This window comes from Kineococcus xinjiangensis (assembly GCF_002934625.1).
Classification (GTDB): Bacteria; Actinomycetota; Actinomycetes; order Actinomycetales; family Kineococcaceae; genus Kineococcus_A; species Kineococcus_A xinjiangensis.
Genome location: NZ_PTJD01000018.1, coordinates 1 through 55,757, shown reverse-complemented (window position 1 = coordinate 55,757; position 55,757 = coordinate 1). Strand labels below are relative to the sequence as shown.

61 protein-coding genes, 3 tRNA genes, 1 other RNA gene and 1 riboswitch (1 of these 66 running past the window's edge) are annotated in these 55,757 nt (G+C 74.7%); of the genes, 51 read left to right on the top strand and 14 right to left on the bottom strand.

The window, feature by feature from the left end; genetic code table 11:
- The 24 genes from CLV92_RS22090 to CLV92_RS19140 all read left to right on the top strand — a co-directional run.
- On the top strand, positions 1–1,286 hold the 3' portion of the coding sequence (locus CLV92_RS22090; RefSeq protein WP_104435478.1) for an AAA family ATPase. It extends 16 nt beyond the left edge of the window; 1,286 of the gene's 1,302 nt are visible here — the last part of the coding sequence; its start codon lies off the left edge, out of view; the stop codon is at positions 1,284–1,286.
- The gene (locus CLV92_RS19245) at positions 1,283–2,362 is read left to right on the top strand and encodes a tetratricopeptide repeat protein (protein ID WP_104435476.1); all 1,080 of its coding nucleotides are present in this window, start codon (positions 1,283–1,285) and stop codon (positions 2,360–2,362) included. The genes CLV92_RS22090 and CLV92_RS19245 overlap by 4 nt, the downstream gene beginning before the upstream one ends.
- Before the next feature lie 120 nt (positions 2,363–2,482).
- Entirely contained in the window at positions 2,483–3,718 is a 1,236-nt protein-coding gene (locus tag CLV92_RS19240; RefSeq protein ID WP_104435475.1) for a TadA family conjugal transfer-associated ATPase, read from the top strand.
- Positions 3,715–4,581 (top strand): type II secretion system F family protein, encoded by an 867-nt coding sequence (locus CLV92_RS19235; protein ID WP_104435473.1) that lies wholly within the window; start codon positions 3,715–3,717, stop codon positions 4,579–4,581. Before CLV92_RS19240 ends, CLV92_RS19235 begins: the two co-directional genes overlap by 4 nt.
- Complete coding sequence (locus CLV92_RS19230) at positions 4,578–5,510, top strand: type II secretion system F family protein (protein ID WP_104435471.1); 933 nt, start codon at positions 4,578–4,580, stop codon at positions 5,508–5,510. Before CLV92_RS19235 ends, CLV92_RS19230 begins: the two co-directional genes overlap by 4 nt.
- A 209-nt stretch (positions 5,511–5,719) precedes the next feature.
- Positions 5,720–5,917 (top strand): hypothetical protein, encoded by a 198-nt coding sequence (locus CLV92_RS19225; RefSeq protein ID WP_425433593.1) that lies wholly within the window; start codon positions 5,720–5,722, stop codon positions 5,915–5,917.
- On the top strand, positions 5,914–6,354 hold the full coding sequence (locus tag CLV92_RS19220) for a TadE/TadG family type IV pilus assembly protein (protein WP_104435469.1): 441 nt from the start codon (positions 5,914–5,916) through the stop codon (positions 6,352–6,354). The genes CLV92_RS19225 and CLV92_RS19220 overlap by 4 nt, the downstream gene beginning before the upstream one ends.
- A gap of 54 nt (positions 6,355–6,408) precedes the next feature.
- Positions 6,409–6,819, top strand: a complete 411-nt coding sequence (locus CLV92_RS21140) for a pilus assembly protein (RefSeq protein ID WP_245886985.1) — start codon at positions 6,409–6,411, stop codon at positions 6,817–6,819.
- Complete coding sequence (locus CLV92_RS19215; RefSeq protein WP_146099664.1) at positions 6,816–7,292, top strand: hypothetical protein; 477 nt, start codon at positions 6,816–6,818, stop codon at positions 7,290–7,292. The genes CLV92_RS21140 and CLV92_RS19215 overlap by 4 nt, the downstream gene beginning before the upstream one ends.
- Before the next feature lie 264 nt (positions 7,293–7,556).
- A complete protein-coding gene (locus tag CLV92_RS19210) occupies positions 7,557–8,186 on the top strand; it encodes an alpha/beta hydrolase (RefSeq protein WP_211291285.1) in 630 nt (209 codons plus the stop codon).
- A gap of 72 nt (positions 8,187–8,258) precedes the next feature.
- Positions 8,259–8,942 (top strand): hypothetical protein, encoded by a 684-nt coding sequence (locus CLV92_RS19205; RefSeq protein ID WP_104435464.1) that lies wholly within the window; start codon positions 8,259–8,261, stop codon positions 8,940–8,942.
- Positions 8,939–9,292: a transcriptional regulator gene (locus CLV92_RS19200; RefSeq protein WP_104435462.1), complete on the top strand. Its 354-nt coding sequence runs from the start codon at positions 8,939–8,941 to the stop codon at positions 9,290–9,292. The genes CLV92_RS19205 and CLV92_RS19200 overlap by 4 nt, the downstream gene beginning before the upstream one ends.
- 84 nt (positions 9,293–9,376) lie before the next feature.
- On the top strand, positions 9,377–10,339 hold the full coding sequence (locus CLV92_RS19195; RefSeq protein ID WP_104435460.1) for an ABC transporter ATP-binding protein: 963 nt from the start codon (positions 9,377–9,379) through the stop codon (positions 10,337–10,339).
- A complete protein-coding gene (locus CLV92_RS19190) occupies positions 10,336–11,148 on the top strand; it encodes an ABC transporter permease (protein ID WP_104435458.1) in 813 nt (270 codons plus the stop codon). Before CLV92_RS19195 ends, CLV92_RS19190 begins: the two co-directional genes overlap by 4 nt.
- Positions 11,149–11,185: 37 nt before the next feature.
- Positions 11,186–12,298: a peptide chain release factor 2 gene (gene prfB, locus CLV92_RS19185; RefSeq protein WP_104435457.1), complete on the top strand. Its 1,113-nt coding sequence runs from the start codon at positions 11,186–11,188 to the stop codon at positions 12,296–12,298.
- Positions 12,299–12,443: 145 nt separating this feature from the next.
- The gene (gene ftsE, locus CLV92_RS19180) at positions 12,444–13,133 is read left to right on the top strand and encodes a cell division ATP-binding protein FtsE (protein WP_104435455.1); all 690 of its coding nucleotides are present in this window, start codon (positions 12,444–12,446) and stop codon (positions 13,131–13,133) included.
- Between the two features lie 41 nt (positions 13,134–13,174).
- Complete coding sequence (ftsX, locus tag CLV92_RS19175) at positions 13,175–14,089, top strand: permease-like cell division protein FtsX (RefSeq protein ID WP_104435453.1); 915 nt, start codon at positions 13,175–13,177, stop codon at positions 14,087–14,089.
- Between the two features lie 118 nt (positions 14,090–14,207).
- A complete protein-coding gene (gene smpB, locus CLV92_RS19170; RefSeq protein ID WP_104435451.1) occupies positions 14,208–14,681 on the top strand; it encodes an SsrA-binding protein SmpB in 474 nt (157 codons plus the stop codon).
- Between the two features lie 155 nt (positions 14,682–14,836).
- Positions 14,837–15,201: a transfer-messenger RNA gene (gene ssrA, locus CLV92_RS19165) on the top strand.
- A 137-nt stretch (positions 15,202–15,338) separates the two neighbouring features.
- The gene (locus CLV92_RS19160) at positions 15,339–15,911 is read left to right on the top strand and encodes a YqgE/AlgH family protein (protein ID WP_104435449.1); all 573 of its coding nucleotides are present in this window, start codon (positions 15,339–15,341) and stop codon (positions 15,909–15,911) included.
- A 54-nt stretch (positions 15,912–15,965) separates the two neighbouring features.
- On the top strand, positions 15,966–16,268 hold the full coding sequence (locus CLV92_RS19155; RefSeq protein ID WP_104435448.1) for a DUF3039 domain-containing protein: 303 nt from the start codon (positions 15,966–15,968) through the stop codon (positions 16,266–16,268).
- 152 nt (positions 16,269–16,420) lie between these two features.
- Positions 16,421–18,202, top strand: coding sequence for a DEAD/DEAH box helicase (locus CLV92_RS19150; protein WP_104435446.1), 1,782 nt, complete (start codon positions 16,421–16,423; stop codon positions 18,200–18,202).
- Between the two features lie 8 nt (positions 18,203–18,210).
- Positions 18,211–18,672, top strand: coding sequence for an SRPBCC family protein (locus CLV92_RS19145; RefSeq protein WP_104435444.1), 462 nt, complete (start codon positions 18,211–18,213; stop codon positions 18,670–18,672).
- Between the two features lie 31 nt (positions 18,673–18,703).
- Positions 18,704–19,504 (top strand): RDD family protein, encoded by an 801-nt coding sequence (locus tag CLV92_RS19140; protein ID WP_104435442.1) that lies wholly within the window; start codon positions 18,704–18,706, stop codon positions 19,502–19,504.
- A 19-nt stretch (positions 19,505–19,523) separates the two neighbouring features.
- Here CLV92_RS19140 and CLV92_RS19135 read toward each other — a convergent pair whose 3' ends face one another.
- Both CLV92_RS19135 and CLV92_RS19130 read right to left on the bottom strand, forming a co-directional pair.
- A complete protein-coding gene (locus CLV92_RS19135) occupies positions 19,524–20,114 on the bottom strand; it encodes an isochorismatase family protein (RefSeq protein WP_104435440.1) in 591 nt (196 codons plus the stop codon).
- Complete coding sequence (locus CLV92_RS19130) at positions 20,111–21,385, bottom strand: nicotinate phosphoribosyltransferase (protein WP_211291289.1); 1,275 nt, start codon at positions 21,383–21,385, stop codon at positions 20,111–20,113. The genes CLV92_RS19135 and CLV92_RS19130 overlap by 4 nt, the downstream gene beginning before the upstream one ends.
- Positions 21,386–21,584: 199 nt before the next feature.
- Between CLV92_RS19130 and clpS the strand changes: the two genes are divergently transcribed.
- The 8 genes from clpS to CLV92_RS19090 all read left to right on the top strand — a co-directional run bounded on the left by clpS (position 21,585) and on the right by CLV92_RS19090 (position 28,807).
- A complete protein-coding gene (clpS, locus tag CLV92_RS19125; protein WP_104435504.1) occupies positions 21,585–21,884 on the top strand; it encodes an ATP-dependent Clp protease adapter ClpS in 300 nt (99 codons plus the stop codon).
- 2 nt (positions 21,885–21,886) lie between these two features.
- Positions 21,887–22,465: a DUF2017 domain-containing protein gene (locus CLV92_RS19120; protein ID WP_104435436.1), complete on the top strand. Its 579-nt coding sequence runs from the start codon at positions 21,887–21,889 to the stop codon at positions 22,463–22,465.
- Between the two features lie 82 nt (positions 22,466–22,547).
- On the top strand, positions 22,548–23,351 hold the full coding sequence (gene murI, locus CLV92_RS19115) for a glutamate racemase (RefSeq protein WP_104435434.1): 804 nt from the start codon (positions 22,548–22,550) through the stop codon (positions 23,349–23,351).
- A 76-nt stretch (positions 23,352–23,427) separates the two neighbouring features.
- Positions 23,428–24,186, top strand: a complete 759-nt coding sequence (gene rph / locus CLV92_RS19110) for a ribonuclease PH (protein ID WP_104435432.1) — start codon at positions 23,428–23,430, stop codon at positions 24,184–24,186.
- Positions 24,183–24,818 carry a non-canonical purine NTP pyrophosphatase gene (locus tag CLV92_RS19105; RefSeq protein ID WP_104435430.1) on the top strand — a complete coding sequence of 212 codons (636 nt, stop codon included), beginning with the start codon at positions 24,183–24,185 and terminating at the stop codon, positions 24,816–24,818. The genes rph and CLV92_RS19105 overlap by 4 nt, the downstream gene beginning before the upstream one ends.
- 60 nt (positions 24,819–24,878) lie before the next feature.
- A complete protein-coding gene (gene manA, locus CLV92_RS19100) occupies positions 24,879–26,105 on the top strand; it encodes a mannose-6-phosphate isomerase, class I (protein ID WP_158257339.1) in 1,227 nt (408 codons plus the stop codon).
- 157 nt (positions 26,106–26,262) lie between these two features.
- Positions 26,263–27,813 carry a molybdopterin-dependent oxidoreductase gene (locus CLV92_RS19095; protein WP_211291284.1) on the top strand — a complete coding sequence of 517 codons (1,551 nt, stop codon included), beginning with the start codon at positions 26,263–26,265 and terminating at the stop codon, positions 27,811–27,813.
- 301 nt (positions 27,814–28,114) lie between these two features.
- Entirely contained in the window at positions 28,115–28,807 is a 693-nt protein-coding gene (locus CLV92_RS19090; protein WP_104435426.1) for a fasciclin domain-containing protein, read from the top strand.
- Positions 28,808–28,874: 67 nt separating this feature from the next.
- Here the strand turns inward: CLV92_RS19090 and CLV92_RS19085 are convergent.
- A tRNA-Leu gene (locus tag CLV92_RS19085) sits at positions 28,875–28,956 on the bottom strand.
- A 55-nt stretch (positions 28,957–29,011) separates the two neighbouring features.
- Positions 29,012–29,482 (bottom strand): thioredoxin-dependent thiol peroxidase, encoded by a 471-nt coding sequence (gene bcp, locus CLV92_RS19080; protein WP_104435424.1) that lies wholly within the window; start codon positions 29,480–29,482, stop codon positions 29,012–29,014.
- Between the two features lie 158 nt (positions 29,483–29,640).
- Here bcp and CLV92_RS19075 point away from each other — a divergent pair, with 158 nt between their 5' ends.
- The 4 genes from CLV92_RS19075 to CLV92_RS19060 all read left to right on the top strand — a co-directional run bounded on the left by CLV92_RS19075 (position 29,641) and on the right by CLV92_RS19060 (position 33,258).
- Positions 29,641–29,949, top strand: coding sequence for a DUF3618 domain-containing protein (locus tag CLV92_RS19075; RefSeq protein ID WP_211291283.1), 309 nt, complete (start codon positions 29,641–29,643; stop codon positions 29,947–29,949).
- A 106-nt stretch (positions 29,950–30,055) separates the two neighbouring features.
- The gene (locus tag CLV92_RS19070) at positions 30,056–30,349 is read left to right on the top strand and encodes a GroES family chaperonin (RefSeq protein ID WP_104435422.1); all 294 of its coding nucleotides are present in this window, start codon (positions 30,056–30,058) and stop codon (positions 30,347–30,349) included.
- Between the two features lie 56 nt (positions 30,350–30,405).
- Positions 30,406–31,725 carry a cytochrome P450 gene (locus tag CLV92_RS19065; RefSeq protein WP_146099663.1) on the top strand — a complete coding sequence of 440 codons (1,320 nt, stop codon included), beginning with the start codon at positions 30,406–30,408 and terminating at the stop codon, positions 31,723–31,725.
- A 75-nt stretch (positions 31,726–31,800) separates the two neighbouring features.
- Positions 31,801–33,258 (top strand): benzaldehyde dehydrogenase, encoded by a 1,458-nt coding sequence (locus tag CLV92_RS19060; protein WP_104435499.1) that lies wholly within the window; start codon positions 31,801–31,803, stop codon positions 33,256–33,258.
- A 43-nt stretch (positions 33,259–33,301) separates the two neighbouring features.
- Here CLV92_RS19060 and CLV92_RS19055 read toward each other — a convergent pair whose 3' ends face one another.
- Both CLV92_RS19055 and CLV92_RS21670 read right to left on the bottom strand, forming a co-directional pair.
- Positions 33,302–34,057, bottom strand: a complete 756-nt coding sequence (locus tag CLV92_RS19055) for a M15 family metallopeptidase (protein ID WP_245886980.1) — start codon at positions 34,055–34,057, stop codon at positions 33,302–33,304.
- A 4-nt stretch (positions 34,058–34,061) separates the two neighbouring features.
- A riboswitch (cyclic di-AMP (ydaO/yuaA leader) is annotated at positions 34,062–34,225 on the bottom strand.
- An 844-nt stretch (positions 34,226–35,069) separates the two neighbouring features.
- A complete protein-coding gene (locus tag CLV92_RS21670; RefSeq protein ID WP_158257338.1) occupies positions 35,070–35,231 on the bottom strand; it encodes a hypothetical protein in 162 nt (53 codons plus the stop codon).
- A gap of 875 nt (positions 35,232–36,106) precedes the next feature.
- Here CLV92_RS21670 and CLV92_RS19030 point away from each other — a divergent pair.
- A complete protein-coding gene (locus CLV92_RS19030) occupies positions 36,107–36,559 on the top strand; it encodes a hypothetical protein (protein ID WP_104435412.1) in 453 nt (150 codons plus the stop codon).
- A 64-nt stretch (positions 36,560–36,623) separates the two neighbouring features.
- Here the strand turns inward: CLV92_RS19030 and CLV92_RS19025 are convergent.
- Positions 36,624–36,696 (bottom strand) — tRNA-Lys (locus CLV92_RS19025).
- 60 nt (positions 36,697–36,756) lie between these two features.
- The gene (locus CLV92_RS19020) at positions 36,757–36,960 is read right to left on the bottom strand and encodes a hypothetical protein (RefSeq protein WP_104435410.1); all 204 of its coding nucleotides are present in this window, start codon (positions 36,958–36,960) and stop codon (positions 36,757–36,759) included.
- Between the two features lie 265 nt (positions 36,961–37,225).
- Between CLV92_RS19020 and CLV92_RS19015 the strand changes: the two genes are divergently transcribed.
- Positions 37,226–37,891 carry a hypothetical protein gene (locus tag CLV92_RS19015; protein WP_146099662.1) on the top strand — a complete coding sequence of 222 codons (666 nt, stop codon included), beginning with the start codon at positions 37,226–37,228 and terminating at the stop codon, positions 37,889–37,891.
- 50 nt (positions 37,892–37,941) lie between these two features.
- Here the strand turns inward: CLV92_RS19015 and CLV92_RS19010 are convergent.
- Positions 37,942–38,017 (bottom strand) — tRNA-His (locus CLV92_RS19010).
- A gap of 145 nt (positions 38,018–38,162) precedes the next feature.
- Positions 38,163–38,780 (bottom strand): oligoribonuclease, encoded by a 618-nt coding sequence (gene orn / locus CLV92_RS19005; RefSeq protein ID WP_104435495.1) that lies wholly within the window; start codon positions 38,778–38,780, stop codon positions 38,163–38,165.
- 175 nt (positions 38,781–38,955) lie between these two features.
- Between orn and CLV92_RS19000 the strand changes: the two genes are divergently transcribed.
- The 6 genes from CLV92_RS19000 (at position 38,956) to CLV92_RS18975 (ending at position 47,334) form a co-directional block, all read left to right on the top strand.
- Positions 38,956–40,110 (top strand): PrsW family intramembrane metalloprotease, encoded by a 1,155-nt coding sequence (locus tag CLV92_RS19000; RefSeq protein ID WP_104435407.1) that lies wholly within the window; start codon positions 38,956–38,958, stop codon positions 40,108–40,110.
- Positions 40,111–40,641: 531 nt separating this feature from the next.
- The gene (locus CLV92_RS18995; protein WP_170112787.1) at positions 40,642–41,940 is read left to right on the top strand and encodes a glycosyltransferase; all 1,299 of its coding nucleotides are present in this window, start codon (positions 40,642–40,644) and stop codon (positions 41,938–41,940) included.
- A gap of 7 nt (positions 41,941–41,947) precedes the next feature.
- The gene (locus CLV92_RS18990) at positions 41,948–43,813 is read left to right on the top strand and encodes a right-handed parallel beta-helix repeat-containing protein (RefSeq protein ID WP_146099661.1); all 1,866 of its coding nucleotides are present in this window, start codon (positions 41,948–41,950) and stop codon (positions 43,811–43,813) included.
- Positions 43,810–45,135 carry a right-handed parallel beta-helix repeat-containing protein gene (locus CLV92_RS18985; RefSeq protein ID WP_146099660.1) on the top strand — a complete coding sequence of 442 codons (1,326 nt, stop codon included), beginning with the start codon at positions 43,810–43,812 and terminating at the stop codon, positions 45,133–45,135. Before CLV92_RS18990 ends, CLV92_RS18985 begins: the two co-directional genes overlap by 4 nt.
- A gap of 70 nt (positions 45,136–45,205) precedes the next feature.
- Positions 45,206–46,558 carry a UDP-glucose dehydrogenase family protein gene (locus CLV92_RS18980; RefSeq protein WP_104435400.1) on the top strand — a complete coding sequence of 451 codons (1,353 nt, stop codon included), beginning with the start codon at positions 45,206–45,208 and terminating at the stop codon, positions 46,556–46,558.
- 14 nt (positions 46,559–46,572) lie between these two features.
- Positions 46,573–47,334 carry an HNH endonuclease signature motif containing protein gene (locus CLV92_RS18975; protein ID WP_146099659.1) on the top strand — a complete coding sequence of 254 codons (762 nt, stop codon included), beginning with the start codon at positions 46,573–46,575 and terminating at the stop codon, positions 47,332–47,334.
- Positions 47,335–47,354: 20 nt separating this feature from the next.
- On the opposite strand, the gene CLV92_RS18970 is transcribed toward CLV92_RS18975, so the two are convergent.
- Positions 47,355–48,674, bottom strand: coding sequence for a right-handed parallel beta-helix repeat-containing protein (locus CLV92_RS18970; RefSeq protein ID WP_104435396.1), 1,320 nt, complete (start codon positions 48,672–48,674; stop codon positions 47,355–47,357).
- Between CLV92_RS18970 and CLV92_RS18965 the strand changes: the two genes are divergently transcribed.
- Positions 48,673–49,917: an OmpA family protein gene (locus tag CLV92_RS18965; protein ID WP_146099657.1), complete on the top strand. Its 1,245-nt coding sequence runs from the start codon at positions 48,673–48,675 to the stop codon at positions 49,915–49,917. The two genes, CLV92_RS18970 and CLV92_RS18965, sit on opposite strands and share 2 nt — an antisense overlap.
- Before the next feature lie 40 nt (positions 49,918–49,957).
- Here the strand turns inward: CLV92_RS18965 and CLV92_RS18960 are convergent, their stop codons facing one another.
- Positions 49,958–50,197 carry a hypothetical protein gene (locus tag CLV92_RS18960; protein ID WP_104435394.1) on the bottom strand — a complete coding sequence of 80 codons (240 nt, stop codon included), beginning with the start codon at positions 50,195–50,197 and terminating at the stop codon, positions 49,958–49,960.
- Positions 50,198–50,329: 132 nt separating this feature from the next.
- Between CLV92_RS18960 and CLV92_RS18955 the strand changes: the two genes are divergently transcribed.
- From CLV92_RS18955 to CLV92_RS18925, 6 genes are all read left to right on the top strand, one after another.
- Entirely contained in the window at positions 50,330–51,445 is a 1,116-nt protein-coding gene (locus CLV92_RS18955) for an acyltransferase family protein (RefSeq protein WP_104435392.1), read from the top strand.
- A gap of 295 nt (positions 51,446–51,740) precedes the next feature.
- On the top strand, positions 51,741–52,304 hold the full coding sequence (locus CLV92_RS23145; RefSeq protein WP_170112790.1) for an EAL domain-containing protein: 564 nt from the start codon (positions 51,741–51,743) through the stop codon (positions 52,302–52,304).
- 321 nt (positions 52,305–52,625) lie between these two features.
- Positions 52,626–52,907: a hypothetical protein gene (locus tag CLV92_RS18940; RefSeq protein ID WP_146099655.1), complete on the top strand. Its 282-nt coding sequence runs from the start codon at positions 52,626–52,628 to the stop codon at positions 52,905–52,907.
- A gap of 153 nt (positions 52,908–53,060) precedes the next feature.
- Entirely contained in the window at positions 53,061–53,357 is a 297-nt protein-coding gene (locus CLV92_RS18935) for a hypothetical protein (protein ID WP_104435386.1), read from the top strand.
- Between the two features lie 123 nt (positions 53,358–53,480).
- Positions 53,481–54,053, top strand: coding sequence for a hypothetical protein (locus CLV92_RS18930; protein ID WP_146099654.1), 573 nt, complete (start codon positions 53,481–53,483; stop codon positions 54,051–54,053).
- A complete protein-coding gene (locus CLV92_RS18925; protein ID WP_104435382.1) occupies positions 54,046–54,456 on the top strand; it encodes a hypothetical protein in 411 nt (136 codons plus the stop codon). The genes CLV92_RS18930 and CLV92_RS18925 overlap by 8 nt, the downstream gene beginning before the upstream one ends.
- A 46-nt stretch (positions 54,457–54,502) precedes the next feature.
- Here the strand turns inward: CLV92_RS18925 and CLV92_RS18920 are convergent, their stop codons facing one another.
- Positions 54,503–55,291: a hypothetical protein gene (locus tag CLV92_RS18920; protein WP_158257337.1), complete on the bottom strand. Its 789-nt coding sequence runs from the start codon at positions 55,289–55,291 to the stop codon at positions 54,503–54,505.
- Between the two features lie 129 nt (positions 55,292–55,420).
- On the bottom strand, positions 55,421–55,660 hold the full coding sequence (locus CLV92_RS18915) for a hypothetical protein (RefSeq protein ID WP_104435379.1): 240 nt from the start codon (positions 55,658–55,660) through the stop codon (positions 55,421–55,423).
- Positions 55,661–55,757: the final 97 nt, after the last annotated feature.

Below are 55,757 nucleotides of genomic sequence, written 5' to 3'. Positions count from 1 at the left end.
TCCTGCGCAGCCTGCAGGCAGCCGTCGACGCCGCTCCCCGGGACCTGCCCCTGCGCCTGCACCTGGCCGAGCTGCTGGTCGCGGGCGGGGACGCGGACCAGGCCCTGGTGCACGCGGTGGCGGCGCTGCAGGCGGATCCGTCCTCGGCGCCGGCGCGGGCTCTCATGGCCCGGGTCCTCGCCGCCCAGACGCCGGCGACCGCCGTGGACCCGCCGGCGGGGGGCGCGCGTCAGGACCCGCCGGCGGGGGGCGCGCGTCAGGACCCGCCGGCGGGGGGCGCGCGTCAGGACCCGCCGGCGGGGGCGGGGGAGCGCTTCGACTGGCGACGGGCGGAGGAGGACCTCGGCGCCGTCGTGCCCCCCGTCTTCGTCGAGTCCTCCGACGACGAGGACGACGACGATGCGGACGAGGGTGAGGCGGAACGCCCGACGGTCACGCTCGACGACGTGGGCGGGATGCGGCACGTCAAGGAGCGGCTCCAGCTGTCGTTCCTCGGCCCCATGAGCGACCCGCGCCTGCGGGCGCTCTACGGCAAGAGCCTGAGCGGCGGGCTGCTGCTGTACGGCCCGCCCGGCTGCGGCAAGACGTTCATCGCCCGCGCGCTCGCCGGGCAGATGGGCGCCGGTTTCCTCTCCGTGGCGCTCTCCGACGTGCTGGACATGTGGCTGGGCAACAGCGAGCGCAACCTGCACCGCGTCTTCCAGCAGGCGCGGCGCAAGGCGCCCTGCGTGCTCTTCCTCGACGAGGTCGACGCGATCGGCATGAAGCGGAGCCTCACCCGCAACAGCGGGATGCGCACGACCGTGCAGCAGCTGCTGACGGAGCTGGACGGCATGGGCGGCGACAACGAGGGCGTCTTCGTGCTGGCCGCGACCAACGCCCCCTGGGACGTCGACCCCGCGCTGCGCCGGCCCGGCCGCCTCGGTCGCACCGTCCTGGTCCTGCCGCCCGACGCCCCGGCCCGCGAGGCGATCCTCCGCCACCACCTGCAGGGACGCCCGGTCGCGGGGGTCGACCTGGCGAAGCTCGTCAAGCGCACCGAGGACTTCTCCGGGGCCGACCTCGCGTCCGTGTGCGAGTCGGCGGCGGAGCGGGCGCTGGCGGACTCGATGCGCACCGGCACCGTGCGCACGATCGGCATGACGGACCTCCTGGCCGCCGTGGCGGAGACGCGCCCGTCGACGGCCGCGTGGTTGGAGCAGGCGCGCAACGTGGCGCTGTACGCGAACGAGAGCGGTGAGTACGACGAGCTGCGCGACTACCTGAGGAAGCGGCGGCTGCTGTGAGCGCGGCGGCTCCCGCCGAGGACTCCCTGGACCCCGCCGGGGTGGAGCTGCGCCGAGCCGCGCTGCTGGCGGAGACGGGGCGCTGGGAGGACGCCGCCCGGGCGGCAGGGGAGGTGCTGGCCGCGGACCCGGGGAACGCAGCCGCGCACTTCCTCCTCGGGCTGGCGAGGATCTCGCTCGGCGACTTCCGGAGAGGCCTGGACGCCGTCAACCGCGGGCTGGCGGTGGAGCCGACGGCGGAGGCCGGGCACCGCCTGGCGAGCGCCGCGCTGCTGGGGCTGGGGCAGCTGGAGGAGGCGGTGCGGGCGGCCCGCGGTGCGCTCCGGTGCGCTCCGGAGAAGGCGGAGACCCACGCGACGCTGGCCGGGGTGCTGTGCCGCGTCGGGCGCGCGCGGGAGGCGCTCGACGCCGCCCGTCGGGCGGTGGAGCTGGATCCGCTGTCGCCGGAGTGCCACTACGCCGTCGCGCAGGCAGCCGACGCGCTGGGCGAGCGGACGATGGAGCGGCAGGCGCTGGTGCGGGTGCTGGAGCTGGATCCCCAGAACGCCACCGCCCACAACGACCTCGGGGTGGAGCTGCTGCAGCACAGGGAGATCGGTGCGGCCGCTCGCTCGTTCGGTGCCGCTCTCGCCGTCGATCCCCAGTCGCCGGTGACGCGGACGAACCTGGACGTCCTCGCCCTCGTGCTGGCCCGGCGGCTGTACCTCTTCGCGCTCCTGCTCCTCGTCGCGGTCGCCGTCGCCCTCGGGCTGGAGATCGATGCGGAGGGGACGCGCGGGTGGCTGCCGGTGCGCCGGCTCGTCGGACTCGTCGGACTCGCCCTCGTGGGGCGGTGGGTCCACCGCACCTGGCGCCAGGTGCCCCCGGCGCTGCGCGGACCCGTCCGGCGGCGGGCGCTGCGCCGGCCGCTGCTCCTGCTGGCGTGGCTGCTCACCGTCGCGATGGCGGGGACGGCGGTGGCGCTGGCCCTCCTGCCCCGCGACCTCGCGCCGTTCGCCGTGCTGGCCCTGCTGCCGATCGGCATCCTCAACGTCGTCTACCTCGTGGCCGCCTCCCGGCGGGCGCGCAGGACCTGACGACCGGCGGCGCAGGGCCTCCGGGCCGTGTTGTCCACATCACCCGAACGCCGCCGCGGTGCGCCTCCCTACCGTGCCCGTGCACCGGCGAGCGCCGGTGGATGCCACCGGAGGTGCGGCGTGGAGGCACTGCGGATCGTCGAGGACGAGGTCCGCGGCGCGCTGCGCCGTGGCGCAGGGACGGGGACCCCCGTCGCCGACCTGGTGCGCGCGGCCGTCGTCGACTACGACGTGCGCTCCCTCGACGGGTCGCTGCCGCGCCTGGACGACCCGGACGCGGCGGTCAGGGCGCTGGTCGGTTCCCTCTCGGGGTGGGGTCCGCTCCAGCAGTACTTCGACGACCCGCTCGTCGAGGAGATCTGGATCAACGAACCCGGGAAGGTGTTCGTCGCCCGGGGCGGGGTCGCGGAACTCACCACGACGATCCTGCGCTCCGAGCAGGTCTGCGACCTCGTCGAGCGCATGCTCGCCGCGTCCGGGCGGCGCGTCGACGTGAGTTCACCGTTCGTCGACGCCGCACTGCCCGACGGTTCCCGGCTGCACGTGGCGATCCCCGACATCACCCGCGCCCACTGGGCGGTGAACATCCGCCGGTTCGTCGCCCGCGCCCGGCGCCTCGACGACCTCGTCGCGCTGGGGTCGCTGACCGCTCCCGTCGCGCGGTTCCTGGAGGCCGCCGTGGCCGCGGGGCTGAACATCCTCGTCTCCGGCGGGACGCAGGCGGGGAAGACGACCCTCCTGAACTGCCTCGCCGCCGCGATCCCCGCGCAGCAGCGCGTCATCACCTGCGAGGAGGTGTTCGAGCTGCAGGTGCCGCTGCGCGACGTGGTGGGCCTGCAGTGCCGGCAGGCGAACCTGGAGGGTGCGGGTGAGGTTCCGCTGCGGCGCCTGGTGAAGGAGGCGCTGCGGATGCGCCCGGACCGGCTCCTCGTCGGCGAGGTGCGGCAGGCGGAGAGCCTGGACCTGCTGATCGCGCTGAACTCGGGTCTGCCGGGGATGTGCACGGTGCACGCCAACGGCGCGCGGGAAGCGGTGACGAAGATGTGCACCCTGCCGCTGCTGGCCGGGGAGAACGTCTCCAGCAGGTTCGTGGTGCCCACGGTCGCCGCGTCCATCGACCTCGTCGTGCACGCCGAGCTGGACCGGGACGGGCGGCGGCGGGTGCGGGAGGTCCTCGCCGTGACGGGCCGGGTGGAGGGCGACGTCGTCGAGACCGGTGAGGTCTTCGGGACCGACCCGCACCCCTGGAGCGGTGGGCTGGTGCGCGGAACCGGCTGGCCGCCGCACGCGGACAGGTTCGCCCGCGCGGGTTTCGACCTGCGTGCGCTGCTGGGGGACGGGGGGCCGCGCCGGTGACGGGCCTGCTGTGCGGCTTGCTGCTCGGGGCCGGGTTGTTCACCGCCTTCAGCGCCTGCTGGGTTCCGTCGCCGCGGGTGCTCGCGGCCGCGTCGGAACCCCGGCCCGGCCGCGTTCGGGAGGCGCTCGCGCAGGCGGAGGTGCGTGGGGTGGCGCCGGGCGCGTTCGCCGGTGCCTGCGCCGCGTGTGCGGCCGTGGCGGGTTCGGCCGCGCTGCTGCTGACCGGGGTCTGGTCCCTGGGCGCGTGCGCCGCGGTCATCGCGGGGTGGGCTCCGTGGGGCCTGGTGCGCTGGCGCGGGGGCAGGCGCCGCGTCCAGGTCGCGCAGCTGTGGCCGGACGCCGTCGACAACCTGGCCTCGGCGGTGCGTGCGGGGCTGTCCCTGCCCGAGGCCGTGGCCGCCCTCGGTGAGCGCGGCCCGGAGGAGCTGCGCCCGCCCTTCGCGCGCTTCGCCCTGCGCTACCGCACCTCCGGCGCCTTCGAGGCGGAGCTCGACGTCCTCAAGGAGGAGCTGGCGGACCCCGTCGCGGACCGCCTGCTGGAGGCGCTGCGGATGACCCGGCAGGTCGGCGGCAGCGACCTGGGGAGGCTGCTGCGGACCCTCTCGGCGTTCCTGCGGGAGGACGCGCGGGTGCGCGGGGAGCTGCAGGCACGGCAGAGCTGGACGGTGAACGGTGCGCGGCTGGCCGTGGCGGCTCCGTGGGTGGTGCTGGCCCTGCTGGCGAGCCGGCCGGAGGCGGTGCGGGCCTACGACTCGGCCGCGGGGTCGGCGGTCCTGGCCGGTGGCGCGGCTGGGTCCCTGCTCGCCTACCGGCTGATGCTGGCCATCGGGCGGCTGCCCGTGGAGCGGCGGGTCCTGCGGTGAGCGGAACGCTGCTGGGGGCGGGGCTCGGGCTGGCGTGCGGAACGGGCCTGTGCCTCGTGGTGGCGCGCCGGCCGTGGCGCACGGGAGTCGACCTGACGGTGCGGCTGGCGCCGTACCTGGCCGGGCCCGGCGGTGGGCGCGTCGAGGAGCCGGCGACGGGTCCCGCTCCGCTGCGGGTGCTGGCGCGGCTGGCGGCGCCGCTGCTGGCGGACGCTGCGGGGTGGGTGGACCGGGTCCTGGGCGGTGCGGCGTCGGTGCGCCGGCGGCTCGACGTGGTGGGCGGCGCGCTGACGCCGGCGCAGTTCCGCGCGCAGCAGGTGCTGTGGGGTCTGACGGGTGCCGGTGCCGGGGTGCTGCTGTGCCTGCTCGTGGCGGCGCGGCGGGGGTGGGCGCCGGTGCCGATGGTGCTGCTGGTGCTCATCGCCGCCGCGGCGGGGGTGCTGGCGCGGGACTCCGCCCTCAGCTGGTCGGCGCGGCGGCGCCGGGAGCGGGTCCTCGCGGAGTTCCCCGCGGCGGCGGAGCTGCTGGCGCTGTCGGTGGGGGCGGGCGAGGGCGTGGCGGCGGCGCTGGAGCGGGTGGCGCGCGCGTCGTCGGGGGCGGTGGGTTCGGAGTTGCGGCGGGTGCTGGGTGACGTGCGGGCCGGTGCGCCGCTGGCGGTGGCGCTGGACGGGTTCGCGCTGCGCTGCGACGTGCCGGCCCTGCGGCGCTTCGTCGACGCCGTGGTGGTGTCAGCGGAGCGGGGCACGCCGATGGCGGAGGTGCTGCGCGCGCAGGCGGGGGACGTGCGGGAGGCCGGGCGGCGGCAGTTGCTGGAGGCCGGCGGGCGTCGTGAGATCTGGATGCTCGTGCCGGTGGTCCTGCTGGTGCTGCCGGTGACGGTGGTCTTCGCGGTGTTCCCGGGGATGGCCGTGCTGCAGGTCGGGCCGTGACCGGGGTCGGTGGACGTGCGCTGCCCGGCGTCGTGGTGTTGGGCGTCGCGGTCGGCGTGGTCTCTCCGTTCCGGGGGGTTCCGCGTCGGTCCGGGCGGGTTCGGGCAGGTTCGGTGGCCGGGTGGTCCGGTCACCGGGAGGGAGGAACTGCGGTGGGAACCGTTTCGAGGAATTCGGTGCTGGCGGGGCGTGCACGGCTCCTGGGGCTCGTGGCGTGGGTGGCCGCGGCCGCGGGGGTTCGGGTGCGCACCGCGCTGGCGTCGGGGCGTGACCGCGGTGACGTTCCGGGGTGGGTGCTGGTCACCCTGATGACGGCGGGTCTCGTCGTGGGGCTGTGGGCCGTGGCGGCGCCGCGGCTGGAGGAGTTGTTCACCGCCTCGATGGACCGGGTGCTCGCGCAGCTGTGAGCCGGTCCGGCCGGTCCGCCGACGGTGGGTCCTCCGCGGTCGACGGCGGTTCCGCGGTCGCGGAGTTCGCCGCGGTCGGCGCGCTGCTGACGTTGCTGTTCCTGCTCGTGCTGCAGGTGGCGCTGGTGCTGCACGTGCGGGCCACGGCGGCCGACTGCGCCTCGGAGGGGGCCAGGTTCGGCGCGCTGGTGGGCAGTTCTCCGGAGGCCGGTGCGGAGCGCGCCAGGCAGTTGCTGCGGACCTCGCTCTCGGCGCGCTATGCCGGCGAGGTCACGGCCGCTGTGGTGGAGGTGGAGGGCGCTGCCGTGGTGCAGGTGCGGGTGCGGGCGCCGCTTCCGGTGGTGGGGTTGCTGGGGGCGGGGCGTGGTCTGGACGTGCGCGGGCACGCCCTGCTGGAGGAGGCGCTGCTGGAGGAGGCCCTGGTGGAGGGTTCGTGAGGGCCCGGACGACTGGCGCCCGGACGGGGGGGCGGGGACGCGGGCAGCGCGGTGGTGGAGTTCCTCGCCGTCGGGGTGCTGCTGCTCGTGCCGTTGCTGTACCTGGTGCTCTGCCTGGGGCGGGTGCAGGCCGGTGCCTTCGCGGCGGAGGGCGCCGCGCGGGAGGCGGCGCGGATCGTGGCCGCCACGGCGGACGCCGGCGTGGCGGAGGACCGGGCGGCCGCGGCGGTGGCGCTCGCCGCGGAGGACCAGGGTTTCGCGGCCACCGCCGCCGAGGTGCGGCTGCGGTGCTCCGCGCAGCCCTGCCGCACGCCGGGGGCGGTGGTCCGGGCGAGCGTGCGCGTGGAGGTGGACCTGCCGCTGGTGCCGGCCTGGGTGGGGCGCCGCGTCCCGGCCCGGGTTCCGGTGGAGGTGGTGCGGGTGGCGGTGGTCGACCGCCTCGCGGTGCCCGGGGAGGGGCCGTGACGGGCGCGGGGTCGGCTGCGGCCGGAGGTGCGGACGAGGGGCGGATCCTGCTGCTGTCGCTGGCGTACGCGCTCATCGCGGTGGTGCTGGTGCTGGTGGTGGGTGCGGCCTCCGCGGTCCACCTGCAGCGCAAGGGGGTGCTGGCCCTGGCGGACGCGGCTGCCGTCGACGCCGCCGACGCCCTCGACCCGGCGGGCTACTACGCGCCCGACGGCGGTCTGGGGGCGGTGGGGGTGCCGTTGAGCGACGCGTCGGTGCGGGCGAGCGCGGAGGAGTTCCTGGAGCGGGCGGCTGCCGCGGGGGCGGGCGGGGACGTGGCGGTGGGGGAGGGCACGGGGTCCCCGGACGGGCGCACGGCCGTGGTGGTGCTGGTGGCGCGGCTGGAGCCGCCGTGGGCGTCGGCGGGTCCGCTGCGCCTCGGGGAGGGGTTCGTGGTCCGGGTGACGAGCCGGGCGGTGGCGCGCATCCCCTGAGGGGCCTCCGGATGCCCTCCGGATGCCCTCCGGATGCCCTCCGGCGCGGTTGTCCGGGGGGCGGTGGGGTACTGCGGAGCCGTGCCGATCCGACGGAAGGTCGTCCTGTCGGGATGCGCCGCGGTGCTGGCGGGGTGCACCTCCGCCCCGTCGCCGCAGCGTCGCGCCGGAGTTCCCGCGGAGGAACCTCCCGGGGGTGGCCGGGCCCGGCCCGAGCGCGGTCCGGCGTCCCTGACGGCGCGCCCCTCCGGCTCGGGTGGCGCGGTGCCCCCGCCGGGGGAGCGGGCGCTGGGGGTGGCGCCGGTGCGCGATGCCCTGCTGCTGGTGCCGCCCGGCCTGCCCGCGGACGGGCCGGTGCCGCTGGTCGTGGCGCTGCACGGTGCCGGTGGGGACGCGGCGGGCGGGCTGGCTCCGCTGCGTCCGCTGGCGGAGGCGCACGGTCTGGTGCTGGTGGCGCCCGACTCGCGCGGGGCGACGTGGGACGCGGTCGGCGGAGGCTTCGGGGTGGACGTGGAGGTCGTCGACCGGGCGCTGGCGGAGGTCTTCGCGACCGTGCCGGTGGATCCGGCCCGGGTGGCGGTGGCGGGCTTCTCCGACGGCGCCTCGTACGCGCTGGGCCTCGGGTTGGCCAACGGTGACCTCTTCTCCGCCGTCGTGGCGTTCTCCCCGGGCTTCGTGCCGCGGGGACCGCGTGCCGGCCGGCCGGCGGTCTTCGTCTCGCACGGGGTGCACGACGACGTCCTGCCGATCGACGCGACGAGCCGGCGCCTGGTGCCGCCGTTGCGGGAGGCTGGCCACGAGGTGGCGTACGAGGAGTTCGACGGCGCGCACGTGGTGCCGCCGGAGGTCGCGCGGGCTGCGGTGGAGTGGCTGGAGGCGCGCTGGGGCGCCTGAGGTCCTGACCGCGAACCTCTTGTCGACGCGGAGAACTTTGCGATACAAAGTTTGCGACGGAGGGAGACCGCGATGGACGGCACGCAGCGCCACGAGCCCCGGCGGGGCGGAACGGCGGGACCGGGCGAGGAGGTGCTCGGCGCCGCCGAGTCCCTGGCGCTCATCGAGCGGCAGCAGCGGCGGGTGTCCGAGGCCGTCTCCGTCGACCCGGTGCTGATCTACGGCGCGTGGGGGGTGGCGTGGCTCGTGGGCTTCCTGCTGTTCGCGCTGTCCCTGGGCGGCTCCGGCCTGCTGGGCCTCTCCGCCGGCGCGGCGGCCCCCGTGCTCGGGCTCCTGCTCCTGGCGGCAATGGTGATCACCACCGTGCACACCGCGCGGGCCACCACGGGCATCGCCGGACCGGGAGCCACCTCCGGCGCCCTCTACGGCTGGAGCTGGCTCCTGGGCTTCGCCGCGCTCGCCGCGCTCATCGCCTCGCTGCACCGCTACACCGCCGACCCGCAGGTCTTCGCGGTCCTCAGTGCCGGCGGCTCGGCGCTCGTCGTCGGCCTGCTCTACCTCGCCGGGGGCGCGCTGTGGCGCGAGCCGCACCAGTTCGCCCTGGGTGCCTGGATCCTGCTGACCGGCTGCGGCGGCGCGCTCCTGGGGCTGCCGGGCCTGTACTGGGCGATGTCGCTGGCCGGCGGCGGGGGGTTCCTGCTCACCGCGGCGGTCTTCGCCCTGCGCCGCCGCGGCCGCGCGGGGACCGGGCGATGACCCCACCCGACGACGGGACGCACCTCGACCCCGTCATCCACGCCGCCGCCCGGCTCAAGGTCACCGCCACCCTCGCGGCCCTCGGCCCGGACGACCGCATCGCCTTCCCCCGCCTGCAGAAGCTGCTCGACATGACGGCGGGCAACCTCTCCACCCACCTGCGCAAGCTCGAGGACGCCGGCTACGTGGAGGTCACCAAGACCCACGAGCGGCGCACGCCCGCCACCTACGTCGCCCTCACCGCCACCGGTCGCAGCGCCTTCCGCGACTACACCGCCGCCGTGCGCCGCCTGCTGGCCGGCGCCGACGGTCTCGTCGAGGCCGGGACGGATGAGCCCGGCCCCACCTGAGCCGGGCCCCGTCTCCCGGCCCCGTCTGCAGTGCGCCCACGACGCGCCCGCTCCGGCCGGACGCCCGACGCCACGGAGGACCCGATGACCCCCAGTCCGACGACCACCGGCCCGCACCCCGCGAACCCACCGGCCCGCTCCACGGCGGCGGCCACCCCCGCGGTCGCCGTCGACCGCGTCAGCCGCTCCTTCGCCGCGGTCACCGCCCTCGACGACGTCTCCCTCACCGTGGCGCGGGGGGAGTCGGTGGGGATCCTCGGTCCCAACGGCGCCGGGAAGTCCACCCTGCTGGCCCTGCTCGCCGGGACCCGCAGGCCCGGCCGGGGGAGCGTCCGCGTCCTGGGCGGCGACCCGCGCGACCCGGCGACCCGCCGGCGCCTGGGCTGCACCCCGCAGCAGACCGGCCTGCCCGCGACGCTGCGGGTGGGAGAGGTCGTCGACCTCGTCGCCGGGCACTTCCCCGACCCGGTCCCGCGCGGGGAGCTGCTGGAGCGCTTCGGCCTGGCCGAGCTGACCCGACGCCAGTGCGGAGGGCTCTCCGGCGGGCAGCAGCGGCGGCTGTGCGTGGCGCTGGCCTTCGCCGGCCGCCCCGACGTCGTGCTGCTCGACGAGCCGACCAGCGGCCTCGACGTGACGGCCCGCCGGGCCCTGTGGGAGGCGGTGCGCGGGTTCACCGCCGCGGGCGGCACCCTGCTGCTCAGCAGCCACCACCTGGAGGAGGTGGAGGCGCTGTCGGAGCGGGTCGTCGTCCTCGGCGGCGGGCGCGTCCTGGCCGACGGTCCCGTGGCCGACGTGCGCTCCCGGGTGGCGCTGCGCCGGGTGCGGCTGCGGCTGCCCGCCGGTGTCCCGGAGCCCGTGGGTGCGGCCGGAGCGGGGACCTGCGTCCGCGACGGCGAGCGGGTCGAGCTGCTCGTCCCCGACGCCGACGGCCTCGTCCGCGACCTCGTGTGCCGGCAGGTGCCCTTCTGCGACCTGGAGGTCAGCCCCGCCTCCCTGGAGGACGCCTTCCTCGCCATCACCGGCGCCGAGCGGGGAGGCCGGCGATGACCGCCCCCACCGCCCCCGCCGCGACCACCGCCCCCCTCGCCTCGGGGCGCCGCGGAGCGTCCGCGGCCCGCCTCACCCTGCTGCACGCCCGCTCGCAGGTGCTGGAGGCGCTGCGGGTGCCGGTGGCGGTCGTGGGCACCACCGCCTTCCCCGCCCTGTCGCTGCTGTTCTTCGTCGTCTCCCAGCCGCAGATCGCCCGCGACCCCGCGCTGTCGACGGCCGCCGCCGCTCAGCTGTCCGTCTTCGCCGTCATGAGCGTCTGCCTCTTCACCTACGGCGCAAGCACCGCCGAGGAGCGCGCGCTGCCGTGGGACGCCCACCTGCGGACCCTGCCGGTGGGGGCGGGCCCGCGCCTGGGGGCGAAGCTGCTCACGGGGACGGCCTTCGGGCTGCTGGGCCTGCTGCCCGTCGTCCTGCTCGCCGCCGTGCTCACGGAGGCGGCGCTGCCGGTGCACCGGTGGCTGCCGAGCGTCGCGGCCGTCGTGGCGGGGGCGCTGCCCGTGGCGGTGCTGGGGCTGGCGATCGGCTTCTCGCTGTCCAGCAGGGCGGCGCTGGCGCTCGCACAGGTCCTCCTGCTGCCGCTGGCCTTCGCCGGGGGGCTGTTCTTCCCGCCCGCGATGTTCCCCGCCTGGCTGGACGCCGTCTCGCGCTGGCTGCCCACCCGCGCCGCCCGCGATCTCGTCGTGGGCGCCGCGACGGGTGCGCCCGTGCCCGCCTCGACCCTGCCGGTGCTCGCCGGCTGGACGCTGCTGCTCGCCGCGCTCGCCGTGGCCGCCCAGCGCCGCGACGAGGGCCGCCGCTTCCGCTGAGCCGCCCGGTGCCGGCGCTCGCGTAGGCTCGACGTTCGTGGCCACCGACTTCCCCGCCGAGATCTCCGCCCTGCGCCAGACGTACGCCTCCATCCGGCAGGTGTCCGACCTCGACCGGCTGCGCGCGGAGATCGCCGAGCTCAACGAGCAGGCCACGGCGCCCGACCTGTGGGACGACGTGGAGCGCGCCCAGGGCGTCACGAGCCGCCTGTCCGCGCTGCAGGCGGAGCTGGACCGCATCGAGAAGATGGGCTCCCGCATCGACGACCTCGAGGTGCTCGTGGAGCTGGCGGAGTCCGAGGACGACGCGGACTCCCGGGAGGAGGCCGAGCGCGAGCTCACGGCGGTGCGCAAGCAGCTCGGCGAGCTGGAGGTCCGGACCCTGCTCTCGGGGGAGTACGACCCCCGCGAGGCGCTGGTGACGATCCGCTCCGAGGCCGGCGGGGTGGACGCCGCCGACTTCGCGGAGATGCTCATGCGGATGTACCTGCGCTGGGCCGAGCGCCACGGCTACAAGGTCGAGGTCTACGACACCTCCTACGCGGAGGAGGCGGGCATCAAGTCCGCCACCTTCAAGGTCGCCGCGCCCTACGCGTACGGCACCCTGTCGGTGGAGCAGGGGACCCACCGGCTCGTGCGGATCTCGCCGTTCGACAACCAGGGCCGGCGCCAGACGTCCTTCGCGGGCGTGGAGGTCCTCCCGGTCGTGGCGGAGACGGACCACATCGACGTTCCGGAGAACGAGGTCCGCGTCGACGTGTACCGCTCCTCCGGGCCGGGCGGGCAGTCGGTCAACACCACCGACTCGGCGGTGCGCCTGACCCACATCCCCACCGGCATCGTCGTCACCTGCCAGAACGAGAAGTCGCAGCTGCAGAACAAGGCGGCCGCGATGCGGGTCCTGCAGGCCAAGCTCCTGGAGAAGGCCCGCAAGGACCGGCAGGCGGAGCTGGACGCGCTCAAGGGCGACGACTCCGGCAGCTGGGGCAACCAGATGCGCTCCTACGTCCTGCACCCCTACCAGATGGTCAAGGACCTGCGGACCAGCCACGAGGTCGGCAACACCTCCGGCGTCTTCGACGGGGAGATCGACGCCTTCCTCGAGTCCGGCATCCGCTGGCGGCGCACCGCCGAGCGCACCGACGCCTGAGCGGGGCGGGGTCACCCGCCCGGTCCGGGCATCCCACCTCTGCATCCGCGAGGTCACGGAACGTATGGTGGATCAGCAGGCCAGGAGCTGAACCAGCGCACCACCCAGCACGTCCCGCCCCCGAGACTGGCCGATCCGGACTTCAGTGATCACTTTCGAGCACGTCAGCAAGCACTACGGCGAGGGCCAGCGGCCGGCGCTGGCCGAGGTGACCCTGGAGATCGCCAAGGGCGAGTTCGTCTTCCTCGTGGGGCCCTCCGGGTCGGGCAAGTCGACCTTCCTGCGCCTGGTCCTGAAGGAGGAGAAGCCCTCCTCGGGGACCGTGCAGGTGGCCGGGCGCGACGTGGGGCGCCTGCGCAGCTGGCGGGTGCCGGCGCTGCGGCGGCAGATCGGCGTGGTCTTCCAGGACTTCCGCCTGCTCGGTGACAAGACCGTCTACGAGAACGTCGCGTTCGCGCTGCAGGTGCTGGGCAAGCCCCGGCACGTGATCGCACACACGGTCCCGGAGGTGCTGCAGCTCGTCGGCCTGGAGGGCAAGGGCAAGCGCCGCCCGCACGAGCTGTCCGGTGGCGAGCAGCAGCGGGTGGCGATCGCCCGCGCGTTCGTCAACCGTCCGGCCATCCTGCTGGCGGACGAGCCCACCGGGAACCTCGACCCGACCACCAGCATCGGGATCATGAAGCTGCTGGACCGCATCAACCGGACCGGCACCACGATCGTGATGGCCACCCACGACGCCGACATCGTCGACCAGATGCGCAAGCGCGTGGTGGAGCTGCTGGACGGCAGGGTCGTGCGCGACGAGGACCGCGGCGTCTACGGGTCGTCGCGTTGAGCGTGGCGACGTCGCAACGGCAGAACGGGAGGTAGCAGCGCGTGCGCGTCGGCTTCGTGCTCAGCGAGATGGGGATCGGGTTGCGACGCAACCTGTCCATGGCGATCTCCGTGATCCTCGTGACCATGGTGTCGCTGTTCTTCTTCGGCGCCGCGCTGCTGGTGCAGTCGCAGGTGCAGACGATGAAGGGCTTCTGGTACGATAAGGTCCAGGTGTCGGTGTACCTGTGCGGGGAGCTCGACGACAGCCCGCGCTGCATCGACGGCGCGGTGACGCAGTCCCAGCGCGACGCCATCCTCGAGACCCTGGAGACCGGCCCGCTCGACCCCTACGTCGACCGCGTCTTCTACGAGTCCTCGCAGCAGGCCTACGAGCGCTTCATCGAGCAGTTCGAGGACTCCGCGATCACCGAGAACGTGACGCCGGACGTCCTGCCCGAGTCCTTCCGGGTCAAGTTGGCCGATCCCACGAAGTACCAGGTGATCGCCGAGCAGCTGGCGAACACGGCGGGTGTGGAGCGGGTCCAGGACGACCACCGGATCCTCGACCCGCTCTTCGCGGCGCTGGACGCCGCGACCTACGTGGCGCTCGTCCTCGCCGGGCTCATGCTGCTCTGCGCGGTGCTGCTCGTCTCGACCACCATCCGCCTCACCGCCTTCAGCCGCCGCCGCGAGATCGGGATCATGCGGCTGGTGGGCGCCTCGCGCTGGATCATCCAGCTGCCCTTCGTGCTCGAGGGCGTCCTGGCGACCCTCCTGGGGGCCGCGCTGGCCTCGACGGCCCTGTGGGTCATCGTGGACCGCGGCCTGGGGCAGCTGTCCTCCGGCCGGGAGCTGCAGGTGCGCCTCATCGACACCACCGACGTGCTGCAGCAGCTGCCGTACCTCTTCGGCCTCGGGATCGCCGTGGCCGTCCTCGCCTCGCTGATCAGCCTGCACCGCTGGCTGCGGATCTGACGGGGGCCCGCGGTGGGCGGGCAATCGCGGTGCGGGCGGGCCGAGGGCGCTCGTAGAGTGGCTGGTCCAGTCCCGCCGGAGCGCTGCCGGGACCCGCAGACGAGCAGGAGGACGCACCGTGCCGCGCGAGACCGGCCGCAAGGTGATCGCCAGCAACCGCAAGGCGCGGCACGACTACCACGTCGAGGACGTCTACGAGGCGGGCGTCTCCCTCATGGGGACGGAGGTCAAGGCCCTGCGGATGGGGCGGGCCTCCCTCGTCGACGGCTACGCGAGCCTGCAGGGCGGGGAGATGTGGCTGGAGGGCGTGCACATCCCCGAGTACGTGCAGGGCACGTGGACGAACCACGCACCGCGGCGCAAGCGCAAGCTCCTCCTGCACCGGGAGGAGATCGACAAGTGGGCGGGCAAGCTGCGCGAGTCCGGCCTCACCGTCGTCCCGCTGGCCCTGTACTTCGTCGACGGTCGCGTCAAGGTCGAGCTGGCCCTGGCGCGGGGCAAGAAGCAGTACGACAAGCGCCACGCGCTGCGGGAGCGGCAGGACCGCCGCGAGGCGGAGCGGGCCATGTCGCTCCGCCGCAACCGCGAGTAGGTCCCGTCCCGGGGCGCCCACGGGCGTGCGCCGGGGGAGCGGCTGCGGGAATCGCCGGGGTGCGCGGGCGGTTCCTGGCGTAGAGTGGTCCCACCGCTGCCGGTCTTGGAAGCCGCGGCGGTGGGTGACAACGAGCAGTCGTTGACAACTCAACAGGGGGTGACAGGTTTCGACGTCGGTCGTCGAAGCAGGGGAAGCGGGTCGAGGATGCACGGTCATCTCGTCAACGCCCCGTGCAAACCAATAGGTGCCGATTCCAAGCGCACCGACTTCGCCCTCGCTGCCTGAGCGAGTGCGAGTCCGTCAGCCCGGGTGCGCCTCCGCCCCGGGTCCTGGCGTCGACTAGGAGGCTCACCTCCCACCGAGGTCGCGTAGGTGGGAGGGACACGCAACGCGGCTGGGCCTGGCCACGACTTGCCTGCGTGATCGTGGGGGCCGAGTAGACCAGTAGCAGGCTGCACCCGGAGAAGCCCTGTTCCCACGCCGACGGACGCGGGTTCGATTCCCGCCACCTCCACCCCACCAGCCGAAGGGCCCGGTCACCGCGGTGACCGGGCCCTTCGGTGTCCGCGGGGTGCGCCCGGCCCCAGGTCACGAACTCGTTGAGAGCGGTCACGTCAGCGTGCCGCGGACGGGCGCGCGAGGCAAGATGTCCTCATGACCAGCGGCCTGACGGGGAAGCTCCTGCTGGCGACTCCTGCGCTGAAGGACCCCAACTTCCACCGGGCGGTCGTCCTGGTGCTCAACCACGACGAGGACGGCGCGCTCGGAGTCGTGGTCAACCGCCCCCTCAGCGTCGACGTGGCCGCCGTCCTGCCGGGCTGGCAGCCCTTCACGACCGCGCCGGGCAAGCTGTACCAGGGCGGGCCGGTGGCGCTGGACTCCGCCCTCGGGCTGGTGGCCGTGCCGGGGGACCGGCCCGAGCCGCTGGGGGTCCGCCGCGTCTTCGGCTCCGTCGGCCTGGGGTCGGTCGGTCTGGTGGACCTCGACGCCCCGCCGGAGGTCGTCGCCGCCGAGCTGGCGGGGCTGCGGATCTTCGCGGGCTACGCCGGGTGGAGCGCCGCGCAGCTGGAGGGGGAGATCGCCGAGGGCGCCTGGTTCGTCCTCCCCGCCGAGTCCCGCGACCCCTTCACGGACACCCCGGACAAGCTGTGGGCCGACGTGCTGCGGCGGCAGGGCGGGGACCTGGCCCTGGTGGCGAGCTTCCCCGAGGACCCCTCCCTCAACTGAGCCGGCGGCGGTGGGAGCGGCGCCGGGCGGCGCTCCTCGCGTACGCTTCCGGACATGAGCACGCCCTTCCCGGACGACCCGTCGCCGCTGCCTTCGCCCTCCTCGGCGCCGTCCTCGACGTCGGTGCTCGACCGCGAGGTCCTGCCCGACGAGCGGGTCGAGCCCGGCGACCACGAGCGCTTCGCGCACTACGTGCGCAAGGAGAAGATCCTGGAGTCCGCCCTCACCGGCGAGCCCGTGATCGCGCTGTGCGGAAAGGTCTGGGTGCCCGGCCGCGACCCCAACCGCTTCCCCGTGTGCCCCATGTGCAAGGAGGTCTACGACGGCCTCCGCGCTCCCCAGGACGGCGGGGACTGACGGCCGCGCCCGTCCGCTACGCACGAAGGGATCCGTTGCACCGCAACAGGTGTGACGGATCCCTTCGTGCTGCCCGCGGCTGCCCGCCCCGCCGCGACGCGCGGGGTCGCCTGCGCGCCGGCCCGCCGCTCCTCCGCTACGGTGGCCAGACCGTGAGCACCACCCTTCCCGCCCTCAGCCACGCCTCCGGCGCCGCTGCGGCACGCCCCCTGCGCGCGTGGCAGCACGACGCCCTCGAGGCGTACTTCGACCCCGCGCGCGAGGACTGCGCCGACTTCCTCGTCACCGCGACCCCCGGCGCGGGCAAGACGACCTTCGCGCTGACGCTGGCCCGGCGGCTGCTGGACTCCCGCCGCGTCGACCGGGTCGTCGTCGTCGCGCCGACCGACCACCTGCGCACCCAGTGGGCCGACGCCGCGCACCGGATGGGCATCGAGCTGGACCCGACGATGAGCAACGCGGTCGGTCCGGTCCGCCCCGACATGCAGGGCTACGTGACCACCTACGCGCAGGTCGCCGGGCACCCGATGCTGCACCGGGCGCGGGCCACCGCCAAGCGCTCCCTCGTGGTCCTCGACGAGATCCACCACGCCGGGGACGGGCTGTCCTGGGGCGAGGCGGTCCGGGAGGCGTTCGCCGACGCCCGCCGGCGGCTGTCGCTGACGGGGACGCCGTTCCGCACCAAGGTCGACGAGCGCATCCCCTTCGTCTCCTACGTCGAGGACGACTCCCCGGAGTCCGAGGGCGGCCTGTGCAGCCGCGCCGACTACACCTACGGCTACCGGCAGGCCCTCGCCGACGGCGTCGTCCGCCCCGTCGTCTTCGCTGCCTACACGGGCACCTCCCGCTGGCGCAACAGCGCCGGGGAGGTCATCGCCGCCTCCCTCACCGAGCCCTCCACGAAGTCCGTGGAGGCGCTGGCGTGGCGCACGGCGCTGGACCCGCGCGGCGACTGGGTGCCGCACGTCATCGCCGCGATGGACGAGCGGCTGACGCACCTGCGCGAGTACGGCATGCACGACGCCGCCGGGCTGGTGCTGGCCTCCGACCAGGACGACGCCCGCGCCTACGCGAAGATCGTGCAGCGGGTGACGGGGGAGAAGCCGGCGCTCATCCTCTCCGACGACCCCAAGGCGTCGGCGAAGATCAAGGAGTTCGCCGAGGGCGACCAGCGCTACGCGGTCTGCGTCCGCATGATCTCCGAGGGCGTCGACGTGCCGCGCGCGGCGTGCCTGGCGTGGATGACGTCGTACCGGACCCCCCTGTTCTTCGCGCAGGCCGTCGGCCGCGTCGTGCGCGCCCGCACCCGCGGGGAGTCCGCCACCGTCTTCCTGCCCGCGGTCCGCCCCCTGCTGGCGCTGGCCGCGGAGCTGGAGACCGACCGCAACCACGTCATCGCCGCGCCCGCCCCCGGTGAGGCCCTGCCCGACCCCGGCGAGCTGGACGCCCTGCCGGTGGAGCGCGCCGAGGGCGGTCCCAAGGAGTTCGAGGCGCTGGAGGCGCAGGCCGAGTTCGCCCACGTCCTGCACGGGGGCCGGGCGGTCACCGCGGGTCTGCAGCCGCTGGACTCCGACGCGGAGGACTTCCTCGGACTGCCGGGCCTGCTCTCGCCGGAGCAGACGGCCGCGCTGCTCGCCCAGCGCGACGCGGAGATCCGCAAGCGCACCGCCCGGGTGGAGCAGCCGGGCCTCGACCTCGACGGCGCCGGCACGGAGGACGTGCCCGAGCCCGCCGAGGAGGACGCCACCTGGCACACCGCCGCCCTGCTGCGCAAGGAGATCCACGGCCTCGTGGGCCGGGTGGCCGCCGGCCGGCAGATGCCGCACGCCAGCGTCTACGCCAAGCTCCGCTCCGCCGTGCCCGGCCCGCCGTCCGCGTCGGCCCCGGTGGAGCTGCTCCGCCGGCGCCGCGACCACCTCCTGACACTGGTGTAGGGGACGACGTGCCGCAGCTGGTGGTGCGCACCCTCGTGCGCGCAGACGTCGAGGTCGTCTTCGACCTCAGCCTCGACGTCGACGTGGAGGCCGTCGCGGGGCGCCGCCTCGGCGTGCGCGCGGTCGGCGGGCGCACGAGCGGCAGGATCGGCCTGGGGGAGCACGTGCGCTGGCAGGCGCGCCTGCTGGGCGTCGTGCCGATCTCGCACACCTCCGAGATCGTGGAGCTGGAGCGTCCCGGGCGCTTCGTCGACGTGATGCGCGCGGGGATCTTCGCGGAGTTCCGCCACGAGCACCGGTTCGAGGTGGAGGGCCCCAACATGACGATCATGACCGACCGCCTGCGCTGGCGCAGCCCCCTCGGGCCCCTCGGCACCGTGGCGGACACCGCCTACGTCCGCCCCGCGCTGCTGCGGCTGCTGGCCGACCGCAACGCCGAGATCGCGCGGCGGGCGGAGGGGCGCCGCTGAGCCCGCTCGCCGCGTGGCATCCTGCACAGCCATGAGCACCTCCCCAGGCTGGTACCCCGACCCCTCCGCCCCCGGCCGGCTGCGCTGGTGGGACGGGGCGGCGTGGACCGAGCACACGCACGGGGAGGCGCCGGGGGCCGTGCAGGGCGCGCACGGGCAGCTGACCCGCTCCGGCGGCGGTGGGCTCACCCTCGACAAGCCCGGTGCCCCGGCCGCGCAGCCGCCGTGGTCCCCGGCCGCGCAGGGCGGCGCGCCGCCGGCGGGACGTGCGCGCACCACGCCCGACGGGCAGCCGCTCGCGGCGCTGGGGATGCGCCTGCTCGCGCGCTTCCTGGACGGCCTGATCGTGCTGCTGCTGGCGACGGTGGCCGGATGGGGCTACCTCCGGCGGACGTTCGCCCTCATGGAGGAGGCCACCCGCGGCAGCGGCGGGATGCTCACGCCCCAGCAGATCACCGGGCTCGCCACCGACCCGCGGGTGGGCGAGAACTCCCTCGCGTTCACGCTCACCCTCATCGCCGTCTCCGCCGTCTACACCGTCCCGATGCTGCGCTACTTCGGCGCCACCCCCGGCAAGCTCCTGTGCCGGCTGCGGGTGCGCCGCTGGGACCGCCCCGGCCTGCCGACGTGGAGCGAGTCGATCCGGCGCTGGATGCTGGCCGACATGCTCGGCAACCTCGGCTGGTTCGGCGCGCTCTACCAGGTGCTGGACTACCTCTGGCCGCTGTGGGACAAGCGCAGGCAGGCGCTGCACGACAAGTGGCCGGGCACCGTCGTGGTGAAGAGGCAGGCGGGGCCACGGCCTGAGCCCGCCCCGGCCGCCACGGCCTGAGCCGGGCTCCGGCGCGGCGTCAGTCCTCGACCAGGTGCACGCCCGCCGCGCGCATCTGAGCCACCGCCCGCGCCGTGCCGTCCTGCGACACCCCGGCGGTCAGCCCGAGCAGGACGGTCGTCTCGAAGCCCTCCCGCGCCGCGTCGAGCGCCGTGGCCCGCACGCAGTGGTCGGTGGCGATGCCCACGACGTGCACCTGCGCGACCTCCCGCTCCCGCAGCCAGTCCGCCAGGCCCGTGGCCAGCTCCCCGCCCTCGGGGTCCATCCGGGTCGTGGTGCCCTCGAAGCCGGAGTACGCCGCGGCGTACTGCCCCTTGCGGAAGACCGCCTCGATGCGGCGGGTGTCCAGGGACGGGTGCAGCAGCGCGCCGTAGCTGCCCGCCCGGCAGTGCACCGGCCAGGAGTCGACGAAGTCGGGGCTGTCGGAGAAGTGCCCGCCCGGATCGATGTGGAAGTCCTGGGTGGCGACGACGTGGTCGTAGTGCAGCTCCCCGCGGGCCAGCAGCTGGCTGGTGGCGGCGGCGACCTCGGCGCCACCGGCGACGGCCAGCGAGCCGCCCTCGCAGAAGTCGTTCTGCACGTCCACGACGACGAGCGCGCGCTTGCTCACGGACGGGTTCCCCTCTGCTCGGCGGACGTCCCGGCGGGCGGCAGGACGGTGGTGGGCAGCGCCGGCTCGCCCCTGGACAGGGCCAGACCGTCCCACGGCAGGGTGACCAGCGCACGGCGCAGGTGCTCGCGGGACTCGGCCAGCCCGGGCAGCCCGGGGACGCGCTGCCCACCCCGCACCAGCGGCACCTGCAGCGCCACGTCGCCCGGCTCCGGCTCCGGCATCCGGCCGACCCCGAGGACCTCCTCCGTCGCCGTGCCGGTCGGCTTGTGCCGGCGCACGGCGAACTTGCGACCGCCCTGGGTGGTCTTGGAGGTGGAGCGCTTGGCCACCGGGCGGCCCTCCACCTCGACCAGCTTGTAGACCAGGCCCGCGGTGGGGGCGCCGGACCCCACGACCAGGGACGTGCCGACCCCGTAGCCGTCGACGGGGGCTGCGGCCAGCGCGGCGAGCGCGAACTCGTCGAGGTCGCCGGAGACCACGATGCGGGTGTCGGTGGCGCCCAGGGCGTCCAGCTGCCGGCGCGCCTGCACGGCGAGGACGGCCAGGTCGCCGGAGTCGATGCGCACCGCCCCGAGACCGGGGCCGGCGACCTGCACGGCCGTCTCGATGCCGCGGGTGATGTCGTAGGTGTCCACGAGCAGCGTGGTGCCGGGGCCGAGGGCGGCGACCTGGGCCTCGAACGCCTCGCGCTCGCTGTCGTGGAGCAGGGTGAAGGCGTGGGCGGCGGTGCCGGCGGTGGGGATGCCCCAGCGGCGGCCCGCCTCGAGGTTGGAGGTGGAGGCGAAGCCGGCCAGGTGGGCGGCGCGGGCGCAGGCGAGCGCCGCCTCCTCGTGGGTGCGCCGGGAGCCCATCTCGATGAGGGGGCGCTCCCCGGCGGCGGTGCTCATGCGCGCCGCCGCGGCCGCCACGGCGCAGTCGTGGTTGAGGATCGAGAGGACGAGCGTCTCCAGCAGCACCGCCTCGGCGAAGGTGCCCGTGACGGTCAGCAGGGGCGAGGAGGGGAAGTAGACCTCGCCCTCGGGGTAGCCGTCGACGTCCCCGCCGAAGCGGTAGGAGGCCAGCCACTCCAGCGTGGTCTCGTCCACGACCCGCCGCTGCCGCAGGTGCTGCAGCACCTCGTCGTCGAAGCGGAAGGCCTCCAGGGCGTCGAGGACGCGCCCGGTGCCGGCGACCACGCCGTAGCGGCGCCCCTCGGGCAGCCGCCGGGCGAACACCTCGAACGTGCAGGCGCGCCCGCCGGTGCCGCTGCGCAGCGCGGCCTGCAGCATCGTCAGCTCGTAGTGGTCGGTCAGCAGTGCCGTGCTGCGCGGCCCCGCCGGGGCGCCGCCCGCCGTCGCGGCGGCGCTCGCGGGGCTGCTGGCTGGGGTCGCGGGCTGGCTTGCCGTCACGGCGGTCAGCCTAGGGTCTGGCGCGGTCCCGGCCGGCGCCGCGGTCCGGGGCGCTCCGCGGCGTCCCTACGATGGGGGCGTGCCTGCCGTCCTCACCGCTCCCGTCGAGCTGGAGCGTCCCGAGAGCGCGGAGGTCACCGACCCCCAGCGTCCCTGGGTGACCCTGGTCTGGAACGACCCGGTCAACCTCATGTCGTACGTGACGTACGTGTTCCGCACGCACTTCGGCTACTCCCAGCAGAAGGCCGAGGCGCTCATGCTCGACGTCCACCAGAAGGGCCGCGCCGTCGTCTCCTCCGGCACCCGCGAGGAGATGGAGCGCGACGTCGAGGCGATGCACTCCTACGGGCTCTGGGCGACGCTGCAGAAGGACGAGTGACGATGGCGCGCTTCCGCCGTGGCCGGGGCGGCCTCGTGTCCATCGACCTGGACCCCGTCGAGGTCGACGTCCTGGGCTCCCTGGTCCGCGAGGTCGTCGAGCTGCTGGACGTCCCCCCTCCGCAGCCGACGGGCGGCATGGACCCCCTGCAGGTGCAGCTGGGCCTGCAGGACCTGGGGACGGGCGGGCACGAGGGGCCGGCGTCCGCACCGGAGGACCCGGCGCTGCGCCGGCTGCTGCCCGACGCCTACCCGGACGACCCGCAGGCGGCGGCGGAGTTCCGCCGCTTCACCGAGCGCAGCCTGCGCGAGCGCAAGGCGGAGGCGGGACGCCGGATGCTCGTCTCGCTGGAGCCGGTGCAGGGGCAGGGCGGGCGGGTGCAGCTCGACGCCGACGGCGCCCGGGCGTGGCTGGCGGCCCTCAACGACATCCGCCTCGCCCTGGGCACCCGGCTCGGGGTCGACGAGGACGTGGAGGAGGTCCTCGCGGACCTCGACGACGACGACCCCCGCCGCTACGCCTTCGCCGTCTACGACTTCGCCACCTACCTGCAGGAGACCCTCGTCCGCTCCATGCCCTGAACGGGCGACCGGCCCCCCGCGCCCCGCGGCGGCGGCGCCCGGGTGCGCGGATCACGGCGCCGGACCGCTTACAGTCGCAGCCGTGACGGACGATCCCATCGGCATCTTCGACTCCGGTGTCGGCGGCCTCACGGTCGCCCGGGCGGTCCTGGACCAGCTCCCGCACGAGGAGGTCCACTACATCGGCGACACGGCCCACTGCCCGTACGGGCCCAAGCCGCTGGCGGAGGTCCGCCGCTACGCCCTCGACGTCATGGACCGCCTCGTCGGCTCGGGCGTGAAGATGCTCGTCATCGCGTGCAACTCCGCCAGCTCCGCCGTGCTGCGCGACGCCCGGGAGCGCTACGACGTCCCGGTGGTGGAGGTCATCCTGCCGGCGATGCGGCGGGCCGTGCGCGCCACCCGCAACGGGCGCGTGGGGGTCATCGGCACGCGCGCCACCATCGCCTCCCGCGCCTACGACGACGCCTTCGCCGGCGCCCTCGACGTCCGGCTCTCCAGTGTCGCGTGCCCGCGGTTCGTGGAGTTCGTCGAGCGGGGCACCACCAGCGGCCCCGAGCTGCTGGACGCCGCCCGCGGCTACCTCGCCCCGCTGCAGGAGGCCGGCGTCGACACCCTGGTGCTCGGCTGCACGCACTACCCGCTGCTGACCGGCGTCCTGCGCAGCGTCATGGGCGACTCGGTGACGCTCGTCTCCAGCGCCGAGGAGACCGCCAACGACGTCTACCGGGAGCTGTCCCAGCGCGACCTGCTGCGCTCCGACGACGCACCGGCCCCGCGCCACCGCTTCACCTGCACCGGTGAGGCCGCGCCCTTCCAGCAGCTCGCGCAGCGCTTCCTCGGCCCGCGGGTCTCCCTCGTCGAGGACGCCGCGCTGGCGGTCTGAGCCGCGGCCCCCGCGCCGGGCAGTCGCGGCGCGGGCAGCCGCGTGCCGCGGCCGCCGGGAGTGGGAGGCTTGGGGCGTGAGCACCTCCAGCACCCCCGCGCCCGGCGCCCGCGTCGACGGCCGCGCACCGGACGAGCTGCGGCCCGTCACCATCACCCGGAACTGGCTCGAGCACGCCGAGGGCAGCGTCCTCGTGGAGTTCGGCAGCACCCGCGTCCTGTGCGCGGCGTCCTTCACCGAGGGGGTGCCGCGCTGGCGCAAGGGGTCCGGCCAGGGCTGGGTCACGGCGGAGTACGCCATGCTGCCCCGCTCGACGAACACCCGCGGGGACCGGGAGTCGGTGAAGGGCCGCCTCGGCGGGCGCACCCACGAGATCTCCCGGCTGATCGGGCGCAGCCTGCGCGCGGTCGTCGACACCTCCGCGCTGGGGGAGAACACCGTGGTCCTGGACTGCGACGTGCTGCAGGCCGACGGAGGCACCCGCACCGCGGCCGTCACCGGCGCCTACGTCGCGCTGGCCGACGCGGTCGCGTGGGCCAAGCGCAAGGGCCTGGTGAAGGCGTCGCGGCAGCCGCTGACCGGCTCGGTGAGCGCGGTCAGCGTGGGCATCGTGGGCGGGCTCCCCGCGCTGGACCTGCGCTACGTCGAGGACGTCGCCGCGCACACCGACATGAACGTCGTCTGCACCGGCGACGGCCGCTTCGTGGAGGTGCAGGGCACCGCCGAGGCGGTCCCGTTCGACCGCCGCGAGCTGGACGCCATGCTGGACCTCGCCGTCGCCGGCTGCGCTCGGCTGACGCAGCTGCAGCAGCAGGCCCTGGCGGAGGGGTCGTGAGCACGCTCGTGCTGGCCACCCGCAACGCGCACAAGGTGGGCGAGCTGCGGGCCATCCTCGGCGGGCACCTGCCGGGCGTGGAGGTCGTCGGGGTGGACGCCTTCGACTCCGACCCCGACCGGGCGGTGGGTGACGTCGTCGAGTCGGGTGTCACCTTCGCCGAGAACGCCCTGCTGAAGGCGCGCGCGGTCGCGGCGGGCACGGGGCTGCCGGCCGTGGCCGACGACTCGGGGCTGTGCGTCGACGTGCTCGGCGGCGCGCCGGGGATCTTCTCGGCGCGCTGGTGCGGCAGGCACGGCGACGACGAGGCGAACCTGCGGCTGCTGCTGGCGCAGCTCGCGGACGTCCCGGCGCCCCACCGCGGCGCGCACTTCGCGTGCGCTGCGGCCCTGGTGCTGCCCGACGGCACCGAGCACGTCGAGCTCGGGTCGCTGCCGGGGGTGCTGGTGGCGCAGCCCAGCGGCGGCGGTGGCTTCGGCTACGACCCGATCCTCGTGCCGGACGCGGAGCGGGCACCGGGCGGGCGCGGGCGCACCTGCGCGCAGCTGTCGGCGGAGGAGAAGAACGCCATCAGCCACCGCGGTGCGGCCTTCCGGGCCATCGCGCCGGCCATCGCCCGCGCGCTGGGCTGAGCGGGCCATGCGAATGCGTTGCGACAGTAGCTTTCCGGTGACGTCCCGTACCCTGTGCGCGTGATCCGCCTCGAGTGCAGCGTGCGCCCCTACGACTGGGGTGGGGTCGGTGCCATCTCCGGCTTCCTGGGGCGGGACCTCGGCGGGGGGCCGGAGGCCGAGCTGTGGCTGGGGGCGCACCCCGGCTGGCCGACCCACACCTGCGACGGCCGGATCCTGGGCGACGTCGTCGCCGAGGACCCCGAGGACGCGCTGGGGACGCGGGGGATCGCCCGCTTCGGGAAGCGGCTGCCGTTCCTGCTGAAGGTCCTGGCGGCCGGCAAGCCGCTGTCCTTGCAGGTGCACCCCACTCCGGAGCAGGCGCGGGCCGGTGCGGCCGCGGAGGACGCGGCGGGGGTGCCCCGCGACGCCCCGCACCGCAACTACAAGGACGACCAGGCCAAGCCGGAGATGATGGTCGCCGTCCAGCCGATGCGCGCGCTCTGCGGCTTCCGCCCGCCCCGGCAGGTGCTGGCGGACCTCGAGGCACTGCTCGGGCAGCCCGGTGCCCAGGGCGCCGCCGACGAGGTCCACGCGGCGCTGGTGGCGGCGCTGGCCGGCCCCGACGAGGGTGCGGCGCTGCGCGGCTGCCTCGAGCTGCTCCTCGGCGGCGACCCGGCGGTCCGGGTCTTCGTCGACCGCCTCGTCGGGGCGTGCGCGGCGGCGACGGCGGGTGCGGACGGCGGGGCGGACCGCGGCACGGCGTCGGTGGTCCGGCTGCTCGCCGCCACCCACCCGGGGGACCCCGGGATCGCCGTCTCACTGCTGCTCAACGACGTCCACCTGGCCCCCGGTGAGGCCGTCTTCCTCGGCGCAGGCACGGTCCACGCCTACCTGCAGGGCCTCGGCGTGGAGGTGATGAACAACTCCGACAACGTCCTGCGTGGGGGGCTCACGCGCAAGCACGTCGACGTCGGGGAGCTGGTGCGCATCGTGCGGTTCGCGCCGGAGACGCCGCGTCGGGTGGAGCCGGTGGAGGACCTGCCCGGCAGGCTGCGCTACCTGCCGCCCGCCGAGGAGTTCCAGCTCCAGCGGGTGGCGCCGGCCGTGGGTGCGGAGGTGCCGCTGGAGCAGTCGGGGGCGACGGTGGTGCTCGTCGCGGCCGGCGACCTGGAGCTCGTGGCGGGTGAGGTGCGGCTGCGCCTGGGGCAGGGCGACAGCGCCTTCGTGCCGGCGTCCGAGCGGGGTCTGCGGGCGCGGGCGCTGTCCGCCGGCGCACTGGCCTACGCGGCGACCGCGGGGGACTGACGGGGGACCTCGCCGCAGCGTCCGGCGACCGCGGGGACGGCCGGGCGCACCCGCCCGTCACCCGGTCGGCGCAGCGCTCCATCCGCGGGCCCGTGCGCTCCGAACCCCTGGTGTGAACAGCGAAGGCGATCCCAGCGGCGGCAGTGCGGAGACGGCCGTGGACGGCGGCGCGCGCCGTGCGGCGCCGCCCCGGGGCGGTCGCCTGCGCCGCTGGGTGCCGGCCGCCCTCGCGGGCCTGGTCAGCGCCGGCCTCACGCTGGGCCTGGCGCAGCTCGTCGCCGCGCTCGTGGCCCCCTCGACGGCGCCGCTGGCCGTGGTCGGGGCCGCCTTCATCGACCGCACGCCCGCGTGGCTGAAGGACTTCGCCATCGAGACGTTCGGGACGAACGACAAGCTGGCCCTCGCGGTGAGCCTCGTCGCGGTCATCGCGGCGCTGGCCGTGGTCGCGGGCCTCGCGGCCCGCCGCCACCTGGGCGCGGGGATCGCCCTCGTGGGCCTGCTCGGCGCGGTGGGGGTGGCCGCGGCGCTGAGCCGCCCCGACGCCACCGCCCTGTCGCCGCTGCCGACCCTGGTGGGCACCGCGGCCGGGATCGCCGCCCTCGTCCTGCTGACCCGCCGGGCGGTGCGCCCCGTGGCGGTGGCACCGGCGCGCCGCAGCCTCCTCATCGGGGGTGTCGCCGCCGTCGGTGCGGTCGCCGCCGGATCGGGCCGCGGCCTCGAGGCCGCCCGCAGCTCCGAGGCGTCCCGGGCGCAGCTCACCCTCCCGGTGCCCGCCGACCCGGCTCCCGCGCCGCCGCCCGGCGTCAACCCCGGCGTGGAGGGGCTGACCCCGTACGTCACGCCCGTCGAGGACTTCTACCGCATCGACACGGCCTTCCTGCAGGTTCCGGACGTCCGGGCGGAGGACTGGTCGCTGCGCATCCACGGGATGGTGGAGGAGGAGGTCGTGCTCACCTACGCCGACCTGCTCGCCGCTCCCCTGGTGGAGCGCTGGATCACCCTCACCTGCGTCTCCAACGAGGTGGGTGGCGAGCTCGTCGGCAACGCGCGCTGGCTGGGGATCCCCCTCGCCGACGTCCTGCGCCGGGCCGTGCCGTCCGCGGACGCCGACATGCTGCTCTCCCGCAGCACCGACGGGTTCACCACGTCCACGACGCTCGCCGACGTCGTCGACGGGCGCGACGCACTCCTCGCCATCGGCATGAACGGGGTTCCCCTGCCGCGCGAGCACGGGTTCCCCGTCCGGATGATCGTCCCGGGTCTCTACGGCTTCGTCTCGGCCTGCAAGTGGATCACCGAGATCGAGGTGACGAGGTTCGACCGCGCCGAGGCGTACTGGACGAAGCGCGGCTGGTCCCCGAGCGCGCCGATCAAGACCGCCTCGCGGATCGACACGCCGCGCTCCTTCGCCAAGGTCCCGGCCGGCACGGTCACCGTCGCGGGTGTGGCCTGGGCGCAGAACCGGGGGGTCAGCGCCGTGGAGGTCCGGGTCGACGACGGGGAGTGGCGCCGGGCGGAGGTCCTGCCGTCGGTGTCGGAGGACACCTGGGCCCAGTGGGTGTGGCGCTGGGAGGACGTGGAACCGGGCAGCTACACGTTGCGGGTCCGGGCGACCGACGCGACGGGGGTCGTGCAGACCGGTGAGACCGCCACCCCGATCCCGGACGGCGCCTCCGGCTACGACACCCTCGTGTTCACGGTGGTCTGACCGCCCGCCTCCCGGTTCACCGGCCGGGCGGCCGGTGAACCTCCGCCGAGCCCCACGCGAAGCCGTACGAACCCCGCAGCGCCCGCAGGCATCCACGCCGGCGGGCGCTGTGTCGTCTCGCCTTGCGCCACAAAGCGTTCGGCCGATCGGGTGTGTCACTCCTCACACCCGGAGAACTCAAGTTCCCGCCCATCCGGCAATCCGCCGGCCGATCCGCCCCGAACTCCTCGTGTAGCCGGGCCGAGGGGCCGGGCGAACCGAGAACCCTGAGAACCGAGAAACCCTCCCGAAGGAGAACACCATGAAGCGCTCCGCCACCCTCCTGGCCCTCGTCGCCTCCGTCACCCTGGGCCTGTCCGCCTGTGGTGACGCCGAGACCACCGCGCCCGCGAACGCCCCCTCGGAGCTGAGCTCCCCGTCGAGCAGCTCGAGCGCCCCCGCGGAGACGCCCAGCGAGACCCCCAGCGAGTCGCCCTCGAGCGAGGCCACGGAGATGGCGTCCGGCCCCGTCGGCCCCGGCTGCGCCGCCTACGCCGAGGCCAACTCCAGCGGCCCCGCCTCCGTGGAGGGCATGGCGATGGACCCCGTCGCCACGGCCGCCTCCAACAACCCGATGCTCACCACGCTCACTGCCGCCGTGTCGGGCAAGCTGAACCCGAAGGTGGACCTGGTCAGCACCCTGAACGGCGACCAGTTCACCGTGTTCGCCCCGGTCGACGAGGCCTTCGGCAAGATCGACCCCGCCACCATCGAGACGCTGAAGACGGACGACGCCCTGCTGTCGACGATCCTCACGTACCACGTCGTCCCCGGCCAGATCGGCGTCGACGAGATCGTCGGCACCCACGAGACCGTGCAGGGCGGGACCGTCGAGGTCAGCGGCACCCCGGAGAACCTCACCGTCAACGGGAACTCGGCCGTCATCTGCGGCGGCGTGAAGACCGCCAACGCGACCGTCTACCTGGTCGACTCGGTCCTGATGCCCACCATGTGATCCCCGCACGACAGCGCCCGCGCCCCGCAGTGCATCGCACTGCGGGGCGCGGGCACGTCCGGACCGGTGCGGGAGAAGGGACTCGAACCCTCACGCCCGGAGGCACAGGAACCTAAATCCTGCGTGGCTGCCAGTTACACCACTCCCGCTGCGCGTGGCGCCCGGCCAGCTTAGGACCGCGACCGACGCCCGCGCAGGTCCGGGTCAGTCGATCCCGAGGTCGCGGCGGAGCTTGGCGACGTGGCCCGTGGCGCGCACGTTGTACTGCGCCAGCACCACCTCGCCCTGCGCCCCGACGACCACCGTGGAACGGATCACGCCGGTGCTGGTGCGCCCGTACGACGTCTTCTCGCCCCACGCCCCGTAGGCCTCGAGCACGGCGTGGTCGGGGTCGGACAGCAGGGGGAAGGTCAGCGACTGCTCCTCGACGAAGCGGGCCAGCTTCGCCACCGGGTCGGGGGAGACGCCGAGCACCCGGTAGCCGGCGGCCTGCAGCGCGCCGAGGTCGTCGCGGAAGTCGCACGCCTGGGTGGTGCAGCCGGGGGTCATCGCGGCGGGGTAGAAGTACACGATCACGCGGTCGCCGCGCAGCGCGGACAGCTGCACGGGGTTTCCGGCGGCGTCGGGGAGGGTGAAGTCGGGCGCGACGTCGCCCGGCTGGAGACGGGTGCTCATGCGGGCACGCTAACCCCCGTGCCGCCACCGCCCGCCGCGGCACGGGCCCCGGTGCCGGGGTTCCCCGGCGAGGCCCGCGGGTGGCGCCGGTCCCCCTCCGGTACCGTCGGGCCCCCGGAGGTGCTGCGCCCGGCAGCAGCAGGCGAGGAGGAGCCACCGTGACGGTCAGCGCGAACGGCGACGTGACGATCCTGAAGGCGCCGTTGCCCAGCGACCCGCGCGCGCTGGAGCGAGAGATCGAGCTGCGCAGGGCCCGGCTCGCCGCCACGATCGACGAGCTCGCCGGCAGGGTCCAGCCCGCCGCGGTGAAGGAGCGCGCCATCCGCTCGGCGCAGCAGAGCGCCGCTTCGTTCGCGACCGACTCCGACGGCGCGCTGCGCGTCGAGCGCGTCGGTGCGGTCGCCGCCGCCGTCGTGGGTCTCGTCGTCGTCGCGGTCCTCCGTCGCCGCATCCGCCGCCGCCGCTGAGGCGCGGGCGGACCCCGTCCGCCGCTGCGCTCCGGTCCTGTCGGCGCGCGCTGTAGCGTCCTCGCTCGTGAGCACCCCAGGAAGCGCCTCGCGGATACCCGTCCGGATGCTGCACGACCGGGTCCTGGTCAGCCAGGAGGACGCGGGGGAGCGGACGTCCAGCGCGGGCATCCTCATCCCCGCGACCGCGGCGGTGGGCAAGCGCCTCGCCTGGGCCGAGGTCGTCGCCAAGGGGCAGCACGTGCGCTCCGTCGAGGTCGGCGACCGCGTCCTCTTCGACCCCGAGGACCGCGCCGAGGTGGAGCTGCACGGCAAGGGGTACGTGCTCCTGCGCGAGCGCGACCTGCACGCCGTCGCAGCACCGCGGGTGCACGACGGGCAGACGGGCCTGTACCTCTGACCCCCCAGCCGCCCGCCCCCCGGGCGCGCCGCAACGCCCGGTACACCCCGCTGGAGGTGGACGGGCCCACACCGTGGGAGATGGTGCGGGCGGTGCCGGCCATCCGCCGCAGCGCGGTCGGCTTCCTCACCGCCGTCGCCCGCCGGCACGGGGACCTGGTGGCCTTCCCGCTGCCCCGCACCCCGGTCCTGCTGGTCAACGACCCCGAGGGGGTCCGGCGGGTGCTGGTCGACAACGCCCGCTCCTACGGCAAGGCCACGGTCCAGTACCGCGCGCTGGCCGCCGTGACCGGTCAGGGCCTGCTCACGAGCGACGGCCCGACCTGGCGCAGCCACCGGCGCACGGTGCAGCCGGCGTTCCACCACGGCCGCCTCGATGCCGTCGCCACCCAGGCGGTGGCGGCGGCCGCGCGGCTGCGCGCGCAGTGGCGGCAGGCGCCCGGCGGTGAGGTGGACGTCTCCGGTGGCCTCTTCCGCGCCGCGCTGGAGGTCGTCGGGCACGTGCTCGCCGACGAGGACCTCGGCCCCGTGGCCCGCCGGCTCGTCGACGCCGTCGACGTGGCGCTGGCGGCCGTGGTGGCAGGCGCGCAGAGCCCCCTGCCCGGCTCCTGGCCCACGCCGGGACGCCGGCGGCTGCGCCGGGCGGTCGCGGAGGTGGACGAGGTGTGCGACCTGCTGGTGCGCACCCGCCGGGCCCGCGGGGTCGGCGAGGCCGACGCGGACGTGCTGGGCCTGCTGCTGGCCGCGGGGCTGCCGCAGCAGCAGGTGCGTGACGAGCTGGTCACCTTCGTCGTGGCCGGTCACGAGACGGTCGCCTCCGCGCTGACGTGGACGCTGCACCTGCTCGCCCGCCACCCGCAGGCGCAACAGCGGCTGCACGCCGAGCTCGACGCCGTCCTGGGCGCGCCCGGCGGGCAGCGCGAGCCCGGCTGGGACGACCTGGGGGCGCTGCGCTGGACCCGGGCCGTGCTGGAGGAGTCGCTGCGGCTGTACCCGCCCGCCTGGGTCATCACCCGCACGGCGCTGGCCGAGGACGAGGTGGCCGGCGTCCGGGTGCCGGCCGGCACGCTCGTGATCGTCTGCACCTGGGCGCTGCACCGGCATCCCGGCGTCTGGGAGGCCCCCGAGGAGTTCCGCCCCGAGCGCTTCCTGCAGCAGGAGCGCCGCCCGGGGGCCTACGTGCCCTTCGGGGCGGGCCCGCGCCTGTGCATCGGGCGGGAGCTGTCCCTCGTGGAGGGGGTGCTGCTGCTCGCGGCGCTCCTGCGCGAACAGCAGGTGCTGCCCGGCTCCGGTCCCGCGCCCGAGGTCGAGTCGCTCGTCACGCTGCGCCCGCGCGGGGGGATGCGCCTGCGCGTCCGGCAGCGGACCATGCCCTGAGCGTCGCCGCAGCCGCTGCAGGCAGTCCGGCGCCGCTCCCGCCGACGAGGGAGGACGACGACCGTGGAGGCCACGATGCCCCTGCTCGACCCCACCACCTGGACCGGAGCCCTCTTCACGGGCGAGTGGGCACCCGCCGCGCAGACCGCCGAGGCGGTGGAGCCCGCGACGGGGCGGGTGCTCGGCCGGATCGGCGTCGCCGGTGCCGACGACGTGGCCGCGGCCGCGGAGCGGGCCGCGCAGGCGCAGCGGGAGTGGGCCGCCGCCCCGCACACCCGGCGCGCGGACGTGCTGCGGCGGGCCGGGCGGCTCTGGGAGGAGCACGCCGCCGAGGTGGAGGACTGGCTCGTCCGCGAGGCGGGCTCCGTGCGCCCCAAGGCGGGCGTGGAGACGCACGTCGCGGCCCAGGAGTGCTACGAGGCCTCGGCGCTGCCCTCCCGCGCCTACGGCAGCCTGCTGCCCAGCGAGCTTCGCCGCCTGAGCCTGTCCCGGCGCGTCCCCGCCGGTGTCGTCGGGGTGATCTCGCCCTTCAACTTCCCGCTCATCCTCTCCATCCGCTCCGTCGCCCCGGCCCTGGCGCTCGGCAACGCGGTGGTGCTCAAGCCCGACCTGCGCACGGCCGTCTGCGGCGGGATGGCCCTGGCGCGCGTCTTCGAGGAGGCGGGGCTGCCGCCGGGGGTGCTGCAGGTGCTGCCCGGGGGCACGGAGGCCGGGCAGGCGCTCGTGGAGCACCCGGCGGTCCGGATCATCTCCTTCACCGGTTCCACGGCGGCCGGCCGCCGGGTCGGTGAGGCGGCCGGGAGGCTGCTCAAGCGCGCCCACCTCGAGCTCGGCGGCAACAACGCCCTCGTGGTCCTCGAGGACGCGGACCTGGAGCGGGCCGTCTCGGCCGCGGCCTGGGGCTCGTACCTGCACCAGGGCCAGATCTGCATGACCACGGGACGCCACCTCGTGCACGAGTCCGTGCTGCCGGAGTACGTCGAACGGCTCGCGGAGAAGGCGCGCGCCCTGCCCGTGGGGGACCCGGCGGCCGCGGAGGTCGCCCTCGGCCCGCTCATCGACGCGTCCCAGCGCGATCGGGTGCACGCCCTGGTGACCGCCAGCGTCGACGCGGGGGCGCGTCTGGTGGCGGGCGGCGAGTACGAGGACCTCCTCTACCGCCCGACGGTGCTGGCGGACGTGACGGAGTCGACGCCGGCCTTCCGGGAGGAGGTGTTCGGCCCCGTCGCCCCCGTCATCGGCTTCCGCACCCTCGACGAGGCCGCGCGCATCGCCGCCGCCGGCGAGTACGGGCTGTCCCTGGGGATCCTCACGTCCGACCCGCTGCGGGCGCTGGACCTGGCCGACCGCATCCCCACCGGCCTGGTCCACATCAACGACCAGACGGTCTCCGACGAGGCGAACGTCCCGTTCGGCGGGATGGCGGCCTCCGGCACCGGCGCCCGCTTCGGCGGCCCGGAGGCGAACGTGGAGGCGTTCACCGAGACCCAGTGGGTGACCCTGCGCTCGGAGATCCCGCGCTACCCCTTCTGATCCCGGCGTCCTCCCGGGGTGCCGGGGGAGCGGCCGGGGCGCGTCAGGCCGTGTACGTCCAGTGCCACGGCTCCCGGGGCACGTCCTCCTCGAAGCCGAACTCGGCGGCCCGGGTGCGCAGCCAGGTGAGCACGGGTTCCTGCACGTCGATGTCGACGCTGAGGCCCCAGCCGTGGTTGCTGGTGCCCGGGCGCGCGGCCCACCCGCCGCGGCCGTAGATGCCCTTGCGCCGCGCGAGGCCCACCTGCTCCCCGTAGGAGCGGTAGGAGTCCGTCACCCGCAGCTCGACGCCGTCGGCGGCGGCCGCGGCCTGCATGCGCTGGAAGGCCGCCGCGGCGGGTCCCCACAGGACGTGGGCGTCCTGGCCGATGCCGTGCAGGACCTCCTCCGGCACTTCGCCGTTGCCGAAGTCGACCAGCTCCAGCGGCGCGCCCTCGGCGTCGCGCGAGACCGGCGCGGCGGGGAGGGTGGCGAAGGCCGGGTCGACGGACACGGGGGCCGGTGCGCCCGCGGGGGCGGAGACCGCCGCGGCCGGGGCGGCGGTGAACGCGGCGCTCACGGCCGCGGTGCTCGCGGGAACGCCGGCGGTGGCGTTCTGCGTCCCCGCGGCCACCGGCGCTGCGGGCGCGTGGGCCGGGGCGGCGGCGCTGAGGGAGAACGCGAGACCGGAGGACGCGGCCACGACGGCGGTGCGGCGGCCGAGCGCGACGGCGCCGCGGCGCAGGGGGACGGCGGCGCCGTCCAGGGGCGTGAGGGGGCGACCGGGGGCGCGGTGGCGCGCCGGAAGGCGAGTCGGCACAGCGAGGACCTCTCCGACGCCTGCGAGGTGAGCTGTCGGGTTCGGGCGGGAAGGTCGCCCGGCCGGTTCGCACCGGCTTCACCCCGAGGACCACCACCCCGATCTGAGATCGGGGGGCGGCCCGGAAGTGGTTCCCCCACCCCTGCCATGAGTCGTCGCGGGACCTCGTCAGCGGTGGCAGGGCTCGGCGTCCGCTCGAGGGCTCCCCGTCGCAGGACGGGGAGCGAGCGGACACTAACCCGATCAAGGACGCGATGTCACGTCGGGGCGTGTCGGCCTGTGGGCGCGAACCCGTTGTCGCACAGTGGAATTCGGAGAGTCACCAGGTCGTCGCGCGTGGTGTGCGGTGCGGGGCCGACGGCGTGCGCCCTGCGTGCGGGAGCGTCACGGAGCGTGCGACGGCGGCCGGGAGCCCGTACGGACGACGTCTCCTCCGGGCTGTGCGCGTCCGGACACACCCCGATCGACGCCGGGACTACCGGCGGAGGGCACCGGCCCCTCCGGCGTCCTTCCGCGGCATCCGCCGCCCTGCCACCCTTCGCCAGGAGTGCCCATGACCGACCCGGACGAGCTGCGGCAGTACCTGGAGCAGGAGTTCCGCCGCCTCGACGAGGGCGTGCGCGCCGTGCACGAGCGACTCGACGGTCTCGAGGAGCTCACGCGCACCGCCGCCGGTCTGCCCACCGCCCGCCGGTCTGCCCACCGCCGCCGGTCTGCCCACCGCCCGCCGCCGCGGATCCGCGCGGGCGGGCTCGACGGTGGCGGCGGGGCGCTTCGGTGTCCCGGCGCCGCCCTTCGTGCCGCCGCCCGCCCCCGATCCGCGCTGGGCGCCCGCGTCGGGACCGGAGCCTGCGGAGCCACCCGCCGCGGCGCCTCCGTTCCCCGACGCCGCGTCCACTGCGCCGGCGGGCCGCCCGGCGGTGCCGGAGCGGCCCGGGGGCCGCTCCACGGAGCGGCTGCTCTCAGCGGCCTTCGCCGTGCTCGGGACCGTCATCACCCTCGTCGGCGTCACCTACCTCGTCGTCCTCGGGGTGCGCAGCGGGGTGTTCGGCCCCGTGCCGCGCACCGCCTCCCTCGTCGTGCTCTCCGCTGTCCTGCTCGCCGCCGCGGCGCGGGTGCGGGCCCGCTCCGGCACCGGGGCGGCGGCCGTCTCCCTGGCGGGCGTCGGCCTCACCGGCCTGCACCTCGCCCTCCTCGCCGCGACCGCCGTCTACGAGTGGCTGCCCGCGGTGCCCGGCCTGCTCCTGGCCGTCGCGCTGGCGCTGGCCGGCCTGGAGATCGCGCACCGCTGGTGCTCGCAGGCGCTCGCCGTCACGGGCATCACCGCCGTCTGCCTGCTCGTGCCCTTCGTGGGGGCGGCGGAGGACGTCGCCCTGATGAGCGCCCACGTCCTCGTCCTGGCCGTCGGCTGCGGACGGGTGCTTCTCCTGCGCCCGGGCCGGGTGGGGCTGACGTCGGTGGTGCTGACCTGCACGTGGCTCTACGCGGCGGCGACCGCGGTCGCGGGGGGCCCGTCCGGGCTGTCGGTCCTGGTGCCGCTGGCCGCGGCGGTGGCCGTCTGGGCGTGGGTGGCCGTGCAGGTCCGCCGGACCGGGGCGCACCACCTCGTCGTCGCGGTCCCCGTCTTCGCGCTGCCGGTGCTGGCGCTGGTGGAGTTCGGGCAGGAGCGCGGCGACCTGTTCGTGCTGGGCGTCCTGCTGTCCCTCGCCGTGGCACTCGCCACCTCGGCGTTCCCGACCGGCCGGGGCGCGCGGGCGCTGTCCGCCCCGGTCCGCACCACCTTCCTCGCCGTCGCCGCGGCGTTCGTCCTCGTCGCGACCCTCCTGGTGGCCGCCGCCCCCTACGCGGTGGTGATCCTGCTCGGGCAGGCGCTGGTCCTCGACGTCGTCACCCACGTCTCCCGGACCCGGACGGCCCTCTTCACGTCGCTGGGCTTCGGCGTGGTCGCGCTGGGCGAGCTGCTGGCCCGCGTCGAGCCGGGGAGGCTCGTCAGCCCGTCCGCGCTGGCCGCCGGCGCGGCCTGGCCCGACGTGGTCTCCGCCGTGCTGCGTGCTGCTCGTGGTGCGGGTGGCCTCCACGGCGGCTGCCCTCCGCCACGTCCACGCGGGGGCGCTGCACTCGCCCGTCGTGTGGGGGCCGGCCCTCGTCATCGCCTGGTACGGCACGGCGGCCGCGGCGGTCCCCGCCTGCGTGCTGCTGCTCACCCGAAGCGGTGCGGCGGACGGCTTCCTCGTCGGGCACCTCGTCACCACGCTCGCCCTCGCGGCGCTGGGGTTCTCGCTGCTGGCGGCCTTCCTCTCCCGCAGCCCCGTCGCCGCGGTGCGCGACGCGGGACTGGTCACCATGGGCGCGGCGGTGGTCAAGGTCCTGGTGGACGCCAGCGTCCTCGACGGCATCGAGCGGGTCGGCGCCTACCTGGGGGTGGGGCTGACGTTGCTGGTCCTCGGGGCCCGCTACGGCCGGCGGCTGAGCACCTCCCAGGTCCCGGGGCGCGCCGCCTGAGGATCCCCGCCGGGCACGGCGAAGGGGCGGTGACCCGGTGGTCACCGCCCCTTCGTCCTGCGAGTGCGCCGTCAGGGACTCGAACCCCGAACCCGCTGATTAAGAGTCAGCTGCTCTGCCAATTGAGCTAACGGCGCAACGGGTCGAAACCATAGCAGGCCTGCTCGGGGTCGAGAAAATCGGCTCGGCCGATCGGGTCAGGCGGGGGTCCACCACTCCTGCTCCGGCAGGCCTTCGGCCTCCAGGAGTTCGTGCGAGGCGGGGCCGCCGGGGACCGCCAGGTCCAGGATCAGCGAGAGCGGGATGTGCTCCTGCAGCATCGCCATGACCGGTTCCGCGTGCGGTACCGCGGTCGGCTCCGTGGCCTGCTCGTGGGCCGGCCAGCTGTCCTCGGGCGTCATCTGAGTCCTCCCAGGGATGGGGGCCCCCTCCGATCGGGGGGTCGAGAACTAGTTCGTCGGGAGGGGGTGGGCGCTTGAGGCCGGTGCCTGGACGCAACGCTTTCGGAGCAGCGGCGCGCTGGCCGCGGCCGGCGCCGGCCCAAGCACGGTCGCGCTGAGGTGCCCTGCGCGCCCCACCCGTCGCACGAACCCCACCGCTTCCAGGGGTTCTCCGTGCCGGGGATCTCGGTGGACGACCCGGGCGGCGGCACCGAGACTGGGGAGGGTGCAGCGAGGAGCGGCCCGTGGCTGGTCGATCCGCAGCGCCATGCCCCAGGCCCTGCTGCTCGGCCTGCACCTGCGCGACGCCGCCGGGCTGCGCCCCGAGGAGGGACACCTCCCTCCCGCCGACCCGCCGCTGACGCCCCGCGTGCGGGTCCCCGGAGCCGAGGCGGCCGCGGCGCAGTGGTCGCGGTGGTGGGCCGCAGCCCTCGCCGACGAGCACGCCGCGCTCGCGGGCATCCTGCCGCCGTCCTTCACCGGCCTGCGCGGCATGCCGGAGCTGCGGGGGGTGGCGGAGCTGCTCCTCGACGACGCGCTGGAGTGGAGCGCCTGGCAGCGCGAGCGGGAGAGCCGGCTGCTGCGGCGCCTGCCGAGCGCGCTGTTCGAGGTGGGCCTCGTCCGGGACCTGGAGCTGGGGCTGGGGCGCAGGTTGCCACCCGTCGACCTGGAACTGGTGGTCCTGCCCGTGCGGGGCAGGTCGTGGTCCCGGCTGGGCGACGGCCGCTTCCTGCTGCCGCTGGAGCTGCGGGCCGACCGCGACGCGTACCTGGCGTGGCTGGGGGAGAGGCTTCGGGAGCTGATGCACGCGCCGCGGCCCTCGGTGGCGCCCGGCCGGCCCGGCTCCGTCGACCCCGGACCGCCCGACCCCGGGCCCTGCCGGGACGAGTGAGGGCGCACGACGAGGGCCCCGCCTGCACCAGCAGACGGGGCCCTCTCTCGTGGGGTGAGTGACGGGACTTGAACCCGCGACTTCCTGGACCACAACCAGGTGCTCTACCAGCTGAGCTACACCCACCACGTACGGCGCCTGAGCGCGCGGACAGAGGAGAGCATAGCCCCACTCGCGGGCCCGTTCCGCACCGGTCACCCGTCCGCGGCGGCGCGGCGGCCCGGCAGGGCGCGGCGGGGGACCTCGCCGACGAGGAGGCCGGCCGCGCGCCTCACTCGGGCCCGGTCGCCTCCGGACGCAGCTCCAGGCGCCCACCGGCGGCCCGGGCGGTCTCGGAGTCGGGGCCGGGATCGCGGACGAAGAGCACCTCGCGGTAGTACTTCAGCTCCTGGATGCTCTCGCGGATGTCGGCGAGCGCGCGGTGGCCGCCGTGCTTCTTCGGGGTGTTGTAGTAGACGCGCGGGAACCACCGGCGGGCCAGCTCCTTCAGCGACGAGACGTCGATGAGGCGGTAGTGCAGGTGGTCCACGAGCACGGGCATGTCGCGTGCGAGGAAAGCGCGGTCGGTGTGCACGGAGCTGCCCGCCAGCGGCGCCTTGCGCGGCTCGGGCACCCACTGGCGGACGTAGTCCAGGACCGCCTGCTCGGCCTCCTCCATCGTCCGGCCCTCGGGCAGTTCGGCGAGCAGGCCGGAGGCGGTGTGCATCGCGACGACGACGGGGTCCATGGCCTCCACGGCGCCCTCCGGGGGCCGGACCACCACGTCGACCCCCGTGCCGAGGACGTTCAGGTCGGCGTCGGTGACGAGCGCGGCCACCTCGATCAGCGCGTCCCGCTCCAGGCTCAGTCCGGTCATCTCGCAGTCGATCCAGACGATCCTGTCCTGCACCCGGTCCTGCGCCCGCTCCGGGGTGCGCTCCTGTGCCGGGCTGCTGCCGAGGTCGGCGCTGTCGCTGCTCACCCGGCCAGCCTAGGACAGCGGCTCCGACGCCCCCGCCCGGCGCCGCGGGGAGGGGAGGGTGCTCGCCCTGCCCGGGGGCCGGTGCGCGGCTAACCTCCCGCCCATGTCGGACGCGCCGCTCGTCTCTCCTCCCGGCGGTGCGCCACCGCCTCCCGGGGCGTTCCGCGCCCGCCTGCCGCTGACGGTCCTGACGGTGCTCATCCTGCTCGTGTGCGGGCTGCTGAGCCTCGGCGTCGTCACCTGGGAGGTCGGCGTCGACGGGCTCGTCTACGGGGTGCTGCTCGCGGCGCTGCCGGTGGGGCCGGTGCTGGCGTGCGTGCTGTGGCTGGACCGGCACGAGGCCGAGCCGCCGCACCTGCTCGCGTTCGCCTTCGGCTGGGGCGCCTGCGTGGCCACGTTCGGCTCGCTGGTCCTGAACACCGCGGGCTCCCTCCTGCTGCTGCGCACGCCCGGCAGCCTCGCCGACCCGTCGGTGGTGATCGCGCCGGTGGTGGAGGAGTCCCTCAAGGGCGCCGCGGTGCTCCTGCTGCTGTGGCGGCAGCGCAGGCACTTCGACGGCGTCGTCGACGGCATCGTCTACGCCGCCTTCGTGGGGGTGGGCTTCGCGTTCCTGGAGAACGTCCTCTACCTCGGCAGGGCCCTGGCGACCGACGGCGTGGCGTCGCTGGCCGTGGTGTTCGTGCTGCGCTGCATCGCCTCCCCGTTCGCGCACCCGCTCTTCACGATGGCCTTCGGGGTGGGCCTGGGCATCGCGGCGCGGCACCGCAACGTCCTCGTGCGGCTGGGGGCGCCGGTGCTCGGGTTCTGCGTCGCCGTGGCGCTGCACGCGCTGTGGAACGCCAGCGCCAGTGCGGGGCTCTTCCTGCCGGCCTACGTGCTCCTGCAGATGCCCGTCTTCGCGCTGGCCGTCGCCCTCGCGCTGGTGGCCCGGGCCCGGGAGGCGCACCTGATCGCCAAGCACCTGCAGGTCTACGCCGAGACGGGCTGGCTGACCGACGCCGAGGTCCACATGCTCGCCTCCCCCCGGCGCCGGCGCGAGGCCCGCGCGTGGGCGCTGGGGGCGGGTGGGCTGCAGGGCCGGGCGGCGATGGGGGAGTTCCAGAACCTGGCCACCGCCCTGGCCTTCCGCCGCGACCGCGCGCAACGCGGCACCGACGTCCGCGTCGTCGAGGACGAGCTCACGCTGCTGCACCGCATCGCGGTGGCGCGCAGGGCGTTCCTGGCGCCCCTCGCGGTGGGCCACGGCGCGCTGCGCTGACGTCGGAGCGCGTCGCGGTCGGCCCCCGAGCGGGGCCGTGCCGTGCCGTGCCGGCACGTGGCCGTCCGGGTGGCGCACTCCCGGCGCGGTCCGGCCCGCGTGCCCGGGGGCCACGGCGGGATCCACGAGCGCGTCACCGCCGCGACACCCGCTCGTCATCGCCGCTTCGCCGTGGTGTCAAGGGGTGTCCCCCGCCTGGTCCACGGGTCCGTCACCCAGATGGCGCAAAGGCTCCCCCACACGGGTGAGAACACGCTATCTTTCAGCCCGCCGAACGGGTGAGGGGGCTCACGACGGGGCCTGGTCGGTACGAGCAGTGAGCGCCCTCAACCATCCGACGTTCGGTGTCCGAAGGTGCGCGCGCTGTCACGAAACGACTGTGCGGCGGAGCGCCCGGATCACCGGGAGTTCCATCCGCGGCGAGAACCGCACGCGGGTTCCGCCCCGTGCGGGCGCATGAAGCTGCTGTCCCGGTGAGCGACGACGCCACTCCACCCCCGTCCCTGGCGACTGTTCACTGGAGGCTCCTTCTTGTCCTGGCTAGAGACGTTCTTCGGCAGCCAAGCGCAGTGGAGGGACCTGGCGCCCCTCGGTGCCTTCGGCATCAGCGTGTGGGCGCTGTGGCTGTACCGGGTCATCGGCTCGCGCTTCTGCAAGCCCATCGTCAACGACTTCACCACCTCCACCTCGGTGGTCGTCCCCTCCTACCGCGAGGATCCCCGGATCCTCCAGGACTGCGCCCGCAACTGGCTTTCGCAGGATCCCGGAGAGCTCATCGTCGTGGTGGACGTGGCCGACGAGGAGTGCCAGCGCCTGCTCGCGGAGATCGACGACCCCCGACTCCAGGTCATCGTGTACCGGCACGAGGGCAAGCGCTCCGCGCTCGGGGTCGGCATCCGCGCCGCGCGCAACGAGGTCGTCGTGCTCGCGGACTCCGACACGATGTGGACGGACGGGCTCCTCCGCAACGTCCAGATGCCCTTCGCGGACCCGATGGTGGGCGCGGTCAGCACCCAGCAGAACGTCTACCAGCGCACCAGCAGCGTGTGGCGGCGCATCGCCGACTGGATGGTCAACCTCCGCTACTACGACTACGTGCCCGTCATGGGGCGCAGGGGCGCCGTGGCATGCGTCTCCGGGCGGACCGCCGCCTACCGCCGCTCCGTCGTGATGCCCGTCCTGCCGAACCTGGAGCACGAGTTCTTCCTGGGACGCCGCTGCATCGCCGGTGACGACGGCCGCCTCACCTGGCTGGTGCTCGCCTCGGGCTACAAGACCGTGCACCAGAGCTCGGCCAGGGCGATCTCGATGTTCCCTGACTCGTTCCGCGCGTTCGTCAAGCAGCGCGTCCGCTGGAGCCGCAACTCCGCCCGCACGTACCTGACGGCCCTCTGGAAGGGCTGGCTGTGGAAGATGCCGGTCATCACCATCGTCACGGTGCTGCAGATCCTGCTCACGCCGGTCACGATGGGCATGACCCTGGCGTACCTCGTCTTCAGTCGTCTCGAGCTGACCCCGGCCGGCTTCGCGCTGGCGGCCGCCTGGCTGCTCGTCGGGCGCGGCATCCGCTCCTTCTCGCACCTGCGCCGCCACCCGCAGGAGATCCTCCTGCTGCCGCTCTACGCGCTGGTCGTGATCCTGGTGGCCCTCCCCATCAAGGCCTACGCGATCGTCACCATGAACAAGCAGGGCTGGCTGACCCGCACCGCCGACAGCACCGGCGGCGAGGGGCAGTCCGCGGCCACGCTCACCGACCCCGCGCCCGTCCCTGCGCCCATCTCCATCCCCAACCCCGCGCCCGCGGGCGACGCGAGCCTCGAGGCGGTCTGAGATGACGATGAGCACTCCCCGACGCCGGGGCGGGTACGCGCTGGTCGCCGCCGCCCTCGTCTCCGCCGGTTCGGCGGCTGCCGGTCCGCTCGCCCACGCCGAGACCTCCGTCGCGAGCGTGAAGCCCCTCACCGACAGCGAGGAGCAGCGCTCCGCCGCCCTGGTCGCCGCGGAGGACCGCCGCCTCACGGAGATCCGCACCGTGACCGCCGTCGCCCGCTGGCAGGGGGAGGCGTGGAAGAAGCCGTACCGCCTCAGCACCGGCACCGGGTTCACGCTGGTGCTGACGCCCCGCTCCGAGCCGTACACCGTCGCCGACCTGCTGCAGCTCGCTCCGCAGACCTTCCTGAAGATGTCCGACGGCTCGTACCTCCTCACCGAGCACGTCATCGTCTCGACCCGCGCCACGCTCCGACTGAGCCAGCCCGGCGGGCTGACGGTGCGCCTCGCCAGCAGCCCGAAGGGCTTCACGTCGATCGTCAGCCTCGGCGGGAAGCTCCAGCTCGCCGGTGAGGAAGGGGCTCCCGTCCGGATCGAGAGCTGGAACGCCGACGCCGGGGCGCCGGACACCGAACTGGTGGACGGCCGGGCCTATCTCCGCGCCCTCGGTGGGCAGTTCCACGCCGAGCATGCGCAGCTGTCGAAGCTGGGGTTCTGGAGCGGGCGCACGGGTGGGCTGTCACTCACCGGCACCGACCGGCCGAACACCGGAGCCATCGAGCCGCTGGCCAACATCCGGCCGGGCGCCGAGCAGCTCCCGTCGGTGCTGGAGGGGGTCTCCGCGCAGCCGGCCGGGCCGCTGGAACCCGGACAGGAGAACCCCAACCTGGACTACAGCGTCCCCGCCTTCGACTACGTCTCCACCCGCATCGAGAACACCACGATCGAGGACAACGCCTACGGCCTGTTCATCACCGGCGCCAACGGGCTCCACATCGGGGACAGCCGCGTCGAGCGCAGCCTCATCGGCGGCGTGATCCTGCACCGCTACGTCAGCAACGGCGTCATCGAGCGGACCGTCGCGTCCGGCAACCGGGGCAACGGCATCACCCTCGACCGGGCCACGACCGGCATCTCCCTCAACGGCGTCACGGCCAGCGACAACGAGATGAACGGCGTCAGCATGTCGGGCGAACCCCTGGCGGCAGGCCCGAGCGCCACCGGGGCCACGACCGTCAGCTACGGCCGCAACTCCGTCACCAACGGGACCTTCCAGGACAACGGCCACTACGGGATCGAGGTCATCGGTGGCCTCGACGTCGGTGTCCAGAACAACCGCCTCGCAGGCAACTCCATGGGCATCGTGGTCCGCAGTGCCGCAGAGCGGGTCTCCGTCACGGGCAACGAGGTGGCGCGGACAGAGCGCCACGGCATCGCCCTCATCGACGGCGTGCGCAACTCCACGGTCACCGGGAACCTCGTGAAGGGGGCGAGGACGGGGATCTACCTCCGGGACTCCGTGGCCGAGGTCCGGGGGAACACGGTGCAGGAGGCGAGCAGCCACGGCGTCTCCCTCGTCGGGCGGGCGGAGGGCGCCGAGGTCAGTTACAACGTGCTCGCCGGCGCCGGGGCCAGCGCCCTGGACACCGCACGGTCCACCGGTGACTTCGCGGCGGCGTCCAACGAGGTCGAGGGCTGGGACGACACGACGCCCTGGTACTACTGGTTCAAGAAGCTCCTGCAGCCCATGACCGCACTGTGGACGCTGATCGTGCTGCTCGTCGTCACGTCGGCGCTCCGCGGTCGCTCGCGCACGCGCACCGTGGAGCACCCCTACGCCCACCAGATGGCGCACCAGGGCGCCCTGCCGATCCCCGCTCCGCGGACGATCGACCTGCGGGACGACGCTCCGGCGCTGTCGGGTGCCCGGTGACGGCTCCGGGGGCACCGCGGCCGGGGGCCGCCCGGCGCATGCTGGAGCGGGCGCGCAGTGGGCAGTTGGGTTTCCGCGACGGCCTGGTCACCGGTTCGGTGGCGACCGGAGTGGTGGCGCTGACGGCGTGGGCGGCGGTCGCCCTGCCCGGCGGCGAGCCGGCGCTGGAGCACACGGGGGCAGTGGGTCCGGTGGCCGTCGCGACACCGGCGCCCACGGTGCTGCCCTCGACCGTGCAGCCGGCGCCGACCGTCTCGGCGCCGTCCGGTGCAGACCGCGCCGCCAGCGCGAACGACTCCTCCGACGACTCCGGCAGTGGCTCCGGCGATGAGGTCGATGACAGCTCCGGGGACGGCGGCGAGCAGGAGGTGCCCGTGGTGGCCGGTAGTCAGGTGCCCAGGGCGACGGAAGTGCCCGACGCGAGCCCGGTCCGGTGCCCCTCGGCGACCACCACCGTGAGCTCCGCCGAGGAGCTGCAGGAGGCGCTGGACGCGGCGCGGCCGGGCGACGTCATCGAACTGGCGGACGGCACGTACACGGGTCGGTTCGTCGCCCAGGTGTCCGGGACGGCCGACCAGCCGATCTGGCTCTGCGGCGGCCGCCAGGCGGTGCTGCAGACCGGCAGCACCCGCAAGGGGTACGCCCTCCACCTGGCGCCGGCGCAGCACTGGCGGGTCGTCGGGCTCACCATCCGCAACTCCCAGAAGGGCGTCGTCACCGACGGCACCAGCGGCACCGTCCTGCAGGACCTGCTCGTCGAGGACATCGGCGACGAGGCCATCCACCTGCGTTCGCACAGCACCGGCAACGCGGTGCTGCGCAACACGATCCGGCGGACCGGGCTGCGCAAGGAGAAGTTCGGCGAGGGCGTCTACATCGGCTCCGCCGAGAAGAACTGGCCCAAGTACGGCGACGGCGGACCGGACCGCAGCGACTTCAACCTCGTGGCGCTGAACACCATCAGCCGGACCAGTTCGGAGTCCGTCGACATCAAGGAGGGGACGACCGGCGGAGCCCTCCTGGACAACACGTTCGACGGCACCGGCATGACGGCGGCCGACTCCTGGGTGGACGTCAAGGGCAACGACTGGCTCATCCGGGGCAACACCGGTCGCAACACCCCCAAGGACGGCATGCAGACCCACCGCATCCTCGACGGGTGGGGGACCGGAAACGTCTTCACCGAGAACGTCGTCGAGGCGTCCGGAGACGGCGTCGGCATCTACATCCACAAGCCCAGGGACACCGCGAACGAGGTCCGCTGCGACAACCGGGACAGCTCCGGCGGCGAGGCCACCAGCGGTGTCGACTGCAGCGGCTGAACCGACCCGACGCCGCCGCCCCCACCGAGCACCATCCCCAGCATCCGCTGCCCACCCACAGGAGTCCTGCATGAGCACGCCCCCGGCCGAGGGTCGCACGACCGCCCCGCGCCTGACCGTCATCGGCACCGGCTACCTCGGCGCCACCCACGCCATCTGCATGGCCGTCCTCGGCTTCGAGGTGCTGGGCGTCGACGTGGACCGCACCAAGGTCGAGCGGCTCGCGGCCGGGGAGGTCCCGTTCTTCGAGCCCGGCCTGCCCGAACTGCTCCGCAAGGCGCTGGACAGCGGCCGGCTCCGGTTCGGCACGGACTTCGCCGAGGCGGCCGCCTTCGGTGACGTGCACTTCGTCTGCGTGGGCACCCCGCAGGCGCCGGACAGTGACGCGGCCGACCTCACCTATGTCCGGTCGGCTGTGCGCCGGCTCGCCGAGAACCTCGACCGCAAGGCCCTCGTCGTGGGCAAGTCGACCGTCCCCGTCGGGACGGCGGCAGAGCTCACCGCCCTCGTCCACGAGGTCGCGCCGGCGGGGGAGGAGGTCGAACTGGCGTGGAACCCGGAGTTCCTCCGCGAGGGGTTCGCCGTCCAGGACACGATGAACCCCGACCGCCTGGTCTTCGGCGTGGGCTCCGAGTGGGCGGAGCAGCAGCTGCGGGCCGCCTTCGCGCCCGTCGTCGAGGCGCACGGGACTCCCGTGCTGGTGATGGACCTGCCGACCGCGGAGCTCGTGAAGGTGGCCGCGAACTCGTTCCTCGCGACGAAGATCTCCTACATCAACGCGATGGCGGAGGTGTGCGAGGCGACCGGCGCGGACGTCACCGCGCTGGCCGGGGCGCTGGCCCACGACGCCCGCATCGGCGGGCGCTTCCTGCGGCCGGGCCTCGGATTCGGCGGCGGCTGCCTGCCCAAGGACATCCGCGCCTTCAAGCACCGCGCGCAGGAGCTGGGCGTCGGCCAGGCGGTGACCTTCCTCGGGGAGGTCGACGCGATCAACAAGCGGCGCCGCGCCCGCACAGTGGACCTGGTCCGCGAACTGGCGGGGGGTTCCTTGGACGGTGCGCGGATCGCCGCGTGGGGCGCGGCCTTCAAGCCCGACAGCGACGACATCCGCGACGCCCCGGCGCTGGACGTGGCCGTCCTGCTGCAGGACGCCGGTGCGCAGGTCACCGTCTACGACCCCGAGGCGATGGACAACGCTCGCCGCGCCTACCCGCAGCTGTCGTACGCCGACTCCGCGATGGACGCGGCCCGGGACGCCGACGTGGTGGTGCTGCTGACCGAGTGGGCCCAGTTCCGCGAGGTGGACCCGGAGATCCTCGCGGGGGTCGTCGCGCACCGCCGTGTCGTCGACGGCAGGCACGCGCTGGACCGCGATCTCTGGAGCTCGGCGGGGTGGGAGTACCGCGCCCTGGGCCGGCCGTGACCACAGGCGTGCGCGTGCGCGGGCTGGACGTGGTGGGCGCGGCTGCGGTCGCGGGTGCGTGCGCCTCGCTGCTGGCGGGGTGCTCGGGCGAGCCGGAACCCCTCCCCGGCGTGCAGCCACCGGCGACGCCGGAGGTCCGGGTGCTCGAGATCCCCGCTCCGACCCGGACGGTCGTCGAGGAGCCGGTCGTCGCGCGTCCCGCGGCCGCCGACGGAACGGTCCTGCCGGACCTGGCGCTCACACCGGGGGCGGTGTTCCCCGACGTCACCCGCGAGGACGTCTGCGCCGACCGCTACACCGCCGGGGTGCACAACCTGCGCTACAGCGACAAGGCGGACGCGCTCGTCGCGTACGGCGTCGCCCTGCGCGACCGGGAGGGCTACACCATCGACCACCTGGTCCCGGTGAGCCTGGGTGGCACCAACGCGCCGGGGAACCTCTGGCCGCAGCCGCGCGACGGCCAGTTCGCGGCGGCGCACAAGGACCAGCTCGAGCGTCAGCTGCACGCACTCGTGTGCGCGGGCTCCGTTCCGCTCGCGGAGGCCCAGCAGGCCCTGGTCGCGGACTGGCGGGCGGCCGTGGACCGCTACTCCTCCGCCGCACCGCCGCCGGGAGCGGGGGCGGGGATCCCGGCTCCGCCCCCGCCGCCGGGCGGGGTCGACGTGGGCCTGCCCTGCCCGGCGATCGGGGTCCTCGCCAAGGCGGGGGAGGGCGGCCCCAAGCTGGTCTGCACCGAGAGCCCCTCGAAGGAGCTGACCTGGCAGAAGCGCTACTGACGAGCGCTCCGTTCCCCAGGTCAGGAGCAGGGCACGCTCGCGAGCCCCTTCGCCGCCTGGGGGGCGGAGTTGTCGCAGGCCACCGTGTTGGAGCGTGCGGGGTAGATCCCGAAGCCCCACCCGGGCACGCGACCCTCCACGGTGTTCCCGCGGAAGACGTTGCCGACGCCGTAGCCGGTGTAGACGCTGTGCGTCTGGTAGCCGTCGAGGAAGCTGCCCGTGCCGTTGCGCACGGTGTTGCGCTCGATGAGCCAGCCGTTGCCCTTGGCGTCGACGGCGGAGTCGGCGCTGTTCGCGCCGCTGAAGCCGACGTTGTCGAAGAGGTTGCCGCGCAGGGTGCCGGACTCGGTGCCCTCCTTCAGGTCGGCGCCCTCAGCGGCGATGTTGCGGAACACGTTGTTCTCGATGAGTACGCGCTCGCTGTTGTCGCGCCCGTCGACGCAGGCGTACTTGGACCAGTTGGAGTTCGCCGAACCGACGTAGACGCCCTCGCCGTACCCGGCGTTGGTCCGGCCGGTGTCGTGGACGTAGCTGTTGATGAGCTTGCCGTCGCTGGAGCACCAGCGGAAGTGCACGCCCTCGTGGCCGATGTCGTGGACCTCGACGCGGTCGATCACCGTGCCGACGGACTGGTCGAGGACGATGCCCTTGGTGGCGTGGGCGACGGTGAGCCCTTCGATGCGCCAGTGGTCGCCGGTGACGTGCATGCCGTAGTCGCCGCCCGTGGACGTGGAGCGGATGACCGCGGCGCGCGAGCCGCGCAGCGTGATGGGGGCGGCGGCGGTGCCGTTGGCGCTGACCACCAGGCGCGGGCGGATCGTGTACTCGCCGTCGGCCACTGTGATGACGTCGCCCGGCTTCGCGGTGGCGACCGCGTTGCGGATCTCCTCGACCGTTCGCACGGTGCGGGAGGACGCTCCGTCCACGGGTGCGGGTGCGGGTGCGGGTGCGACCGGCGTGGGCGTCGGGGTCGGGGTCGGGGTGGGAGCCGGCGCGATCGCCGTCGAACCGACGGTGAACCGGACCTCGGTCGTCGTGGAGTTCCGTTGGGCGTCGTAGCTGCGGATCCGCAGGACGTGGCTGCCCGCCGGCGCGGACAGCTTCCACTGGAACGGGGCGGTGACGTCGACCGCGCGGTAGTCGCCGTCGAGGTAGAACTTCACCCTGACCGCGCCGGGCGCGACGACATCGACCAGACCTCCTGCCACTACGGTTCCACCGAGCGTCGCGCCGCCGTACAGGACGGCGGGCGCGGTCGTCGCGGCGGCTGCGGTCGGCACCAGGGGCAGGCACGACGCGGCGACGAGAGCGAGGGAAGCGATGCGGAGGCTGGGGCGCATGGAACGAACGTCGACCTGCACGGGCGTCATCTTGAGGGGGCGGGAGCGCGTGGTCTCACGGGGGCGCTCGCTGGCGACGCTGCTGGCCCTGGCGTGTCTCGCGACGGCGTGCACGGGATCCGAGCAGGTGCGGCCGGGCAGCGCCGCGCCGACGGACGCGACCGGCGCGGCGCAGCCGTCGACGGCTCCGGAGCAGGCGCCGGAGGAGACGGGGACCTCCCTCACGGCCGAGGAGCTGCGGGCGCGGCTCACCCCGCCCGCACTGCCCTCCTTCGCCGTCCCCACGGACGTGCTGCGCGACGCGGAGAACCAGCGGATCGGCGAGCAGCTCCAGGTGCTCCCCGGTCTGTACCGGGACATCGCCGTGCTCGACGCCCACTGCGGCCCCTCCGGTGAGGCGGTCGCGGCCGACGCCGGTGGCGCCTCCCCGGTCCGGCCCGACGGCACGGGCACGCTCCGCTCCGGCGACGTGCAGGTGACCGTGGCCGGGGACGGCACCGGTGTCTACGACGCCCCCGACCTGCACATCGCCGTCCTGCCCGGCGGCGCGGGCGTCTACGAGGACGTCGACGTCCGGCTCAGCGTCCACCCCGACGGGGCGGGGACCTACGAGTCGGAGGACCTGCGCGCGTTCGTGCGGGCGGACGGCTCGGGCTCGTTCGAGGACGACACCGTCCGGGCGTGGATCGACGTGGACGGCTCGGGCAGCTACCGGGGCCCCGAGGGGCGGGTCAAGGTCGCTGCCGACGGCAGCACGAAGGGCGACGCCGACCCGGCCTTCGCCGCGGTGGTCGCGGAGGTCTTCCAGGAGGGCATGCCGCCGTTCCCGCCGGTGCCGCGCATCGACCGGTTCGAGCCGGTGGGGGAGGTCTGCGGCACGGTGGTCCGGCTGGACGCCGGCGTGCTGTTCGACCTGGACTCCGCGGGGGTGCGGCCGGAGGCCGAGGCCCTGCTGCAGCGGGTGGCCGGGTTGCTGGGGGAGCTGGGGACGCCGTCCGTCGACGTGGTCGGCCACACGGACTCCACCGGGGACGAGGGCTACAACCAGTCCCTGTCCGAGCGGCGCGCCACCGCTGTGGCGGAGCGGCTCTCCGCGCAGGGCGTCCCGCGCGACAGCCTGCGCCCCAGCGGCCGCGGTGAGCGGGAACCGGTGCGGCCGGACACCACCGCCGCGGGGGAGCTCGACGCCGCCGCGCAGCAGCTCAACCGCCGGGTCGAGCTCGTCCTGCGGCACGGCCGGTAGGGACGGGCGCCGGACCGGCCGGGAGCGGGGGAGGCGGAGGTCAGGCCTCCTCGTCCTCCAGCTCCTCGGTCCAGCGGCGGGTCCGGGGGTCGACGAAGCAGTCGACGCCCTCGTGCTCCACCTCGACCTCCACGGGGAGGCCCTGGACCTGCTGGCTCGCGGCGGCGACCAGTTCCGGGCTCGGAGCGGGCAGTTCGGCGCAGGGGCTGGTGTCGCTGCACGCGGTCAGGGTGAGTGCTGCCAGGGCTGCGACGGCCGCGGCGGGGACCGGCTTCTTCATGCGCCGATCCTTCCACCGCGGCGTGCCGCCGTCAGCGGGTTCCGGCACCGCGGCGGCGCCGAGCGCCGTCCGCGCGCTTCCCCGCCGGGGTGCGACAGGGCGTCGGGGCGCTTCCTCGTCTACGGTCTGCCGGTGCCCCGCCCCGCGCCCGCCCCGCCCCGTCCCGTCCGCACGGCCGGCGCGGGCTCCCGGCTGCGGTCGATGGACGCGCTGCGGTTGCTGGCGGCCCTGGCGGTGGTGCTGTTCCACTTCACCGCCCGGGACCACGTGCGGTGGGGTCCGCTGCCGGTGGAGGCCTTCCCCGCCCTGTCGGCGGTGACCCGCTACGGCTACGCAGGAGTCCACCTCTTCTTCGTGATCAGCGGGTTCGTCATCCTGATGTCGGCCTGGGGCCGCAGCGTGCCGCAGTTCGTGGCGTCGCGCGTCAGCCGCCTCTTCCCCGCGTACTGGGCGGCCGTCCTGCTGACCGCCACCCTGCGCTGGGCCTGGCCGACGTTCGGCGACCTCGGTCCGGTCGAGGTCCTGGTGAACCTGACGATGCTGCAGGACCTGTTCGGGGTGCCCCGCGTGGACGGGGTGTACTGGACGCTGTGGGTGGAGCTGCAGTTCTACCTGGCGGTGCTGCTGCTCCTGCTCGCCGGCCCGACCCGCCGCAGGGTGCTGGCCTGCGCCGGCGTCGGGCCCGTGCTGTGCACGGCGCTCACCCTCGCCGCGCCGGCCGCGGCCTCGGCGGTGACGCTGCTGGGCTTCGCGCCGCTGTTCGCCGCCGGGATGGTGCTCTACGTCCTCCACCGCGACGGGCACACGGGCGGACGCTGGCTGCTGCTCGGCCTCAACGCGGCCCAGGCGGTGCTCCTGGCGGCCACCCGGCAGACGGGGGCCATCGACCACGTCACCTCCGGTGGGCGGACCTCCCCGGTCGTCCTCGCCCTCGTCGTGGCCGGGTGCATCGGCCTGGTCGCCGCCGTCGCCCTCGTGCCGGTCGTGCGGGACCTGGACCTGCCGCTGCTGACGGCGCTGGGCGCCCTGACGTACCCGCTCTACCTGACCCACGAGTACGTCGGGTGGGCCCTCATCGACGTGCTGCACACCGCGCTGGGGCGCTACCCCACCCTCGCCGTCGCCCTGGGCTGCTGCATCGCCCTGGCCTGGGCGCTGCACCGCCTCGTGGAGCGCCCCCTGCAGAAGCCGCTGCGCACCCGGCTCGAGAAGCGCCTCGGGGCGCGGGCCGCGGCCCGCGCGGGCTGAACCCAGCGGTCACCGCGACCGCGCCCCGCCCCGTCGTCCTGGCCCCGGACCGGAGGAGCCCCGGCACGGGCCTGCGGAAGCAGAGGCGAGGAGCAGGTGGCGGGGACGAGGATGGGCGGCGGTGGCTGCTGCTGCGGTCGTCGACGGTGCGGAAGGTCGCCGTCTCACCGGGGGCGTCCTCCACGGGCGCCGGGGTGGTCCTGGTCGGCGCCGACGACTCGATGCACATGGTCGCTGCCGGCAACGACAAGATCCTCGCGATCGAGCGGGTGCAGCTGGAGACCGGTGAGGGGCCCTGCCCGGTCTCGCACTCGACCGGGGACCGCGTCCTCATCCCCGACCTGTCCCGCGACGAGCGGTTCCGGCTGTCCCCCCCCCCGCCTGCGAGGCGGCCCTGGGCGGGGTCTTCTCGTTCCCCCTGCGGCTGGGCTCCGGGCGGCTGGGGGCACTGGACCTGTACTGCGAGGTCCCGCGCGCGCTGTCCGAGGCGGACCTGGTCGGCGCGCAGGTCCTCGCCGACGTCGCCGCCGGCTACCTCTTCAACGCCCAGGCTCGGGCGGAGCTGCGCGAGGCCGCCGACGCCTCCGGCCACCGCGCGCTGCACGACGCGCTGACGGGCCTGCCCAACAGGGCGCTGCTGTCGGACCGGCTGCGCCACGCCCTGCTCCGCGCCGACCCGGACGCTGCGATCGTCGCCCTCGCCCACGCCCTCGACCTGAAGGTGGTCGCCGAGGGCGTCGAGACCGAGCGGCAGCGCCTGCAGGCCCGCGACCTCGGCTGCGACCTCCTGCAGGGCTTCGGACTGGCCCCGCCGCTGTCCGCTGTGGAGGTCGGGACCCTCGTCGGGTCCCACGCCTGATCGAGTGGACCGGGGCTGAGGGCCGGGGGAGACGGCGCGCCCGGAAGGATTCGAACCTTCGACCGTCCGATTAGAAGAAGTCCCGGCAGCGTGCTGAGTGGTGGCGGGACGTGTCCATTGTGGAGCGTCGGTGCAGGTCAGGGTCCGGTTGAGTCACCCAGAGAGCAAGGTGGGACGACCGGCGACCATCAACGCTGCTGACAAGCTGCTGACCGGCTGCGGCAGCCTCACCGACCCGTCTAGCGAGCCACGGCGGCAGGCGGGACCGCCCCGACCGACGAGAGTCAACCGAACTCGGGGCAGTCCCCGTAGCCTCCCGAGATGAGCGTGCGGGCAAGACTGATGCGTGCAGCGGTCGTCTGCTTCCTTGCCGCCACGGTGATCGTCGTGTACGGGGCTCGCCAGATCATGGGGTGGTTCCAATCATGGTCGGGCTACCGCTGCTACGGCCAAGGTCCCCTCAGCGGCGACATGCCAGCGGCCTGCGAGCACCACGTCGAGTACGGCCCTGCAGGGCTGGTCATGCTCGCCGTGGTAACAGTGGTGATCTTCCTGCCCTTTGCGCTGATGATCCTTCGCAGGGCCAAGACCAACCGCTACTGAATGAACCCCAGCGGCGCCACCTCACTGCGCGCAGATCGGCAGAGGCGCGCACTGACCGCGGCAAAGTCGGATGTTGAGGTGACCCGCTCAGCGGCTGCTTCGAGGCAAGCAAGGCGTCATCGTGTAGACGATCGACGCGAGAGGGGACGCGAGGTGGCGTGGTGGCGCTGGACCGCGGCGATCGCCATGGCCCTCCTGAGCGGGGTTGGTGCCTATGCGTGCTTGATCATGGGCATCTTCGACGGGTGGATCGGCAGGACGCCGCTGCTGCCTCGCGAGGTGTGGTGGTTCTTCGCGGCGCCGGGCGCCTTGGTACTCGGGGGCGCAGCCTGGGTCGGACTCCTCCCCCGAGCCAAGCGGTGGGGACTGGTGGCGGTGCCGGGCTCCGCCCTGCTTGTCTTCCTCACCTTCGGTGGTCCCAGCATCTTCCTCGAGGGCCTCTTCGATTGATCGCGCCCGCACGGCGGCGTGAGCGCGCGTTGGTCAAGGTCATGGATCGAGCGCCAGGGCCAGGAGTGGGATGCGGACGCCCACTCTCGGTCCGTGCTGGTGGTGCGCTCCTACGCTGGGAAGGTGCGTGACTTCATGCGCCTGAGCCTCGAGGAGGCCGAGGCCTACCGTGAGTCCTACCTCGCGGAGCGGCCGCAGCTGGTGGAGCGCCTGCGCCGGCGCATCGCGCGCACGGGTGGGCCCGAGCTGGATGGCACCGTGGAGGGCCTCGAGGCGCTGGGGGTGTGGTTCTTCGAGCAGCTCGACGCCGACGCCGAGGACGGGCTCGCCGGCTCCCCGTCCTGGTGGCAGCCGGGTGCCGAGAACGGCAGTGGCTTCTTCGGGGAGAAGCTGCTCTCACTGCGCCAGGTCCGCCTCGTCGACGAGGTCGGCGCCTACCTGGGGCAGGTCCTGCACGCCGTGCTGCCGCAGGCGCGGTGGGTCGTGTACCGGCGCGACCCGAAGATCCGCGACGTCAACCAGCACGCAACCGTGCTGGAAGGACCGTTCGGCATCTTCAAGCCGGAGAGCTTCGTCTACGGGGAGGCCCTCGGGGTGGTCATGTACCGCGAACCGGTCAACCCGCAGGCGCTGCACGAGGTGGTCACCTTCCTCATCGACGAGTCCCCCACGCCGGAGGGGTGCAGCGATGGCTGAGCACTTCGGAATCTTCGCGGCGCAGTGGGTCGACGAGGACGGGGAGAACCTTGATCCGCTGCCGGTGCTGGACGAGAGGCTGCTGCGCCGCCGGCTGGCCGAGCTCGGCGCGGACCTGGGCGAGGAGGACGGCGAGGGCGGTTGGCTGCACGGAACCGTCTCCTACGACCTCCTCTTGTGCCGGGGCAGCGACGGGCAGCTGCGGATGATGGACGGGGCGATCTCCTACCTCAGCCCGACCGGAACCAGCACCAGTGATGCCCGAGCGGTGTTCACCGGCCTGTACGACCTGGCCGGGGAGCTGGGGGCGCGCTTGTGGCTCACCGGCGGTGTCGTCATGCCCGAGCCGCAGAGCAAGGCCGACATCGAAGAGTGGATCCGCGAGGCCGGAGACGTGCCCTAGCACCCCGCGCAGACCGCGCCCGCAGAGCGGCGGAGGCGGATGTTCGTCAAGGGCCGATGATCTGCGCGAGGCCGTGGAACCAGCGCCGTAGGTAGGGGGTCTGGCCGCGGCTGAGGGCACGGTCGATGCCGTCGAGGACCATCTGTCGGCTCCAGTGCCCGCGCCGGATCAACTGCGGGATCACGTAGTTGTCCAGCCGTCGACTGCGCCAGGGGGTGGTCTCGTCCCGCTGCGCCAGCGAGGCGCCCTTGATGCCGTCGACGTCGAAGATGCGCGCGAAGGTGACCTCGATCAGGCAGGGCCGCTCTTCGAGGTAGCGCAGCAGGTGGGTGCCGCTGTGGGCGCCCGGGATGCCGGTGGCCAGGCAGAGCACCGCCCCTGGCTGCGTCGGGGCAGGCACCAGGCCCTGGTGGGCCCAGTCGAACATCGCATCCAGGCCGCGGATGCGGTCCCAGGCCTTGGGGTTGCGCAGGAAGCGGGCCGACCACTCCTCGACGAACGCGTCGAGGTCCTCGGGGAAGAACGCACGGGGCAGGTCGACGGCGTCGGGCATGTCCAAGGGCCAGTACTTCACCGCCTGTGGCAGCGGGGAGCAGGCCAGAAGCGCGGCCTTCGCCGCGGACCAGTGACCGGAGCGCAGCGGGCCGCTCCACTCCCCGTCGGGGGCGCGGGCACTGTCCGGATGGCTGGTAACGAAGCGTTCGTGAGCACGCACCGCCGGGCGCAAGCGCTGCCGCTGTGCTGCCGGCATCGACAGCAGCACCTGGACGGCTTCATCACGGCGACCTCGTCGCAGAGCCGACCACAACGGGGCAGCCTCCGGAGCCTTATCCACCCTCCCGACGGTACCCAGGACACGACTCCCTCCATGCGCGCACATCGACAAAGTCGCGTGTCCGCCCGCCGCCCATGATCGCGCCCGCAGCGCGGCAGATGAGTGCGTTGGGCGCAGCTCAGGACGTGGTCATGTGCTGGTGGGCTCGTCGGGTGGTTGCAGTCCTGCCCGGCGCAGGGCGGCCCGGTGGCCTGTCAGGAGTGCGGCAAGAGCGTGGGCGCCCGCCTGCGCGATGGTCAGGGGTGTGTGGGTCACCCAGTAGTAGACCTCGGTGTCCTCCTGGTAAGCCTCCACAACGCCGGGATGCGCCAGCAGGTGGGTGACGACCGGGTCCTCTTCGTCCTCTTCTAGGCCCAGGTCCACCAGCACCCTGAACCGCCCCGGCGAGTCCGGAGACTCCGTTCCTTGGGAAGGATGGAGTCATGTCAGGGAGCACGTCCAAGCGTTACCCCGCGGAGTTGCGTGA

Coding starts and splice junctions, on each gene's coding strand:
- CLV92_RS19140 (WP_104435442.1), top strand. CDS start 18,704: ATGAGCACCTCCCCAGGCTGGTACCCCGACCCCTCCGCCCCCGGCCGG.
- CLV92_RS18970 (WP_104435396.1), bottom strand. CDS start 48,674: ATGCGCCCCAGCCTCCGCATCGCTTCCCTCGCTCTCGTCGCCGCGTCG.
- CLV92_RS19120 (WP_104435436.1), top strand. CDS start 21,887: ATGGCGCGCTTCCGCCGTGGCCGGGGCGGCCTCGTGTCCATCGACCTG.
- CLV92_RS18980 (WP_104435400.1), top strand. CDS start 45,206: ATGAGCACGCCCCCGGCCGAGGGTCGCACGACCGCCCCGCGCCTGACC.
- CLV92_RS18990 (WP_146099661.1), top strand. CDS start 41,948: ATGAGCACTCCCCGACGCCGGGGCGGGTACGCGCTGGTCGCCGCCGCC.
- bcp (WP_104435424.1), bottom strand. CDS start 29,482: ATGAGCACCCGTCTCCAGCCGGGCGACGTCGCGCCCGACTTCACCCTC.
- CLV92_RS19195 (WP_104435460.1), top strand. CDS start 9,377: ATGACCCCCAGTCCGACGACCACCGGCCCGCACCCCGCGAACCCACCG.
- CLV92_RS18960 (WP_104435394.1), bottom strand. CDS start 50,197: ATGAAGAAGCCGGTCCCCGCCGCGGCCGTCGCAGCCCTGGCAGCACTC.
- CLV92_RS18965 (WP_146099657.1), top strand. CDS start 48,673: ATGGAACGAACGTCGACCTGCACGGGCGTCATCTTGAGGGGGCGGGAG.
- CLV92_RS19160 (WP_104435449.1), top strand. CDS start 15,339: ATGACCAGCGGCCTGACGGGGAAGCTCCTGCTGGCGACTCCTGCGCTG.
- CLV92_RS19090 (WP_104435426.1), top strand. CDS start 28,115: ATGAAGCGCTCCGCCACCCTCCTGGCCCTCGTCGCCTCCGTCACCCTG.
- CLV92_RS19070 (WP_104435422.1), top strand. CDS start 30,056: ATGCTGCACGACCGGGTCCTGGTCAGCCAGGAGGACGCGGGGGAGCGG.
- CLV92_RS18925 (WP_104435382.1), top strand. CDS start 54,046: ATGGCTGAGCACTTCGGAATCTTCGCGGCGCAGTGGGTCGACGAGGAC.
- CLV92_RS19060 (WP_104435499.1), top strand. CDS start 31,801: ATGCCCCTGCTCGACCCCACCACCTGGACCGGAGCCCTCTTCACGGGC.
- CLV92_RS18940 (WP_146099655.1), top strand. CDS start 52,626: ATGAGCGTGCGGGCAAGACTGATGCGTGCAGCGGTCGTCTGCTTCCTT.
- CLV92_RS19000 (WP_104435407.1), top strand. CDS start 38,956: ATGTCGGACGCGCCGCTCGTCTCTCCTCCCGGCGGTGCGCCACCGCCT.
- CLV92_RS19020 (WP_104435410.1), bottom strand. CDS start 36,960: ATGACGCCCGAGGACAGCTGGCCGGCCCACGAGCAGGCCACGGAGCCG.
- CLV92_RS19200 (WP_104435462.1), top strand. CDS start 8,939: ATGACCCCACCCGACGACGGGACGCACCTCGACCCCGTCATCCACGCC.
- CLV92_RS19155 (WP_104435448.1), top strand. CDS start 15,966: ATGAGCACGCCCTTCCCGGACGACCCGTCGCCGCTGCCTTCGCCCTCC.
- CLV92_RS19190 (WP_104435458.1), top strand. CDS start 10,336: ATGACCGCCCCCACCGCCCCCGCCGCGACCACCGCCCCCCTCGCCTCG.
- CLV92_RS19205 (WP_104435464.1), top strand. CDS start 8,259: ATGGACGGCACGCAGCGCCACGAGCCCCGGCGGGGCGGAACGGCGGGA.
- CLV92_RS19130 (WP_211291289.1), bottom strand. CDS start 21,385: ATGCTGCAGGCCGCGCTGCGCAGCGGCACCGGCGGGCGCGCCTGCACG.